Raw genomic sequence first — 57,671 nt, 5'->3', positions numbered from 1 at the left:
AAAAATTGCATTCTGTATGTTTTGGCTAAAATTAACAGGTAGTAATTCGATCTCAATTGCATTATATTCTACAAATCCGATTCCTGAATTTAGTAGCAGCTCTTTTTGAGCTGTAGAGAGTTTTTTTGTGGATAGAACAGTGAAGTCCCTTCTCCCTTGAGGGAGAAGGTTAGGATGAGGGTGACTTTTAGCATTTCCCTCACCCCAGCCCTCTCCCTGAGGGAGAGGGAGCGATTCAGAACTTTTGATATTCTTTTTGATACTATTAAAAATTAACTCTGGATTCTTAAAAACTATTTTATTCTCAAATCTCAAAACCTTATATCCTAATGTTTCAAGATGTATATCTCTTAACTCATCTTTTTCCTTTTGGAGGATGTCATTATTGTATTTACCATCCAACTCGATTATTATTTGATTTTCAATATTTATGAAATCAACAATGTAATTTTTAATAGGATGTTGTCTTCTGAATTTTAAACCATTATATCTTCTATCCCTTAGATATTTCCAAAGTTTTTCTTCAGCCTTGGTTTGCTCTTGACGAAGTAATCTTGATATTTTAGTTTTTATATTCATTTCTTACCAGAAGTGAGTGTTCCCTCTCCTTTGGGAGAGGGTTAGGGTGAGGGGTTTTTCATTGTCTGTAACACTCATCCTAGCCTTCTCTCCGCTTTAGGCGGAAGAAGGAATTAATACGTCATTTATTTCAAACTTGCTTTAATCTTCTTCATTAATTTTTTGCCTCCGTTATTTAAAACCTCTTGTGCACAATGTATACCGAAGTTCTTATTGTCCTCTAGTTTGATTGTTTTGCTTACCTCAATTTTATCTTTTCCATCCAAACTGAACAAAACTCCTGTAAAATGAATTTGATCTCCTTCAATTTCTGCCAGCGCTCCAATTGGGGCTGTACAACCTCCTTCTAACTCTCTAAGAAATTCTCTTTCTATATGAACACATATTTTAGAATCTGCATGATCTAAGTGTGAAAGTGCCTCCAGACAATACGTATCTTTCTCCTTAGCAACTACTAGCATAGCACCTTGCGCGGGAGCCGGAACCATCCAATCAAGATCCAGATACTCTTTTGGTTTTAGGTTTATTCGTTCTAGTCCAGCAGCAGCAAAAATAGCTCCGTTCCAGTCACTATCCTTTAGCTTTTGCATTCTGGTATTTACATTTCCTCTTAAATCAACTACCTGGTGATTTGGATATTTGTGTAGCCATTGTGCTTGTCTCCTTAAGCTTCCTGTCGCTATAGTTCCTTTTGCATCCAAAAAATCCAGCCCTTTGTGTAAGAGTATATCCTTTGTATTAGCACGTTCTAAAACCGCTGCTTCAACAATACCTTTTGGCAATGCCGTTGGAACGTCTTTCATAGAATGAACGGCAATATCAATATCATTATTGATCATTGCTATATCCAACGTCTTGGTAAAAATTCCTGTAATTCCTAATTCATACAATGGTTTGTCTAAAACAATATCTCCGGTAGATTTTACCGGAACTAAGGTTGTCGTATGTCCAAGGTTTTCTAATTTATTCTGTACGGTATGCGCCTGCCAAAGTGCTAATTCACTATCTCGGGTACCAATTCGAATTGTTCTGCTTTCCACTATTTATTCTGTATTTGGAATACTTTCTGAATCAATTCAATACTTTCATCAGAGGCGGTGTTTTCATCTTTTAGATGACTTGCGAAGTGATTTGTAATTTTCTGGATAATACGATCACTGATAATAGTCGCCTGTTCCTCATTAAAATCAGTTATTTTTTTGCGCTGCAGATTGATCTCAGCGTCTTTTAAAGAAGTTAGTTTGTTTTTCAAAGCTTTGATCGTTGGAGCAAATTTTCTGGTTTCCATCCAACTGTCAAATTCTGATCTTACCTCATCAATAATCGCTTCTGCTTGCGGAATATGCACTCTGCGACGCTGTAAGGTATCATCGGTTATTTTGGATAAATCATCCATATGTACCAAAGTTACGTTTGGTAATTCTGTAACGTTCGTATCTACATTTTTTGGTATGGATAAATCCAAAATAAGTAATGGCTTATCTGTATTGATACTGTTTCTAGTAATCGTTGGTTTTTGAGCTCCTGTTGCCACAATTAACACATCAGAGTGATTCACCTCTTCTTTAAGATTATTAAAATCCTTTACTACAAGGTTAAATTTTCCAGCTACCTTTTCTGCTTTATCCCTTGTTCTGTTAATTAAAACGATATGATCATTCTTCGTATGCTTTACCAGATTCTCACAAGTATTTCTACCAATTTTTCCTGTACCAAAAAGTAATATGTTTTTATCCGATACATAAGGTACACGCGCCAGGATATATTGCACTGCAGCAAAACTTACCGATGTGGCACCGCTGGAGATTTCCGTTTCATTTTTAATTCTTTTGCTTGCCTGAATCACAGCATTGGTCAATCGTTCCAAAAAAGGATTGATCATTTGGATTTTCTTAGAGGCTCTAAAACCAGCTTTTATTTGTCCTATAATTTCAAAATCTCCTAAAATCTGACTATCCAATCCTGTCCCTACTCTGAACAAATGCGCAACTGCTTTGCTGTTTTTATGAACATATGCTACTTTTTCGAATTCCTCGACAGTTCCGTGAGTATGTTCACATAAAAGTTTTATCAGTTGAAATGGATGTTGTGCAAAACCATATAATTCTGTCCGGTTGCAGGTAGACATGACCAGAAGACCTTCAATTCCTTCTTCTTTCGCTTGCTTCAGAATAGCAGTTTTTGCTTCCTCATTTATACTGAAATGACCACGTATTTCAGCGTCAGCTTTTTTATAGCTGAGACCGATCGTATAAAAATTCGCTCCTTTCTTACGTAGGTGAGGTTCCATTGGGTTATCTCAATTTTTCCGTAGCAAAAATATCCTACAACAGGTTTAAAAAATAACGCTAGAAGTTTTTAAAGTATCGAAAAGCGTTGTTTATAGCTTCAAATATGTAAAAATGGGTAAAAACACCTATTTTTGTGCAAGTCCCAAAGATCACGATTTTAACTGTTTAGATTTATTCTAAATAAATGTTTTTACAAATATGGAAATACAACTCAAAAATAACGCTCCAGGAATTCTAGAAGAGACCATTATTGAAGATGGCTTTTACATTCTTAAGTTTCAAAACGAAACTAATGATACTCAGCGTATTATAAGAGATATCAATAGCAGTTATATTCAATTTCATTTTTGTGTAAAAGGTAACTTGAAGTTTAATTTCAACAATGGAAGTTATGCGATACCGTTACCACAAAAAAAATCACTTTTACTCTATAATCCACAACGAGATTTACCAATGAATTTAGAGATGGAAAAAGATTCATGGTTGGTATCCTTGTTAATCTCGATAAAGAAATTTCACTCTTTATTTTCTAAAGAGGCTGACTACATCCCTTTTCTTGGAGAAGGTAATCGAGATAAAAAATACTATACCGATGCCGATATATCTCCTTCAATGGTCGTAGTTCTCAATCAAATCTTAAGTTACAACCTCCATAAATCGATTAAGCTTTTATATTTTAAAGGGAAAGCATATGAGTTATTAAGCTTATATTTTAATAAACCTGAAGATGCGGATATTGATCAATGTCCATTCTTAGTTGATGAGGAAAATGTTCTTAAAATTAAACAAGCCAAAGAAATCATTATTGCTAGAATGGCAGAACCCCCTACACTTCAGGAATTGTCTAAAGAGATTGGATTACCGCTCAGCAAACTAAAAGACGGCTTTAAACAAATTTATGGAGAACCGGTGTATGCTTTTTTATTTGATTATAAAATGGAAGTAGCTCGCCAGCTACTTGCTTCAGGAAGTCATAATGTTAATGAAGTTGGATTAAAAGTAGGATATAGCACAGCTAGCCATTTTATAGCAGCATTTAAAAAGAAATTTGGTACTACTCCAAAAAAATATGTGATGAACCTAAGTTAATTACTAATCCAGAGATTCCTTAACCGGAATTCCTTCTCCTTTTTGTAAAGAAACAATAGAATCGTACATACCTCTATCATCGTCATCAGCGTCTGCCAAAACAGACACAAACTCGAAATGCTCCAATAGCTCTAAGATAAAAGGCAGCTTATCATTTTGGACGTCTACAATAATACGTTTCATTTTCATGCTTTTTTGATTATATAAAAATATAAAAATATTACTTGGGAATCCCTAGTTTATAATATTTTAACTTGGATAAAAGGTTTCTTAATATTTAGAAAAACAAAAACACTTATTTGTTTTTCTAACCTTTTAATTAGACCATCTATATAAAATTCTTCCACTATTAAGTCTTATTATAATTTTATGATCTATCCATAGAATAGTTTGTATTTTTACCTTTCGAAAAAGAAAAACTATGAGTAAAGGTGTACTTCTAGTCAACTTAGGATCTCCTGATAGTACTGATCCAAAAGACGTAAAGAAATATCTTGGTGAATTTTTAATGGATCCCAGAGTGATCGATGTTCCATTATGGGCCAGGACGCTGTTAGTAAAGGGAATTATCTTAAATACCAGACCGAAAAAATCTGCTGCAGCCTATAAAAAAATATGGTGGAAAGAAGGTTCTCCACTCATTGTTCTTTCTGAGAGATTACAGAAAAAAGTTGCTGAACGAACCTCTATCCCAGTTGGCTTAGCGATGCGCTACGGTTCTATGAGTATCAAAAAAGGATTACAAGAACTTCATGAAAAAGGAGTAGATGAAGTACTAATCGTTCCGCTATATCCTCAATTTGCAATGGCTACTACGGAAACCATTTTGGTACTTGCCGAAGAATTAAGAAAGGAGCATTTTCCAAATATGAAATTTACAGACATTCCAGCTTTTTATAATAAACAGGAATACGTAGAGGTCTTATCCAATAGTATCGCTGAAAAAATTAAGGATTTAGATTATGAGCATCTGTTATTCAGCTATCACGGAGTACCTGAACGACATATTAGAAAGAGTGATGTTAGCAATGGAAACTGCAAAATGGACGGAAAATGTTGCTTTAAGAAAGGATCAGTACAACACGAATTTTGTTATCGTCATCAATGTGAGATGACTACAGTTCAGGTTGCGAAAAAATTAGGCCTTAAAAACGGAACCTATTCAACTTCCTTTCAATCCAGATTAGGATTCGATCCGTGGTTACAACCCTATACCGATAGGACTATAGAAAGAATGGGGAAAGAAGGAATCAAAAAAATGGCAATCGTTACGCCGGCTTTCGTTTCTGATTGTCTGGAAACCCTAGAGGAAATTGCCATGGAAGGCGAAGAAATTTTTCACGAGGTTGGGGGAAAAGAGTTTACGACAATTCCTTGCCTAAATGATCGTGATGACTGGGCAGATGTATTAGGAAATTGGGTAAACGAATGGGTGGAAGCTAAAACCCCTGTTGAATCAGAATAAAACCAAGACATTTGTTTTTATAAAATAACACTAATCAACGAATTCAATTCTATTATGAAAATAATCAACGTTTCATCGCTCGTTAGTATCTGTTCATTATGTTTTCTATTATCTTCCTGCGAAAACGAAGAAGTGTTGGATATAACTTCTGAAGAAATTCAAAACTCAAAAAAAATAATTAATACATCCATCGGGATTGTAGGTGATGTTAATGATGTGTCTACCAATACTTCTGGTGGAACATTATTAATGGGCGGTAGCACTGATGTAGACGAAGCTATGCTTTGGATGCTCCAAAAATCTGACGGTGGAGATATTGTTGTTTTGCGATCTACAGGAACAGACGCTTACAATCAGTATCTTTTTGACCTATTTACTGTAAATTCAGTAGAAACACTACTAATAGATTCTAGAGAAAAGGCAAATTCTACGTTAACCGAATCCACTATCCGAAACGCGGAAGCTGTTTTTATTGCTGGAGGAGATCAGTATAATTATGTAAAGTATTGGAAAGACACCAAAGTCGAAGATGCCTTGAATTATCTTAGAAACACTAAAAAAGTAGTTATAGGCGGAACCAGTGCCGGATGTGCTATACAAGGTGGTATATATTTTGACGCTGAAAATGGAACGATTAGATCTGAAGATGCTTTGCGGAATCCCTATCACAGAAATCTAACCTTGCAAAAACATAATTTTATCGATAACCCTTTTCTAAGAAATGTAATTACGGATACCCATTATGATGATCCAGACAGGAGAGGACGACACGTCACTTTTTTAGCCAGAATCAATGAAGATTGGGGAATTCGTGGTAAGGGAATAGGCGTAGATGAACGTACCGCAGTTTGTATCGATGAAGATGGTAAAGCTCGAGTTTTTGGAGAGGGATATGCTTTTTTTCTTAATCAATATTTTTATGGGCCTGAAAGATGTCTTCCCAGACGTTCATTGGACTGGTATAGAGATCGACGTGCCGTAGAAGTGTATAAAGTTTCAGGAAATACCTCGGGGAATAATTATTTTATGTTAGATCGCTGGACCACTGGTTCCGGTGGAGATTGGCAATATTATTATATCGACAGGGGAAGATTACGAATTTCGTATTAATAAACAAAAAATGAATGGCAAAAGTTAGCTCTGAAGCTTTAGGCACACAGCCGATAGGAAAACTCCTTATCCAACAGGCTGTTCCCGCCTCTATCGGTATTTTGGTCATGTCGTTAAATATGATCGTTGATACCGCATTCTTAGGAAATTGGATCGGTGGACTAGCCATTTCAGCCGTACAAGTTGTTATGCCTTTTACCTTTTTTATAGGAGCCATTGGTTTAGCAATAGGTATTGGTGGTAGCTCTGTTTTATCAAGAGCATTAGGCTCTGGTGATCATGATAAAGCACTACGGGTTTTTGGAAATCAAACCACACTTACTTTTTTAATTTCCGGGTCATTAGCTTTAATAGGGTTAATTTTTCAAGATTTTTTCATTAGTTTTTTAGGAGCAGAGGAATCTTTTAAGGACTATGCACTTGTTTACTACAGAATCGTTCTATATGGTATTGTAATGCTATCCATGTGCATGATGGGTAACAATGTCATACGCGCAGAAGGTAAACCCAAATTTGCAATGGTAGCCATGATATTACCGGCTATCGGAAATATTTTATTGGATTACATTCTTATTAATGTATTGGATTACGGAATGGAAGGAGCAGCTTGGGCAACTTTTATAAGTTATGCTATTTGTTTTGGTTTTGTCCTTTGGTTTTTCATTGCAAGAAGCGAACTCCGTTTAAATCTAGAATGTATTAAGTTAAAGAAGAAAATTGTTAATGAAATAAGTGGATTAAGTTTTGTTACACTAGCAAGACAGGGGACAATTGCTGTATTAGGCATTCTATTAAACAATGTACTTGGTAATTATGGAGATGAATTAGATATCGCATCCTATGGAATTATAAGAACCGTACTTATGTTTGCCTTATTTCCGGTAATTGGAGTAAATCAAGGATTTATGCCTATCGCAGGATATAATTATGGAGCCCAAAAATTTCAGCGAGTACGAGAATCAATTAATACTTCTATCACCTATGGAGGAATACTTGCGATTTTGATATTCATTGTTATCATGGTTTTCCCACAACAGTTTATTTCCGTTTTTGTAAGCACAAAAGAGTCATTAGATCCAGAAACGCTAGCTGATAACAAAGAAATCCTAAAACGCACTCCATCAGCATTAAGATTAGTATTCCTAGCAACTCCGGTAATTATAGTACAACTTATAGGATCTGCTTATTTCCAATCTATAGGAAAAGTAATACCTGCATTACTATTAAGTCTTACTAAGCAAGGGTTCTTTTTAATTCCACTCATCTTAATATTACCTCCATTTCTTGGAGTTTTAGGGGTTTGGATCGCATTTCCGATTGCAGATGTGCTCTCCACAATTCTTACTGGATATTATCTAAATAGGGAAGTTAGAAAAACCTTGGTGACATCAAAGACCGCTTGATTACTATCTCGAAATAGCAACCCTGAAGATAAAACGGAAATCAACTAAGGTTAAATTTACGTGAAAATCTTTCTCAATAAGCATTTATTCCAGATTTTAGTGGACCATCAAATCTACTTACTATGAATTTTACCTCCTCTAGGGTGTAAACTATAAACTCAACTAGATGTACTCAAGAATTTTTCAACTCACATTGATTGCCTTTCTTCTGATCGGTAATTTCTCATCATTAAATGCACAAATATATAACGAGGAGTTATATGATGCGCTAGAATATCGCTTGGTTGGCCCTTTTAGAGGTGGTCGTAGTGCGGCAGTGACAGGTGTTCCTGGTAAACCAAATCTATTTTATTTTGGTGCCACTGGTGGAGGCGTTTGGAAAACAACCGATGGTGGTCGTACCTGGGAAAACATATCCGATGGATTTTTTGGCGGATCAGTTGGTTCTATTTCTGTTTCTAAAAGTGATCCAAATGTTATTTATGTGGGTGGTGGCGAAAAAACACTTCGTGGTAATGTATCTTCAGGCTATGGGGTTTGGAAAAGTGTGGATGCAGGAAAAACCTGGATCCAATCCGGTCTTCCGAAAAGTAGACATATACCAAGAATAGCAATACACCCAACCAATCCGGATATTGTATATGCCGGAGTTCTAGGAAATATCTATAAACCCACTCAGGATCGAGGTGTTTATAAAAGTATAGATGGTGGAAAAACTTGGAACAAAGTATTATTTGCCAATCAGGATGCAGGAGCAGTCGATCTTACATTAGATCCTAATAATCCAAGGATTTTATACGCATCTACCTGGAATGCCAGAAGAACACCTTATAGCCTGAGTTCTGGAGGCAATGGCTCTGCTTTATGGAAAAGCACGGATAGTGGAAAAACCTGGGAAGAAATTTCAAAAAATAAAGGTTTTGCAAAGGACACCTTAGGAATTATGGGGGTGACAGTTTCTCCTGTTAATAGTGAAAGAGTTTGGGCAATTGTAGAGAACAAAGAAAAAGGTGGAGTTTATAGAAGTGATGATGGTGGTGAAACTTGGAATCTTTTAAATAGTGATCGTAGTCTTCGTCAACGTGCATGGTACTACACACGTATTTATGCCGATCCAAAAGATAAAGATGTGGTGTACGTAGTAAATGTATCGTATCATAAAAGTAAGGATGGCGGAAAGAATTTTAGTAGTTTCAGAGCTCCTCACGGTGACCACCACGATCTGTGGATAGCGCCAGAAAATCCACAACGCATGATTATTGGTGATGATGGTGGTGCCCAAATCACCTATGATGGTGGTGAGACGTGGAGTACCTATCATAATCAACCTACTTCTCAGTTCTACCGTGTTACTACTGATAATAATTTCCCTTATAGAATTTATGCAGCTCAACAGGACAATTCTACTATTAGAATTAATCATAGAAGTACAGGTTGGTCAATTTCTGAAGATGATTGGGAATCTACTGCTGGTGGAGAATCTGCTCATATTGCTATTGATCCAAAAGATAATGATATTGTTTATGGAGGTAGTTATGATGGCTTTTTAACTAGAGTAAATCACAAAACAGAAACCGTAAGATCTATTAGTGTTTGGCCGGATAATCCAATGGGGCACGGTGCAGAGGATATGAAATATCGTTTTCAATGGAATTTCCCGATTATGTTCTCCAAACATAATCCAAATCGACTATACACATTTTCGAACCAAGTTCACGTAACTGAAAACGAAGGTCAGAGTTGGGAAGTTATCAGTCCGGATCTTACCAGAAATGATCCAAGCAAACTAAAATCTTCTGGAGGTCCTATCACTCAAGATAATACTTCAGTAGAATATTACTGTACTATTTTTGCTGCTGCAGAAAGTCCTCTAAAGGAAGGTTTATTATGGACCGGAAGTGACGATGGGTTAGTTCATATAAGTCAAGATGGCGGAAAAAACTGGAGTAATGTGACTCCAAAAGGGATACCAGAATGGATGATGATCAATAGCATCGAGCCGAGTAGTTTTAATGAAGGCACTTGTTATATAGCTGGGACGCGATATAAATCTGGTGATTTTGCACCGTATTTATATAAAACCACGAATTACGGCCAGTCGTGGACAAAAATTACCACAGGAATAGCCAGTGAACATTTTACCAGAGTACTTCGTGCCGATCCTAAACGAAAAGGACTACTATATGCAGGTACCGAAACCGGAATGTATATTTCTTTTGACGATGGTTCAAATTGGAAATCGTTTCAATTAAACCTACCTATTGTACCAATTACCGATCTTGCTATAAAAGATAATAATCTCATTGTTGCAACACAAGGAAGGAGCCTTTGGATCGTTGATGATTTAACAGTATTACATCAACTTAATAATAGTTCGAAAACTCAGGAAAATATCCTATTTAAGCCAAAAGATACTTACAGAATGCGTGGTGCTAGTAGAAAAGGATCTAAAACTGAAGGAACGAATCATCCAAGCGGTGTAATTACATATTTCAACCTCAAAAATTTTGACAAAGAAAAAGATACTATTTCGCTTACTTATTTTAATACAAAAGGAGATACAATTAAATCATTTAGCACAAGTGCCAAAGAGAAAAAAGACCAATTGAAAGATCTAAAAAAAGGAGCAAATCAATTCAATTGGAATATGCGTGGCGATGGAGCAGAAAAACTAGAAGGAATGATCTTGTGGTGGGCAAATCTTGATGGGCCAAAAGCCGTTCCGGGAACGTATAAAGTAAGTCTAAATGTTAATGGAACCTCAATTTCACAACCATTTACTATTCTAGCAGATCCAAGAGCAGAAGCTACTCAACAACAAATGCAACAGCAATTTGATTTTATCACTAGTGTGAACAAAACAGTAGATAAAGCACATCAATCTATCAAAAAAATTAGAAAAATCAATGAGCAATTGAAGTCTTTCTCAAAGCAGTATAAAGACGATGAGAAAACAAAAGATTTAGTGATAAAAGCTAAAGACCTACAGAAACAGTTCGGTGAAATTGAAAAATCATTATATCAAACTAAAAACCGTAGCGGTCAGGATCCTTTAAATTTCCCTATTAAACTAACCAATAAACTTGGGCATTTAAATTCGTTAGTAGGAATGGGAGATTTTGGACCAACAGCCCAGGATATTGCAGTAAAAAATGAATTAACCAAACAAATCGATGAACAGCTTACCGCTTTTGGCAAATTAATTTCTGAGGAAATAAAAAGCTTTAATGCAGAATTCAATACCTTAAAGTTGAATTATCTTTTTGTGGAGGAAGCAAATAAATAAGGACTCATTTATTTCTTATCTTTGATGTATGAATATGAATACGAGAAAATTAGAGTTAATTCAACTTATTATGGATTGTCATAATATTGAAATACTTAATGAAATTGAAAGTATTTTAAATGAGATTCCGGATAATATGGTTTTGGAACCTAATCAAATGTATAAAGCAGATTCAATTGATTTGGTTCCTGACTCTCACTACGTGCATTTAGAAGAAGATCGCAGAAGACACCTCAATGGTGAAACAAAAGGTTCCACATGGGACGAAGTAGAAAAGCGGCTCAGGAAAAAATATGACCTATAAACTTATTCTAAAACCTAGAGCAGAATTAGAGTTAGAAGATGCCTTAGAGTGGTATAATTCTAAATCGAAAGGTTTAGGTTTTCGGTTTTTAAATAGTATAAGATCAGAAATCTCATATATTCAGAAATTTCCAAAGCATTTTCAGATTTCAAAACACTCTTTTCGTCAAGCCCCTGTACAACGATTTCCATTTGTGATCGTTTTTGGGATTGAAAACGATACAGTAATTATTTACTCAATTTTTAATACACATCAAAACCCCACGAAGAAACCAAAATAATGCAAGAATACTATAACTACATTAAAGCCCTACATCTCATCTTTGTAATTACATGGTTTGCAGGGCTCTTTTATATCCCAAGATTGTTTATATATCAGATTGAAGCTTCACAAAAACCATCTCCTGATAAAGAAATATTAGGCGATCAGTTAAAACTGATGGCTAAACGTCTTTGGTTTATCATCACCTGGCCTTCAGCTGTTTTGGCTACCTTATTTGCAGTTTGGTTGCTAATTCTTAGACCCGGAATATTGCATAATGGCTGGATGCACGTAAAACTGGGATTTATCGTTTTACTTTTTATATATCATTTAAAAAGTCATCAAATTTTCAAACAACTTCAGGCAGGTATCATAAAATGGACTTCAAATCAGATGAGAATATGGAATGAAGGAGCCACTATCATCCTTTTTGCTGTTATATTTTTAGTAATTGTTAGAGACGCAGTTAACTGGATTTATGGAGTTATCGGAATTCTATTATTAGCAATTTTGTTAATGCTTGGAATAAAATTTTATAAAAGAGTTAGAGATAAAAACCCCAATGCTTAACAAAATTTCACAATTGAGCTTCTTTCCAAAAACATACACCACCAAAAACAATCAGTCTATTGTCATTAGACAAGCGGTTTCTGATGATGCTGAACCGCTATTAAAACTTAAACTAGCATATCTAAAAGACACCGCAACTCTACCTCTATTCGCAAATGAATATCCTAATGATATCGATCAGGAAAGAGAGATGATCCAAAGATATCAATCTGAAAAAAACAGCATTATTCTGGCAGCTATTTCTGAAAACACCATTATCGGAAACTTAGATCTTACGGGAAGTTGGAGAAAAAAAATGCAACATACAGGAGTCATTGGTATGGGTGTTCATACAAAATGGCAAAATCAGGGTATTGGTAGTTTATTGCTTCAAAGTGTATTGAGCTGGGCACAAGAAAATCAATTATTAAAAGTGATCTGGTTAGAAGTTTATGCTAACAATAGTCCAGGTGTTGCTTTGTATAAAAAAATGAAGTTTATACAATCCGGAGTTCTCCCCAATTTCTTTATGGAAAAAGGAGTATATATAGACAAAATCATCATGTCTAGAGAAGTGAACCAAGCTCAAAAACCCCTTAATAAATAAGTTTTAATGTATTTACCCTGGATCCTTTAGTATTTGCGTAATTATTCATTCGTAATTAGTTTGTATCTTCGTGTAATTTTTTAAACGAGTACCGATATAATCTTATGATCAAATCCATGACAGGTTTTGGGAAGTCAATCCTTCAGCTTCCTACCAAAAAAATTACTATTGAAGTAAAATCCTTAAATAGTAAAAACTTAGATCTCAACGCTAGAATCCCTTCTCAATACCGAGAAAAAGAGCTAGAAATGCGCAAAACTATTGCCCAAGCTCTAGAAAGAGGTAAAGTTGATTTTAGTCTATACGTCGAAGTTACTGCAGAGGAAAATTCAACTAAAATCAATGAGGATATTGTTAAGGATTATATCAAGCAGTTAGAATCTATCCACAACTCTGGAGAAAAACTGGAGATGATGAAAATGGCGGTTCGCATGCCCGATGCTCTAAAAACAGAACGTGCAGAAGTAGATGAAAAAGAGTTTGAAGCGATAAAAGAAGGGCTTCTAGAAGCTTTGGAGGCAATTGAAAGTTATCGGTTAGACGAGGGAAAAGCATTAGAAAAAGATTTTGTTACTCGCATTAAAAATATTGGTGATTTGCTGGAAAAAGTAATTGCAATTGATCCAGAGCGTATCGAAGTAGTAAGAGAAAGATTGCATAAGGCTGTTTCTGAATTAAAAGAACAGGTGGACGAAAACCGATTTGAACAAGAATTGGTCTACTATCTTGAAAAGTTTGATATCACAGAAGAAAAAGTAAGGCTTGCCAATCATTTAGACTATTTTACAACCACCCTGAATTCTAAAGATTCTAATGGTAAAAAATTAGGTTTTATCACTCAGGAAATTGGTAGGGAGATTAATACGATCGGTAGTAAATCTAATTATGCGCCAATGCAGCAATTGGTAGTGCAAATGAAGGATGAATTAGAAAAGATCAAAGAGCAATTATTAAATATTTTGTAATACTGATATACGTCTTTACCCAATCTTGGTAAAATTTATATAGATGAAACAAGGAAAACTTATCGTGCTGTCTGCGCCATCCGGAAGTGGAAAAACTACTTTAGTTAAATATTTATTACATAAAGAGGAATTGAATTTAGATTTCTCAATATCTGCTGCTTCCAGAGAACCTCGCGGAGGAGAAGTACACGGAAAAGATTATTATTTTCTATCACTAAGAGAATTTAAAGACAAGATCAAAGCCGATGAGTTTCTGGAATGGGAAGAAGTATATCGAGATAACTTTTACGGAACCCTGAAAACCGAAGTACAACGTATCTGGGATAAAGGCAAACATGTGATTTTTGACATAGACGTAGTTGGTGGATTAGATATAAAAAGAATTTATCCAGATCGAACATTGGCTATTTTTGTAAAACCACCTAGTATCGAAGAATTAAAAATCCGATTAAAAAAGCGTAAAACTGAGTCAGAAGATAAAATTAATATGCGTGTTGCCAAAGCTTCTACCGAGTTAGCAACTGCTCCACAATTTGACGCTATTATTACCAATGATGACTTAGAAAAAGCAAAAGCAGAAGTGTTTCAATTGGTTAAGAAGTTTCTTGCAAATTAAGCTTTATAATAATTAAGTAGATTTCCGTGAAAACGGAAATGAAAAATCACTATTGTACGTGAAAAAAATAGGTTTATATTTCGGTACCTTTAACCCTATTCATATAGGTCACCTGGCTATTGCCAATCATATGGCCGAATACTCAGATCTGGATGAAATCTGGATGGTAGTCACTCCTCATAATCCATTTAAGAAGAAAAACTCTTTGCTAGATAATAACCATCGATTAGAAATGGTATATCGCGCAACAGAATCGTATCCCAAACTAAAGCCCAGCGACATAGAGTTTAAGCTACCTCAACCTAATTACACTGTGAACACATTAGTTCATCTACAGGAAAAATATCCTGATTATCAGTTTAATTTGATTATGGGCGAAGACAATCTAAAAAGCTTCCATAAATGGAAAAACTATGAAGTGATTTTAGAAAATCATCACATTTATGTATATCCACGTATTTCTGAAGGAGTAACAGATCATCAATTTAAAGATCATCCGAAAATTCATAAAGTCGCTGCTCCGATTATGGAAATCTCTTCTACTTTTATCCGAAAAGCGATTCCTGAAGATAAAAACATAAGGCCTTTATTACCACATAAAGTATGGGAGTATATTGATGAGATGAATTTTTATAGATAAAAAATAAACCTGTAAGGTTTTGGAAACCTGACAGGTCTGAATCTTATTGCAATTTTCAACTATTTCCCAGGAAAATCAGCTTTTCTTTTTTCTAAAAATGCTGTAGTTCCTTCCTTGAAATCTTCGGTTCCAAAACAATTTCCGAATTCTTTGATTTCTGTTTCAAAACCATTGACACCATCTTCATAAGCTGCATTTACTGCATTGATAGCTGCTCCAATCGCTACCGAGGAATTCCTCATGATTTTACTTGCTATTTTTTCTGCTAATGGTAATAACTCTTCTTGTGGAACCACGTGATTCACCAATCCATAATTCAATGCTTGATTGGCGTCGATCATTCCTGCAGTCATAATCATTTCCATGGCTCTACCCTTACCTACTAATTGTGGTAAACGTTGTGTACCTCCATAGCCTGGAATTACACCTAGCGAAACTTCTGGTAATCCCATTTTAGCATTATCACTCGCAATTCTAAAATGAGCTGCCATCGCTAACTCTAATCCTCCACCAAGCGCGAAACCATTTACCGCAGCGATGACAGGCGTAGATAAATTTGCAACAAAATCAAAAAGCAACTGCTGTCCTTTTGCTGCCAATTGGCCTCCCTGATCTACCGAAAAATTTGCAAATTCGCTAATATCAGCCCCAGCTACAAAAGCTTTTTCTCCGCTTCCGGTAATGATAATAACCTTAGTCTTGATATCCTTGTTAGCAGTATCAAAAGCATCGTGAAGCTCCTGAATTGTTTCTTTATTAAGTGCGTTTAATTTTGAGGGTCTATTAATGGTAATAGTTGTGATACCATTTTGATGAGATGCGAGAATATTAGTATGCATTATGTATGTTGTTTGTTTATTATTTTATGTCCCTTTCAAAGTATAAATAGAAATACATCCCGATCCCAAAATCTTCTACATCTGTGGATACCAACCTCCATCCATCTTTGCTATAAAAATCCAGTTTTGCCTGAATGTCTTTAGAAGACGATTTTAAGATATGTTCTTTATCCAATGTTAATTTTGAATAATAAATCAAGGATTCTAATTTATACTCTTTCATAGTTATTTGATTTGCTGTTCTTTTGGAAATTTCACTTTAAAAACCGTTCCTTTTCCTTCCTGAGATGTAAAGGTAATACTTCCGTTATAGGTTTCCACAATATTTTTTACCATACCCAATCCTAAACCCATACCACTGCTTTTGGTTGTAAATTTTGGCTCAAAAACCATTTTTTTATTCTCCTCGGTTATACCTATTCCATTATCCGCAACTGTAATAACAACATTATCCTTTTCTGTAAAAACATTAACCATTATCTTAGGAGTCTGATCTTCTGGTATGGCTTGTATTGCATTCTTCACCAAATTTGTTACTACACGTATTAATTGTGTTCTATCAAATTTGGCAATGATCTCTTCTTTTTCTGATGGAAAAATAATATAGTCTTCATTAAAAATATCCAGTGCCAATCCCACAACCTTTACTACATCCAAAGTTTCTCTTTTCTGTGCCGGCATCTGGGCAAAATTAGAAAATGCCGATGCAATAGAACTCATGGTATCAATCTGTTGAATCAACGTATCACTATACTCTTTTACTTTCTGTCCAATATTAGGGTCACTAGGATCAAATTTTCGTTGGAAACTTTGAACAGTTAACCTCATTGGTGTTAATGGGTTCTTAATCTCGTGGGCCACCTGTTTAGCCATTTCTCTCCAGGCAGCTTCACGCTCACTTTTTGCAAGCATCGCTGCACTTTCTTCCAATTCATCGATCATACTGTTATACGCACTGACAAGTGAGTAAATTTCATCGCTAGAGTCTCCTATTCGAATTCTTTTATTTCGTTTATCTAAGCGGGTTTGATCAATCGTATCAGAAATTGTCTTAAGAGATCGGGTAATATATTTTGACAGAAAATATGCAAGGACTATTGCAATAAGTAACATCAATAGGTAAACCTGACCAAGCCTTTTTAAAGACTCCCATAATTCTCTGGAAAAGAAATTGTCGTCTTCGAGATATGGTAAATTAAGTATCGCCAATGGCTTTGATTTATCATCTTTGATATATGTATAAGAAGATAAAAAGTGTTCTCCATTTTTCTCAGATACCCCTAAATACCTTTTTTCATATCCACTATCTAAAGTGTCTATAATATGCTGATTCAACTGTTTATCAGTAGTATCACTAACGAAGGTCTCTTCTGACTTAATTAATAATTTACCCGATAGGTTATAAATATTAATGGGTAATGAATGTTCATGAGATATCTGATTAATTCTTTTTTTCTCTCTGAAAATTAAAGCAACATTTTCCTCAGTTACGGGATATGTGGTGCTTCTTAATGCATTATTGATAGCAATTTTAATTCGCTCTTCTTTTCTTTCTAATCGCTCACGATGATAGTCTTCTGCCTCTTCTTTATACTGATACACCGTAATGGCAGCAACTAAGACAGAAGCTAACAAAACTAATACGGTCATAGAAATAAAAATCCTCGTTCTAAGAGAGAGTTTGGTAAGCTTCATAGTATTCTTTGAGACGTAAATATAACAAATATCGCACCAAAATAGTTTCAAAAAGGAAACCCAGAGTAGCACACAACCACATTTCTTTTCTTTAGGAGGAATTGGTTAAATTTACTTAGTTTTGAATCTATGGATAACAATGCTTTACTTTCTGTAAAAAACCTAAACGTTTCTTTTGCTTCTGAGAAAACAGAAACACAGGTATTGTATGATATTTCATTTGATATTCATCCTAATGAAATTTTGGGTGTTGTAGGAGAATCAGGAAGTGGAAAATCGGTTACTTCTCTTGCAGTTATGGGTTTACTTCCAGCAAATACAGCCAAAGTTTCGGGGGAAATCTTATATGAAAATTATTCTCTACTTGATTTGGAAGATAAAACACTTAGATCCATTCGTGGTAATGAGATTGCAATGATCTTTCAGGAACCTATGAGTTCTTTGAACCCTTCTATGAAATGTGGTAAACAAGTAGCAGAGATTCTATTACAACATACCAATTTATCTAAAGCTGAAGCTAAAACTGAAGTTTTATCATTATTTGAAAAAGTAAAACTTCCTGACAGTCTTCGTGCCTATAATGCTTATCCTCATGAGCTAAGTGGCGGGCAAAAACAGCGTATCATGATCGCAATGGCGATAGCTTGTAAGCCAAAACTACTTATTGCCGATGAGCCTACAACAGCATTAGACGTAACAGTTCAAAAAGAAATTATTGGTTTACTAAAAGATCTTCAGAAAGAATACCAAATGAGTATTCTCTTTATTTCTCACGACTTATCACTAGTATCAGAAATTGCCAATAAAGTTTTGGTGGTTTATCAAGGTAAAATGATGGAGTACAGAACTACACAAGAGATCTTTAATAATCCTCAAAATGATTATACCAAAGCACTGATTCATGCCAGACCATCGTTAAACGTAAGATTCAAAACATTACCAACCATCAAAGATTATCTGGAGGATCAGCAAAAGGAAAGAGCTATTATCTCTAAAATACAACGAACAGAACATCATAAAGAACTATACAGCAAGCCTGCTTTATTAGAAGTAAGAAATATAGAAAAGATCTTTTTTTCTAAGGTTGGATTGTTTGGTAAAAAAGAATTTAAAGCGGTCGATGGGGTAAGTTTCAAACTGTACGAAGGTGAGACACTAGGGCTTGTTGGCGAATCAGGATGTGGTAAATCTACCTTGGGTAATGCTATTTTGCAATTAGACAAAGCTAATAGTGGTGAGATTTTATATAAAGGTCAGGATATCACAAAAATTTCTTCCGCAGAAATCAGAAGTTTAAGAAAAGAGATTCAATTAATTTTCCAGGACCCTTTTGCTTCGCTTAATCCTCGTTTGACTATTGGTAAGGCCATCATGGAACCTATGAAAGCCCACAATTTATATACTACTGATGCCGAACGAAAAGAAAAAACTATTGAGCTGTTAGAACGAGTAGGATTAGATCCGAATTTTTTTAATAGATATCCCCACGAATTTAGTGGTGGACAGCGTCAAAGAATAGGAATAGCAAGAACCATTGCACTCCAACCAAAACTAATCATCTGCGATGAATCAGTGAGTGCATTGGATATATCAGTGCAGGCACAAGTACTAAATCTATTAAATGAACTCAAAGAAAAGTTTGGCTTTACCTATATTTTTATATCTCACGATCTTGCTGTGGTAAAATACATGTCTGATCAATTATTGGTTATGAATCAAGGTAAAATCGAAGAGCAAGGAGATGCTGATACTATCTATGAAGCCCCAAAGAAAGAATATACAAAAAAGTTGATCGATGCAATACCTAAAGGTATCTAGTATACACTTAATAAAAGTATTAATTCGTCTCTACTCCCATTTCTTAAAATTTACCGTTTTTTAATTATAGGGGTTGACCTGTTCCTATTCATCAATACTAAGTTTAAATAATAAAACTTAACAAGATGAAAACACTAATTGTTACAAAATTGAAAAGGATCCTTTTTGCATTGGTCATACTATTATTTGTATCGTGTGAAACTGATATCCCGGAAACTGACATTACTGCTCCTACTTTTACATTCAATATCTCAGGAGATGGATTTAATCGAACCTTTAACCAAGACGATGATTTTTCCAGATTACAACTAAATTTACGCACAGATACTGAATACGATTTTATCTATTCTGGTGCCGATTCTGGTGGTGTAGAAAGAATCTCCTGGCAATATCCCCATGATTACATAGAATTTTCTACAGATATACCCGCTCCTTGGCAAAATACTGCGGCTACATTCCTTTCCAGTATAATTTTCTGGGATGGCGATGAAACAAACCCAACTACGGGAAATATTTTGGCAGGTAAATTGGTGACAAATGGAGAGTCTGTAAGTATCGCATTTTCTTTTCTTGTCAAAGACTTTGGAGGATTGGATGGAGTATCGAATACTACAGAAAAGACATTGAATATTTATATCGATGAACAAAACACAGAAGTTATCGGTCTCTGATATCATCATAATTATGACTTTAAAAAACCTATCTAGATTCTTCAGATAGGTTTTTTTAAACCCAAATGTTTACCTCTTAGCAAAAGGTATCACTAATCATAAACTATAAAACTTAAAATGATGAAAACAACAATGAAATTTTTAACGTACGTGATGATGGCTTTTGCTCTAGTATTCACAACCGCTTCTTGTGATGGAGAAGATGGTGCCAACGGACTTGATGGAGCAATAGGACCAGCTGGACAAGATGGAAACGCTAATGTAGTTTCCGTTTTATTAGAAAATCAAACATTAAATAATGGAGATACCATTTTTGACGTCCCTCAATTAACTCAAGAAATATATGATACAGGAATTGTATACGCATATGTAACCGTAACAGGAAATGACTATTGGGAGGTATTGCCTCTAAGTCTTGGACAAGATATCATTCTGGAAATTGACAAGATAGAAGTTGGTAGAATTACATTAAGAGCAACTTTTACCCAATCCAATCTTAGATTAAGATTTGTACTAGTAGAAGGTACAGATGCCAGTGCTATTGATTTTAGTAATTATGAAGAAGTACAAGCATATTACGATCTAGACTAATAAAATCAACTTATTTCAAATACAAAAAAACCTATCTGTAAGTTGAAGATAGGTTTTTTTGTATTTGATGTTTACCTAACACATTCAAGCTACACTAATAGGAAACATTAAAACGTAAAAAATGAAAACGACAATGAAATTTTTAAGCTATTTTATAATAGCATTTGCTATGGTATTAACTTCTAGCTCTTGTGATGGAGAAGACGGAATGGACGGTGTAGAAGGGCCACAGGGTATCGCTGGTCAAGATGGAGCTGACGGACAAGACGGTGCGGATGGACAAGATGGGGAAGATGGAAACGCAGAAGTAATATATAGCGATTGGATTCCTGCGAATTTTGAAGGATCCTCGGCTTCGGTAAAATTTATGCTCATAGATTTCCCACCAGAGTTGCCGAGCGCAACAAGTATCAGAGATACACATGTGATTTTGGTATATTATTCAGGTTTTGGAGATGGCAATACGTATCAACTACCTGTTTTAAATTTCAGAGGCGCCCAATTTACATTTGGTTATGGTAGTGGTAGTGCTGCTGCTTCAGACATAATTATAACAGCTCGAGCCTTAAGTGGTGATTTAACTGAGTTTCAGATTGATCCTACAAGGGGGGCTAAATTAAGATATGTTATTATTCCACCTAATATCAATGTAGGTCGTAGTTCCATAGATTATTCTGATTATAACGCTGTAAAAGAAGCCTATCATCTTAAAGATTAATCCTTACTACCCTTCTTTGTACTTTGCAACCTTAATACGCATATCGTATTAAGGTTTGCCTTTTTCTAATTAAATCCAAAATTAATTTTTACACAACCGTGCTATTTTGTAGCTTTAGAACACAAATTAAAAATCAACGTACCAATGGGAATTTTTGACGAAATAAAGAAGAAGCTTAGTAACGAATTTATAGATATTGTAGAATGGTTAGATAATACACAGGATACCATTGTACATAGATTTGAGCGTTATCAAAATGAAATTAAAAATGGTGCTCAATTGATCGTTAGAGAAGGGCAAACAGCAGTTTTTGTCAATGAAGGTCAATTAGCAGATGTATTTGAACCTGGAACGTATACTTTAAACACGCAGAACCTGCCCATTTTAACGACTTTAAAGGGATGGAAATATGGTTTTAATAGTCCTTTTAAAGCAGAAGTTTATTTTGTAAATACACGGCTGTTTACGGATGAAAAATGGGGAACAAAAAACCCGATTACTCTTAATGATGACCGTTTTGGATTGGTAGAGATCAGAGCTTTTGGTACCTACGCCTTTAAAATCAATGATCCTGGAAAATTTATTGTTGATATTGTTGGAACTGATGCCAATTTTACCAATTATGAAATTAATGAGCATCTCAAAAGTTTAATTTCTACAAGATTTACCGACACCGTAGGTGAAGCTAACTTCCCTATAGAATTGTATGCTGCCAATACTACCGAATTATCCGAAACTTGTAAAGAGGTAATGCAACCAGAATTTAATTCTGTTGGTATTTCTTTAGAAAAATTCTTTATTGAAAATGTTTCTATGCCAGAAGATTTGAAAAAAGAAATCTTTGAGTATAGTAGAATCGATAAGTTGGACCTTGATAAATTAACAAAGTTTAAAACTGCTAAAGCTATTGAAGCTGCTGCTGCCAATGAAGGTGGAACAGCTGGTGCTGGAATGGGAATGGGAATGGGATTTGTACTAGCACAACAAATGGGTGGTATGATGAATCCTATGGCTGCACAACAGCAAATGCAACCTCAGCAAACCTCTCCAGTGGCTCCTCCACCAATGCCTGTTCAGATTCAATATTTTTATGCTGTTAATGGTCAACAAGCCGGACCTGTATCATTTGATCAACTAAAAGCATTATTTGCAAACAGAACAGTGAATAAAGACTCTCTCGTTTGGAAACAAGGAATGGCCAATTGGACAGCTATCAAAGATGTTGAAGAATTAAAATCATTCTTAGGTGGTAGCACTCCTCCACCATTACCAAGTAATTAGGAAAATAATTTTATTTTGAAAAACACCCTCATCCTTACCTTCTTCCGCCTAAGGCGAAAGAAGGAACATTTATTAGTATAATAAGTTAGTAAATTCCTACATGGAAAAAGAAAAAAAAGCAGTTTCTGAACAAAAAAAATCTTGTGTTAATTGTGGCGCCGAGTTAACTTACAAACCCGGAACTACTCAGATTACCTGTGACTATTGCGGCCATGAAGAAACTATTGTACAAAATGAAGATGGTTTTCAGGAACTAGAATTAAAACCTTATCTCGATGAAATGGGATCTCTTTCTCATTCTGAAGAGATCATGATGTTACATTGCAAAAACTGTGGTGCCAACCAGCATATCGAAGAAAACTATAAATCATTGCATTGTGTATACTGCACTATGCCTTTGATTATAGAAGATGCTTACAAAGAAGATTGGATACTTCCTGGGGCCGTGTTACCATTTCAATTTGATCAAAAAAAATCGCATCAGATATTTTCTAAATGGGTCAAAGGATTATGGTTTGCTCCAAATAATTTAAAAAAGGCTGCTTTAGATCCTCAACACACCAAAGGCCTATATCTGCCTTATTGGACCTTTGATGCACAGTTATATGCTACCTATACCGGGCAAAGAGGAGATTATTATTATGTAAGTGTGCCTTATACCACTACAGTGAATGGAAAGACTGTACAACGGACAAGGCAAGAACGAAGAACGCGTTGGACTCCTGCTAGTGGTAACGTTAGCGGTTTTGTAGATGATACTTTGATAAAAGCTTCGCATCAGCGTAAAAATCCAATACCTACTAAAATCGCTCATTGGAACCTTCAGACTCTGGAACCCTTCAACACTAGTTATCTTGCCGGATTTGTTACAGAAAAATATACGATCCCTCTAAAAGATGGTCATTTATCTTCTACACAAGAAGCCGAAAGAATAGCTCGTTCCTGGGCACGCCACGATATTGGCGGTGATACGCAACGAGTACATTCAATAAATATGAGTCTATCAGAAGAAACATTTAAACACATTCTACTTCCTGTTTACATCAGCGCATATCAATATAGTGGAAAGAAATACAATTTCTTTGTCAATGGTCAGACTGGCAAGATATCTGGAAAAAGACCCTATTCCTTCTGGAAAATATTCTTCTTTGTCCTTTTTATTATTGCAGTAATTGCTCTGATTGTATGGTTAGCAGACACCTACGGAAATCAACAATAACAAAATCAATTTTTAGATTCGAAACTAATTATTTCATATATAGTTTTACTAAGGTCAGTGCAAGGTTTTTCTTTTGCAATTATAAAAAACTCCTTCTCTAATTTTGCTTTTAAAGAAGTACGATTTTTAGAAGCTTTTCTTAGTGTCAGAACAACTTCTTGATTAGCAGAAACCATATTCACAATTCCTGAGCCGGAACCTACAACTTGTTTTACTTTTACTTTGACAGTAGTGGAACCAGAAACATTACAAATAACCTTGTCTTCAGAAACTTCTAATAAAACAGCATTTAGATGCACCGTATTTGGTGGAATCTGGTTGTTATCAATGAACTTTAATTTAGTACGATCATTGTCATTTGAATCTCCAAACTTTGGTTTTTCTATTGGTGTTTTATCAGGATTATTTTCCTCTTTTTCCTGAGCTATACCAGTATTCGATTTGCAGGAAAACAAAATTATAATCAACCCTAGATATATTGCTTTATTCATAGCCTTAAAATAAAAAAAGGAGTTAATTAAATCAACTCCTTTTTGATAATTCTTGTTATTTAAGATTACTTTTTAAGTAATTTAACAACAGTGTTTGTACTTAACCCCGAAACTTTTGCATAATATATACCAGAGGATAAGCGTGAAGCGTTCCAAGTAATATTAGCACTTGTATTAACGTCCGATATCGTATGTACCAAATTTCCGGTACTATTGAATATTTCTATACTTACCTTTTGACTCGATTTTGAGATAGTATCTCCAAGGTTGAAGAAAAACTCGTTATTCGATGGGTTTGGATATACAGAAATATCTTTATTTAAATTCAGAGTTGTCAATGGAGCTTCAGCTTCAGGACCGATTGGTTCTATATCAGTGCTTATGATATCACCAAAAATCTGGAAAGTTTGATCCAATGGCGTTCTTGAAAATACCACTGATGCTGTTGACCAATCTGTTGCTCCCAATCCAAAGATGTTTGCTGCATCTCTAAACTGAGACTCTTCTCCTATAACATTATCTTGCGAAGCCCAGAACCACTGATTTGTACCAGGATTAAAAGCAAGATTCACATATATTGAGATCCAATATTTACCACTTTCCAGCGTTACTATTTCCGGAAGTAAAATATTAAGATTTGCATCATTTAATTCAGAAATTGGTGCAATCCCTCCACTATTATAAATCTCATCTCCTGGCAATCCAGCATTATCTTCATAAATCACTATAGTAACATTATCAAAAGAAGGAGCTCCTCGTGTTCCACCAAAAGCTAATACTCTATCAATATCCCAAGTATTACCTTCGGGAATAGTAAAATCATCCGCAGACTGGGCTAATCCGCCAAAATCTAAGAAATTCTGAGATGGTAATGTTCCTATTTGAGGGTTTGTCTGCTCATAGATAGATGGCTCTGATACTGTTACTGTAAAACCTTCTGAAACCTGTTCCTCTCCGGAAGAAGCAATCAATCCAATAGAAGCAGCTCCAATACTATCAGGAGCATAGGATAGTGTCAAAGTATCACCTGATAATACTGCGGTAACCAAATCAGGATTAGAATTGGTTAGCTCAATATCGATTGGTAATCCCTGTGATTGAACAAACAATCCTGTTATATCGATTATTGTTTCAGCACTATTTTCGTTAACCCCAAAATCATCTAATAAAAATGCAGTAGTTAATGAAGCTTCTGGTAATGGATTTGCGTTTATTGGAAAACGAGCACTAAATAAGCCACTTCCGTGAGCTGCTACAGCTATAAATCCATCTTTTCTGGTAACCACTTCGTCAGTCACTGCATTACCTATGGCAAAATTCTCTTTTCTCCAAACTGTATTTGTTCCATTTAATCTTCTTGTAGAATATAAACCAGTGCTAGTAGCAGCAAATATTCTTTGTAATCTTGGACCAGCAACTCCCGTACTTCCTCCTAAGAAAGCTGTACTTCTAACAGAAGGTCCATTACCTGTTCCATCTGCATTTTCTTCTAAATTTCCGCTTATATCCGTCCAGGTTTCACCTCCATCTTCAGTTATGAATACACTTGGGATTCCATAATTAGAAAAAGTAACGATCACCCGATCTGCGTTAGATGGGTCAATATTGATATCATTTACAAACCCTTGTGGTAAACCTTTACCTGTAGAAAGATCTACTGCTTGTTGGTTATCTATATTGGCATTATCCATTCTAAAAACAAGGCCTGAATTAGTACCGTAGTACAACCTGTTTGCAACAGGAAATCTTGAAACTTCTAAAGCAGTAATTGAAGATCCGTCTGGAGTTGATGTAGTTGAAACATTTACCCAGTTTTCTGTTGCATTTGTATTGGTAAATAGTGGCAATCCATCAAGATCATTATTTCTCCAAATCGAGCTTCCTGCCGGCATATACATGATATTATCATTATTTGGATCAAGAATGAATGGATTGATAAAAGAAAAACCTGTTGCACCTGCAGGCTCTACAGCTGAAAAAGAAACAAAGTTACCTTCTTCATCAAAATTAAATCTAAAGACATTTCCACGCTGAGAAGAAACATAACGAGTTCTACCATTGTCTGCTATTGCGCTATATGCACCATCTCCACCAAAATCTTCTTCCCAAATAGCATTAGAATCCGTAGAATTCGTGAACCAAGTACCGTTATCCTGAAATCCTGCAACTAAGTCATCTGTGTTAGGCTCAGGATCAAAGGCTACGTGATAAGGTTGTGTGGTGATATAACCATTGTTTAAAGAAGTCCAACTTACAGGTTCAACGCCATCATTTGTTGCCGTGATATCTTCTGTTACGAAAACTCCTCCGTCATTACCCGACAATGCCTTATTTGGGTTTGAAGGGAAAAATAATAAAGCGTGCTGATCAGGATGTTGATTTGTATAAAGGCTCACGTTATTTAAAGGAGAATATCCAGCAATCCAGCTTTCTTGTCCGGCTGGAGTTGTGAATCCTGTTGTGGATCTATATACGTTCGTTCCTCCAACAAAAACCATATTGCTATCTGTTGGATGTACTTTTACAATCATATTGTACTCACCTTGCAAATTTAAGTTTCCAACGCGACCGCCAATTCCAAATGGTAAATTTACACTTAAATCTGTCCATGTTCCTGAGGCTGCATCATATCTGTTTAGCAATGCAGGAATTCCTCCACTATTATTTTGAGTAAGAAAATACACAGTATTTTCATTTGAAGGATCAATTCCCATCACTGTTCTCCCATATACAGGTACAAAGCCTTCTGGCGTAATATTAGTCCAGGTATCTCCATCAGAGGATGTAAAAAATCCTGCTGTAGGATCAGTATCAGAATCTATGGTAGCGTATATTTGACCAGTAGAAGTAATAGCAACTTCTGCTTTGCTATCAAAACCTCCTGTTAATACTTCTGTAAATGAGTTACCGCCATCCTGAGATCTTTGAATACCTGTAATAGTTCCCAAATAAATATCACCATTTCTAGGATCAATTACTATTGAGTTAATAAGATCAAAAGGTTCATTAGTACTAAAGATTCCAACATCTGGATTTGCAGTTGCCTCTAACAATCGGAAGGTACGTCCACCATCACGTGATTTATATACTCCACTTCCTTGATAAAATGCTCCTCCGGCACTTGCAGAGTTACCCCAACGCTCTCCAGAAACATAATACCAAGTTCGACTATGTCTTGGCCTTGGGTCTTGTGCAATAGCTGTGATGCTAGGACTTTGAGAAGATCTTGTCACTTTTCTCCAGGTTTCTCCTCCGTTTTCTGTTCTCCATAATCCTCCGGAAACTCCTCCGGCTAGAATTATGTTTTCATTTCCGCTATCAATTGCTAATGCACGGGTTCGTCCTCCAACATTAAATGGTCCTCTATTTTTCCAAAAAGAAAAACTACTTGATTTGGAAGATTTTGGAACTGCTGAAAGAGAATTTTTAGAATCATCACTCGTGCTAATTTTGTTCGTGAATTGAAGTTCTGCTTTTCTAATTCCATTTGGTATTTTTCCTGTTTTAGGATCTTTTAACCTCATAAGCTCATAGGCTGCTCTTTCCTGTGCATTATCTGCTTGACGTTCCAGAGGAGTTTTAGAATCCGTAGATCCTTTCTTGCTATCAAACATTTTGGTCTGCTTGTAGAGCTGATGACCTTTTACAGGCTGTTGTTGTGCACTTGTATGCAACTGCTGCGCCTGAGCGGTTGCCGTATACGTTGTTAGAATAACTGCGAATGCGCTAACGCCTCGGACGAGGCTTCGTAAAGTTGAATTCATATTGAGTTAATTTTGTGTGAAACCCAAAGCTAACTCATTAAGCACAAAACATTTGTTAAAATATTATCAAAATGTCATACTATTTTATTAATTCGGTTGCAAAGTGAATTCTCTTCTCTCAGTAATCACATGACAAATATCTTTATCTACAACAATAGGAGTGTTTGAAATGAATGTTTCATAACCATCTCCAGTCACCGTTATAGTGTAGGTTCCCGTCCTCTCATAAGCGCCAATAAATGTATCTGTATCTACAAAATTCATCAATGTTTCTGTATACAATTCATCCGTAGCCACGACAGTGATACCAGAAGTTAAAAAAGCATCATTATTAGCAGCATCTTTAATAGTAATCTCCAAGCCCGGTCTTAGTTCTTCTGTACAGAACACAGGATCTGATGTTTCTTGTTCATCTAAATTACAAGCAGTACAAATTACCAATAGTATTAAAATTAATTTCTTCATATTTCTTTTGCATATTTATAATGAAGATGCATTTATAATCATCTGGTTGCGTCTTCATTTTACGAAGATATATATTCTGAATAAATCTCCCTTCCTTTTTAATTCATCCACAAGTATTTGCCCAATTTTATGGTGGTAAACACAAAATTAGTTTATAAAAAAAAGCATCCCTATTAGAAAAGGATGCTTTCTTCAACATATTATTACTTGTTACAAGTCAAACTTAATTCCCTGAGCCAATGGTAGCTCGGTTGTATAATTGATTGTATTGGTTTGTCTACGCATATATACTTTCCAGGCATCAGAACCAGATTCTCTTCCTCCTCCTGTTTCTTTTTCTCCTCCAAATGCACCACCAATTTCAGCACCAGACGTTCCTATATTGACATTAGCTATTCCACAATCTGATCCTGCATGAGATAAGAATCTCTCTGCTTCACGAAGATTATTAGTCATAATAGCCGAAGATAATCCTTGTGCTACACCGTTCTGAACTTCGATAGCATTCTCTACATCCCCGCTATATTTCAATAAATACAAAACCGGAGCAAAGGTCTCGTGCTGAACAATTTCATAAGAGTTGTCTGCCTCGGCAATTGCTGGTTTTACATAGCATCCGCTTTCATATCCTTCTCCAGAAAGTACACCACCTTCAACCACTATATTTCCACCTTCTTCTACTACTTTCTCTAAGGCATTTTGATATCCCTTAACTGCATCTTTATCAATAAGAGGGCCTACGTGATTATTTTCATCCAATGGATTTCCGATACGCAGTTGTTTGTATGCATCAACGACTGCATTCTTTACTTTATCATAAATTGATTCGTGAATAATCAATCTTCTAGTAGAGGTACAACGTTGTCCCGCAGTTCCTACTGCTCCAAATACAGCACCGATTACCGTCATTTTAATATCTGCATCCGGTGTTACAATGATCGCATTATTTCCTCCTAGCTCTAATAATGATTTACCAAGACGTTGTCCAACAGTCGCTCCTACGATTTTACCCATTCTGGTAGATCCAGTTGCAGAAATTAATGGAATACGCTTGTCGGTAGTCATCATCTCTCCTACTTTATAATCTCCATTAATCAAACAGGAAATACCTTCAGGAAGATTATTTTCTTTTAATACTTTAGCAATAATATTTTGACAAGCAATTCCACAAAGCGGGGTTTTTTCACTAGGTTTCCAAACACATACATCCCCACAAATCCAGGCTAACGCTGTATTCCAGGCCCATACTGCAACCGGGAAGTTAAACGCAGAAATAATCCCTACAATTCCGAGCGGATGATATTGTTCATACATCCTATGTCCTGGTCGCTCTGAGTGCATTGTTAATCCGTGTAACTGTCTTGATAGCCCAACCGCAAAATCACAGATATCAATCATTTCCTGAACCTCTCCTAATCCTTCTTGATAAGATTTTCCCATTTCATAAGAAACCAGTTTACCAAGCGGTTCTTTCAACACTCTTAATTCTTCTCCAAACTGTCTTACGATTTCTCCTCGTAGAGGTGCCGGTTTTAGTTTCCAGGTTTTAAATGCTGATTGTGCTTTCGCAATTACTTTTTCATAATCATCAGAAGTAGTAGTAGTTACTTTTCCTATAAGATCCCCATCTACCGGAGAATAAGATGAAATTTCCTCTCCATTCGAGAACCAATCAGAACCAGTAGAAGTTCCTTTATTAAGATCAGAAACACCTAATTGTTTTAATGCTTCTTCTATTCCAAAATCTGTTGCTATAGTTGCCATGTTTTTCGAATTATTTTTTTAAGATCGTAAAGATACTGTCTTTTGAAGATATATTAAATTTTGATCGTTTATAAAGTTGATTTTGAGTAATTTTTCAAAAAAACACTCTCAAAAAAACCAATCTTCTAATAAAATCTTATTGCCCAAACTAAATTGACTCTCTACTCCTCTGCTACAAATCTCTTGTCAACCGGCATCTCTGTTTCACAATTATTACAGGTTCTTAAAGCTTTGTTACCATAAAAGTCTTTAAAATGTTTCAGAAAATCCTTTTCTATGTCATGTAGTTTAAAGTATACTTCGTGTAGTTTAGTATTACAATTATCACAAAACCATAATAACCCATCCTCTGCTTCCAGATCAACTCGCTTTCTTTCAATAACAAGGCCAATTGATCCTTTGTGACGTACCGGAGAATGCGGAACCTTTGCAGGATGTAAATACATATCACCAGGTCCTAACTTCATGGTTTTCTTTTCACCATCCTCTTGTATATGGACTTCTATCTCACCTTCTAATTGATAAAATAGTTCTTCAGTTTCGTTATAATGATAGTCTTTTCTTGCATTTGGACCTGCCACTATCATCACAATATAATCGCCTGCTTCTTTATATAAATTTTTATTCCCAACGGGTGGTCTTAACGTCTCTCTATTTTCCTCAATCCACTTGTTTAGATTGAAAGGTTTCCGGATTGCCATATACTATATATTTAGAACATAAAATTAATGAAACGAGTGGAAATCTTTCTCAAAACTAAAAGATTCTTATTCAAAAAATAAAAGCGAACCGAAGTCCGCTTTTATTTTTTTAGGTTTAGCAGCCAGTATCTTCATATTCTGTACTTCCATCTGTTGGACACGGATCTGAACACGATTGTGTAATAATGATTTGGAAAGGACTATTTCCTGGTCTGAATACACAAGCACAACATTCATCAAAGAAAGGGAATCCTCCTCCTTGTATAGATTTTTGTGCAATCTTACTTAACTTTTTACTGTTGTCGATGTTTAAAATTTTTTTAAGCATAATATTAAATTGATTTGTTATGGTATTAAAGATAAAAAAAGAATATGGTCTTTTGTCATTATTAGTCCAAAACATAACCTTAATTTCATCAATTTGAGGTCTGATTATCAAATATTTATTGTTGTTTCTGAAAAATATATAAAAGGGAATTTTCTCAAACACGAAAAGATTGATAATCTCACTAAAAAGAAATCGCCCAAACAAGATTTCTCTTGTAGAGCGATTTCCAACTAAATAACCAACCAAAAAAATTTATATCGTCTAGTGCGACTTTTTCTATTTTGTAAGCTTCATAAAATCAGCTTTCTTTAACCTTTTCTTTTCATTCTGAGACGGTTTTCCATCTTTAGAATTTTTAAACTGTAAGTATCCTCTACCCACAAATTCATAAATAGTTCCAGATGCAGGATGTAATAATTCTATTCTGTTATCATTTATAACGGTCAACTCGAAATATTCATTGCCCAAATAATCGTAATCAAGTGTTAAATTTTTCATATAGAAATTATTAGGCACATCATCTACTGCATAATATCCGGTATAATCGTAGTATATATCATTGATATTATTGACATTAACATCTTCTGAACTTCTGAAATTATCACCTGATCCATAATATAAAAACTGCAAATAATTTTCATTATCAAACTCATTTAGAGCTCCAAACTCACTTGTATATACTTTTTCCCACGTTATATATTCGTGTAAAAAGTAATGAATGTTATCATAGAATACTTTATCATAATCAAAAGTGTTTCTTTGATACCCTATTAGATAATAGCTCGTATTGGTAACCCCGTCATATAGTCTTATTTCGTTATTTGCAAATTGAGTTACATCCAAACTATAGGTACCGTCCAGATCGTGACTTATATCTACTTCCATATTAAAAGTATTATAATACCCAACATCCAATCCAAAACCGTTTCCATTGCTGCCAATACCGACTAAATTGTTGTTGGCAAAAAAGGACCCGTTTTTAAACGAAACGGTAAAAGCTTTCTGAAGAAAAGGAATTTCTCCACTACCTTGTGTGCGTTCTATATCTACGTACCATATTTCATAGGTGTTTAGTAATTCATCCAAAGTAATTGCAGGTTCCTCGATATACAAATCATCTTCTATAACAACTTCTGCTACACAAGAAGTCAAAAGCATTGAACCTAAGATAAAAGCCGAAAGTAATTTTAAAGTCTTCATAAGCTATGTGTTTTCATTTTCAAGTAATAGAAACCAAAACGTGTGCCAAAAATATATTTAATTGATTATCAGCTGTTTATTTTGATAGGTATTTTGCTTATTTTTGAACTCACAATCATTTTACATGGATAAAGAATTAAAATTTGCTGTGATCGGCGGTGGTAGTTGGGCTACAGCCATTGTAAAAATGCTAACAGAGAATCTGAATGAGGTAGGTTGGTATATGAGAAGTATATATGCTGTAGAACATCTCAAAAGACAACAACATAATCCTAATTATCTAAGCTCTGTAGAATTTAACCTTGAGCAGTTAAGGCTTACCAATGATATTAATGAAGCGGTTGAATACGCAGATTATCTAATTTTTGCAATTCCATCTGCATTCTTACATACAGAACTAAAAAAACTTACTTCTTCATTAGAAAACAAAGTTATTTTTTCTGCTATTAAAGGAATCGTTCCAGAAACGGGGTTAATTGTCGGAGAGCATTTTCATGATGTATATAATATTCCTTTCAATAATATAGGAGTTATCACCGGTCCATGTCATGCAGAAGAAGTAGCACTAGAGCGTCTTTCGTACCTGACCATTGCGTCTAATGATGAAGCAAAAGCAGAAATCATGGCCGAAAAACTAAGTAGTGAATACATTAAATGCAAAGTCAGTGATGATATCATTGGTACTGAATATGCTGCGGTTCTGAAAAATATTTATTCTGTAGCTGCAGGAATAGCTCACGGATTAGGATATGGAGATAATTTTCAGAGTGTTTTGATGAGTAACGCAATCCGTGAAATGAAACGTTTTATTAAGAAGATTCATAAAATGAAACGTAATATCAACGATTCAGCATACTTGGGAGATCTACTGGTTACCGGATATTCTATTTTTTCTCGTAATCGTATGTTTGGAAATATGATTGGAAAAGGATATACAGTAAAAAGTGCTCAAATGGAAATGAATATGGTTGCAGAGGGGTATTATGCTGCTAAAACCGCTTATGAACTGGATGCGACTAGTAGTACTCGTACTCCAATCATTGATGCCGTACACGATATATTGTATGAAAATAAAAATCCTAAAAAGATTTTTAAGAAACTAGCTGACAAGTTAGATTAATCAAGTATATCCGAAAATTCTGACCAATCAAAAAAAGAAGTAACATTTTAATGCAAAATCATACTAACAAAAAACAACCTAATAACCCGCTACACGGGATGAAGTTGTTGACTATATTAGAATTGTTAGTAGACCATTATGGATGGGAAGAATTGGCTAACAAAATTTCTATCAACTGTTTTAAAAATGATCCCTCGATTAAATCTAGTCTTAAATTTTTAAGAAAAACGCCATGGGCAAGAGATAAAGTTGAACAGCTTTATCTGGAACTGAATAGAAAAATAGGATAGAAGCAAGCTACTATGGAAAAATTAGTGCTGCATTCTCTCATATCAATTTCATAACTATAGATAAGAACTACTTTAGAAGCTTTATTTCTTTGTAACTTTATAAGCATGAAAGAACTTATAGAAACATTTTATACTGGTTTAAGTGAGCGAAATGCAGAAAAGATGATTTCCTGTTATCACGAAGATGTAGTTTTTGAAGATCCTGCTTTTGGAAAATTGAAAGGTGAAAGAGCAAAGAAAATGTGGCAGATGCTTTGCAAAAATGGAAAAGACTTGAAGGTAGAATTCTCTGCGGTGGAAGCAAATGATCAAAAAGGTTCTGCTCATTGGGAAGCCTCGTACACTTTTAGTCAAACAGGAAGATCTGTTCATAATAGTATTGATGCAGAATTTGAATTCAAAGATGGTAAAATCATAAAACATACAGATCACTTTGATCTACATCGGTGGGCTTCGCAAGCCATTGGTTGGAAAGGCAAATTATTAGGAGGAACCAACTTCTTCAAGAAAAAACTGCAACAACAGACCAATAAAATGTTAGATAGATTTTAAGCATAAGATAATTAGAGGAAGATGGGAGAATTGGTTGAAGATTTTTATACCGCTCTAAGTAACCACGATACAACCAAATTGGTTGCTTTATACCATGAGGGAATTATTTTTAAAGATCCTGTATTTGGAGAGTTACAAGGAGACCTAGTAACAAAAATGTGGTATTGGCTCTTAGAAAATGGTCCGGATATGGAAGTGAAATTTTCTGATATAAAAGCTGATGAAAATAAAGCCTCAGCATACTGGGAAGCGAGATATACATTTGGAGAGAGAAAACGCCCAGTATTAAATAAAGTAAAGGCCAAATTTGAGTTTAAGGATGGTAAAATCTTTAGACACGAAGATGACTTTAGTCTTAAAAGATGGGCTTCTCAAGCAATGGGTTGGAAAGGAAAAATGATTGGCGGCACTACCTACTTTAGAAAAAAAATACAGTTTAGATCCAAAAGATTATTAGAAAAATATACGATCCCGTTGATTCATGATACTAAACATGATATTTTAGAAACTCCATTGGTTTCTGCGCAATGGCTTTCAAAAAATTTGGATGCACCAGACATTATGGTTTTGGATACTACCATAAAAAAAGCAGTAAACAATGCTCAGTCTGAAGATGAAAGTAAATGTATCAAAAACGCTCGTTTCTTTGATATTAAAGGGATGTTCTCTGATAAAGAAACGAACATTCCAAATATGCTTGTATCTCCCGAAGTCTTTGAAGAAGGTTGTAGAAAACTGGGTATTAGCAATCATCATAGAATCGTGGTGTATGATCGTTTAGGCATATACTCAAGTCCCCGCGTTTGGTGGATGTTTAAAACTATGGGCTACGATAATGTTGCGGTTTTGGACGGAGGATTACCTACCTGGGAAAAGATGGGACTTCCTACGGAACCCTTTGATCTAAAAAAGACCTATCCGAAGGGTACCTTTTCCTCTCATTACCGAAAAGAATTAGTAATTACATCTGAAGATGTTCTGGCAGAAATGAATAATGAAAATACGCTTATACTTGATGCAAGGTCTGATGGAAGATTTAAAGCTGTGGAACCAGAACCCAGAGATGACTTAAAAGGTGGTCATATTCCAAATTCAAAAAGTTTATACTACGTAAGAGTTTTAAAAGATGGAAAAATGCTACCATCAGAAGATTTAAAAGAAATTTTTAACGATTTAAATATTATTAATAAAAAGCTGATATTTACCTGCGGATCCGGCATAACAGCTTGTATTATTTTACTAGCCGCAGAGCTTGTTGGATATACCCATGGAGCTGTTTATGATGGCTCCTGGAGCGAATGGGGACAATTGGATGAAGTTCCTATTGAATGCTAATATTTTATAATTAATCATAATCTTTTTTATGCGATACGCACTATTATTTTTGCTTCTTATTGGGTTCAATAAAACCTCTTTTAGTCAAACTGAAAAATTTGGGTTACAAGATTTCTATACCTATAACTCTGAACTGGAGTATACCGTAGATTCTATCTATCATACGCTTTCTGAAAGACAGCGCGTGGCACAAATGATCATATCTTCTGCAGGAGAATTAGGAAAACCCATGGCTACTGTAAAAAAATTGACCGAAAATAACGCTATCGGAGGTGTGGTTTTCCTAAAAGGAAGTAAAAAAACGCATACAGAAAGTATCGATGCCTTAAACCAGATTTCTGCCAAAAACAAGACACTTCCTCTACTCTTTAGTATGGATGCAGAACCCAGTTTATTTTCCAGTCGTATTAAAGGTGCCAAAGATGTCGGTAAAACGATAGACATTAAAACCGAAGCGCAATCAGACCTGGTTGTAAATACTATCAATACTGAACTTAGAGAAATTGGGGTTCATCATAATTATGCACCTGTTTTGGACATCAGCGCCAGCAATGAGGCTATTAAATCCAGAAGTTATGGTAGTAACAGAGACTCTGTAATTAGCTTAGCAAATCAGTTTATAAAATGTACACAAGAAGGCGGAATTATAGCAACTGCGAAGCATTTTCCCGGTCATGGTTTGGTAAAAGGAGATACACATAAACAAAGCGTATATATTGATGGACCATTGCAAGAAGTAGATAACTACAAAAAAATTATAGAAGATGGTGTTTTGTCTATTATGATTGCCCATATCACGATTCAAAACAATGAGAAATACGGAACTGATGGCTTGCCATCTAGTTGTTCCAGAAAAATAATTACGGGTTTATTGAAAGAGGAAATGGGATTCAAAGGAGTCATCATTTCTGATGCATTAAATATCATGAAGGCTGTTACTATTCTTGATAATGCTCCTTTATTGGCTTCAAAAGCTGGTTGTGATTTAATTTTAATGCCTCAGAACGAAAATGCGACCATCAACGCAATCCTTAATGAGATGAAAAAAAATTCCGCTTATAAAAAGCAAGTAGTACAGTCAGTTAAGAAAGTATTGCGCTTAAAGGTTTGTGCTGGGGTTATTTAAATTTCTAATTCGTAATTTCCATTATGATAAAGAATATATACTACGTTTTATTCATTCTTTTTATTGTCGTTTTCGCCTGCGCCTCTGATGATAATCTTGTTCTGGAAAATGAAGAAGAACAAACCGAAGAAACAAAAACCTTTTCCTTTTTAGCATTGGGTGATTCGTATACTATTGGTCAAGGAGTGACTGAAGAAGAAAGTTGGCCTTTTCAATTAAAAGACGCTTTCGCCTCTCCAACCAAAAAAATTGAAGAATTAACGATAATTGCAAAAACAGGATGGACTACCGGTAATTTGATCGGCGCTATCGCAGAAACAAATCCAGAAAATCACGATTTGGTTTCATTACTTATTGGCGTTAACAATCAATATCAAAGAGGAGATTTTATGACCTTTCAATCAGAGTTTGATTTTCTTTTGAATAAAGCTATCTCTTTGGCAAATGGTAAAAAAGACCACGTCATTGTTGTTTCTATACCTGATTATGGGGTTACGCCTTTTGGATCTACCAATAGTGAAGTGATTGCTACAGAAATTGACAATTATAATGCCTACATACAACAAAAATGTACTGAACTACAAGTAGTATTTATTAACGTGACTACTATTTCTAGAGATCTAGGTGATTCTGAAGGAGCCTTAGCTACTGATAATCTGCATCCCAGTGCGTATCAATATAGTTTATGGGTGGAGAAGATATTAGCTGTTGCGAGAGAAATTTTAAAGTAATCAAACCACCTCAAACAATTTACCCGGTAAAGGCCTGATCACTCCTTTTAGTTCCATATTCAGGAGTAATGATGCTGTTTTAAAAGTAGGAATTTCACATTGCAAAGCGATCACATCCAGTAATTCTTTTCCGTTTTTGTGCAGAAAGCTGTAAACCTTCTTTTCGTCACCTTCTAACTCCACAAATAACTGTTTCTGCACGGCTGGTATTGAGCTTTCTTCCAGTTCCCAGTTTAGCATATAGATAAGATCAGCCGCATTGGTCAACATATGAGCCCTTTGCGTTTTAATCAACATATTGCAACCGGCACTTAGTGGATCATCAGCTCTTCCAGGCACCGCAAAAACTTCGCGGTTGTAAGAATTAGCGATTTCTGCAGTAACAAGAGAACCTCCTTTATCAGCGCTTTCGATGACTATAGTAGCTTCGCTTAATCCTGCAATAATGCGATTGCGCCCCAAGAAATTCTTCCTGTCAAAGGTGTCTGTACTCCAAAAATCAGTAAAAAACCCTCCATTTTCTTCAATTTGTGGCATGTACTTTTTATGGGTCTTGGGATATATCTGATTTAATCCATGTGCCAGACAACCTACCGTTTGTAAATTATGTTTTACCGCTGCTCTTTGTGCCGTAATGTCCACACCATATGCAAAACCTGAAACAATCACAGGATTTAATGGAACGATGGTTTCAATTAGTTCTTCACAGAATCTTACTCCGTAACTTGTTACTTTTCTGGTACCGACAATGCTTAATAATTTCCTGTTTTTTAAGTCTATATTTCCTTTACTGAATAAAACGACGGGACCATCTATACAATGCCTTAACTTCTCGGGATAATCCGGCTCATCATAAGCGGTATATTGAATATTACTATTCAACATAAAATTCATTTCACTCTCAGCGGCTTTCTGATGGTCGGTTTTATGAATTTCTTTGACTTTTATGCTTCCAATACCATCAATTTTTAATAAGTTGGCTGGTTTCTCTTTCAATACTGCCTCTGCAGAACCCACTACTCTTATTAATTTTTTGATAGAACTATCGCCTAGATTTGGTGCTTTTTTCAAGGTAAGTAACGCAATTAATTTTTCTGTGGTCATCTAATCTACTATAAGTCAGCACAAGAAACGAAAAAAATCAAAACTGTTAATAAAATCAAGGGGTATACTTATAATTAAAAGCAAAAATTTTTACCTTTGAGTAACCAAATAATTAACCTAATCATCCCAGTTTAACTATTGAGGCGTGCACATGTGCGGTGAATTTGTTTAAGCTGGAAATATTCTATAGATTTTAAGAAGGGGGCGATGAATAATACTGCAAAATATATAAGTGAATTATTATACAGATATGAATGTGTAATTTTACCGGGATTCGGTGCGTTTTTAACCAAGCGTCAACCCGCCATGATTCAGGAATCTACACATGCTTTTTTTCCTCCGCAGAAATCAATTTCTTTTAATAGTCAATTACAAAATAACGACGGGTTATTAGCAAATTATATTGCTACCGCTGAAAATATATCTTATACAGACGCTGTTGCGAAAATTCAACGCTATGTGTTGTCATTAAATAACAAAATGGCATCAGGAAAAAGAATAGAATTAGAAGGAATTGGTTCTTTCTTTACCTCTGTTGAAGACACATTACAGTTCGAGCCTTCTCAGGATGTAAATTACCTAACAGAAGCGTTTGGTCTAAATTCTTTTATATCTCCATCAATTATTAGAAAAGAGGAAAAAACAGCTCCAAAAGTAGTCATGGCGCAAGTAACCCGTGAAGCTTATAAAGAAGAAGTGCAAGCTATAGAGGAGACCACTCCTATTGCTTTTACGCCAGAAAGAAGAAGTGAGCGTCCATATCTAAGATATGCTGCTGTTGCCATTCTAGGACTTGGGCTTATTGGATCTTTGGGATTAAATGAATTTAATAACCGAATTAACTTGCATAATGACGGTTTATCCATTAAGGCAGAAAAAGAAATTGAAAACAAAATTCAAGAGGCGACGTTTGAGATAGCCAGTCCGTTGCCGGCTATCAATCTAAATATCATCAAGGCCGAAGAATCTTCTTCTGAAAACTCTGAAACTGATATTAATCCTTCTATCTCCGGAAAATACCACGTGGTTGCAGGAGCGTTTAGAATAAAAAAGAACGCTACTAAAAAAGTACTTAAGCTCAAAGCTAAAGGATTTGACGCACGCTTGATTGGAGTAAACAAATATGGATTACATCAGGTGGTATACAACAGCTATGAAAACAGACTGGAAGCATTAAAAGCATTGCAAAATATCAAAAAACAACAGGATCGTCGCGCCTGGTTACTGATTCAGGAACTGTAAATCTTTTTTCTTTTAAAATATTTTTCTCAATCAACGCTTAGTAATTATTAAGTTTCGACACGGATTCATAGTTGGAGCACACATTCTTTATTATTTTTTACAAAAACATTAAAAATTCGGTAATTGATCAAAATAACTGTATATCAGTTTTATGTAATCCTATAGTCATTAGTTTATCGTACCTGATTATCTTTGCCAGAAATTACCAAAATCTATGGAAGCGAGATATCCTTCAGAATCGAGAACTATATTAACCGACCTTGTTTTACCGGGAGAAACCAATCCACTTAATAATCTTTTTGGAGGCGAATTGTTAGCTCGTATGGACCGTGCTGCAGGTATTGCCGCAGGACGACATTCTCGAAGAATTGTTGTGACTGCCTCGGTAAATCACGTGGCTTTTAGTAAAGCGATTCCTTTAGGAAGTGTTGTAACCGTAGAAGCAAAGGTTTCTCGTGCATTTAAGTCATCTATGGAGGTTGTTATAGACGTTTGGATAGAAGATCGTCAAAGTGGTGATAAAACCAAAGCAAATGAAGCGATATACACCTTTGTAGCAGTAAATGAAAGTGGAGCACCTGTATCTATTCCACAGATTAAACCAGAAACTGAATTAGAACAACAACGTTATGACGCTGCCTTAAGACGTAAACAATTGAGTTTGGTACTTGCCGGTAAAATGAAACCAGACGATGCTACCGAATTAAAGGCTCTGTTTACATAACTATAAAAAACCTGCTCCCAAAGCAATAGAGATTAGAATCAACATAATTGCAACAACAATTTGTAAAAATTTTAAGGTAACCTTCTTTAGTAATTTGTTACCAATAAATGCTCCTGAGATGGCAGCTAAGGTAGCGCATATCACTAATGGTAGGTTATCTGTAATTCCGGATTCTGAGACGTTTGTAGCATACACACTAAGCCGTGTAAAGTCAACAAAAGTAGAAACCACCACAGCAGTACCGATAAAAGCTTCTTTAGAAAGTCCTGCTTTGATCAAAAAAGCGGTGCGCAAAGCTCCCTGATTACCAGAAAGCCCTCCAAAAAAACCGCTTAATGCACCTCCAAGTGGGAGTTTCTCTTTGCCGAATTTTAGTTTTGTGAAATATGGAATCAAATCCATACTGGCAAAGATTATCAATAAAATCGAAATGATGAATTTTACCGGAAACACTTCAAAATTTTTATCAAACAAGTTATATGTGAAAAGTGGTTTGATATCAGGAATATGAATAAGTACCCACGCACCAGCAAAAGCGGCCACTACCGCAGGAATCCCGAACCGTAGTAAAACTGTCTTATCTGCGTTTTTTCCTACTAAAAACAGTTTGAATACATTATTAAAAAAATGAACCACTCCGGTTAATGCAATAGCAATTTCCACAGGAAAAAAAATCATCAGTACAGGTGTTAGTATGGTTCCTAAACCAAAACCTGAGAAAAAAGTGAGTATCGAAACTAAAAATGCTACAACCGAAATAATAACTATTTCCATTATCCTTTTACATTTTATAAATCCAGGATTGCGGATTCATTTTTTTCGTATCCTTGAAGATCAAAAATTTCATAATTGCACGACCGGTTGCCGGATTGACGCGCACTTCTCCAATACTTTGCTTTGTCGAAACTTTTTGACCTTCTTTTACAGAAATATTTTCCAAATTATAGTAAACGGTTATATAATTACCATGTCTTACATGAACCAGTCTTCCTGCGCCTTTTAATTTCTGGATAGCCATTACTTCTCCTTCAAAAATAGCTCTGGCTTTTTCTCCCGGTCTTGTCTCCAACTCTACTCCACTGCTATTAATCTGAATATTAGGTAATGTTGGGTGTGGTTGTCTACCATACTTTTTGGTAAGTCTACCTGTACCAACCGGCCAAGGGAACTTTCCTTTATTAGCCGTAAAGTTATCAGCTAGTTTTTTATCCTCTGGTGTCAAAGCAAAGGTTGTTGCAGATCCTTTCTTAGAAGCTTTCTTTCCGGCTTTTTTATTGGCTTTTGCAATCGCTTCGCGAATAAGTTTCTCTATTGCTTTATCAATAGCACTAGCCTGTTCTTGTTTCTTTTTTATTTCCTTTTTATACGTGCCTTCCTTTTTGCGAATCGAAGCCATTAAAGCCTGCTGCTGTTTCTTTTCTTCCTTTAATCTTTCTTGAGCCTCGCGATTCTCTTCTACCAGTACTTCTTTATTCTTTTTTCGTTGTAAAAGATCTTTATTTAATACCTGAAGTTCTTCGGTTCGATTTTGTATCTGATCCGCTTGTTCCTTTCGATGCTCATTATATTGCTTCATATACTGAAGCCGTTTATAGGCCTGCGTAAAATCTGATGAAGATAAGAGAAACATAATTTTACTTTGTTGTGATTTACTTTTATAAGATTTCACAATCATTCTCGCGTAATCCTCTTTTAATATCTTCAGTTCTTCTCGATACGATCCCATTTTTTTTAGATTAGCATTAATCTCTCTTGTTAAAAGATTCGCTTGTTGGTTCGTAATTTTTATAAGGTTTTGCCTAGTATTTATCTGAGAATTTAATGTCTCTACTTCATCCAAAACAGAACGTTGTTTGAGTTTGGTGTCTGCAAGTAATGACCTCATTTGTTCAATCTGTTCTTTAAGACGGCGACGTTGCTCTTCCAGCTGTTGTTGCTTAGTACTTTGAGAAAATGATGAAATGCTTATGAAAAGCATTCCAAGGATGTATATGAATTTTTGTAGCCTCATTCTATAGTTACTTGCTCGTATCCTGATGGTATTTTAAACGGAAAACTTACTCTGGCATTGTAATCTACACTACGATAATCAATCTTGATGGAGGTTCTTGAGATTCCCTCTGAAGCTAAGATATCGATTTCCTTAGGGAAATCCTGATTCCCAACCTTTTGATAACTACTGTAACTAATAAGCAAATTCCTATTCTCTAAAGGCTGTTTCAGCTGCTGAGAGGACATTTTAAAACTATTTGGGTGTATTACAAATAACCGTTCAAATAATTCCAGCTCTTTTTTGGGGCTCAATCTATACTTCTGATTTTCTATTGACGAAACATATTTATCATCTTTAAGATTAAATAATGCTTGCCCTAATAATAACTGTTGTGCTTTTTCAAAATCCAGATCAGTCCCTAGCCACTCGCTCAATAACTTAAAATCTCCTTCAAAATAGGTGTTATTAATCTTTTCATAATAACTTACCTTCTCTGGTGTGATAAGTGCTTTAGCTAAAGTTATGCCCAACAGCTTGGCGCTTACCCATATTTTTTTATCTTTTTCAAGGCGTAAAGTAACATTTGGACTAAATGATTGTTTACCATCGTTATATCGTACTTTTACTTTAGCATTTATTGTAGTAAATTCAAAGGCATTATCATAGTGATTATTTACTATTTTTTCGGTCTTTAACTTTTTGATCTTAGCGTCTGAAAGTGCCTTGGTTCCTTTACAAGAGTGCAATAAAATTAGTGAAAAACATAACAGATAAAATACTCTATTCATTACCTTTTATGATTTTTTTTTAAGTTGAATGGATCTTTCTTTGTATTCTGAAGCCTTTGCTTGGTTACCCATTTTTAGATATGCCTCTCCGATTTGGTCATAGAAATCAGATTCCATTTTAAGATCATCAATAATATAATCCATTCCTATGCTCAAAATGTCTATTGCTTCCTCATACTTATTTAGGTTCACCATTGAAACACCATTTACTAAGTATAATATGGGTTGTGAGGGATACATTTCTATCGCCAGCTCGCTTCCTTCTTTTACCTTTTCATACCTCTTTAAATCCAATTGTAGCAATAACATCTTTTTTAGAATCCCAAAGTTGCTTGCATTGTCCTTTAATCCTCTTTCATAATAATTAAGCGCAACTTCTTTCTTATCTTTTTCATAGAAGTAATTTCCTATTTCTGTAAACACTTTGCTACTTCCTGAATCTTCAGAAAACACCTTAGTTACTTCGATAAGTTTTGATTCGTAACTTGGATTTTTATCCACAAATATCAAAAAGTCATTAATCACTTTATATTTAGATTCTGCATCTATTTTATCGCTTGCTAAAACAATTTTCATGGAACTAATAGCTTCATCCGTATTGTTATTATCAAGATAAAATTTGTATAACGCTAAATGAGCTAATTGTGATTTTGGTTTCTGTTCCAAGAGTAATTGCGCTGTTCCAAAAGCCTTATCCACTTGATTATCCTGACCGTATAAATAAATAAGGTTTAGGTAGTTTTGCTCTTCTTTAGGGTTTTCTGCTATTTTCTCTTCTAATCTGGTAATCTGAGAATCGGGGTTACTAATTTTTAGCGCTATTTTTTTTCTTAGCTTGTCTCGATAAGAATCCATACCAAGTTCTTCTATGAGCTCATCGACTACCCTAAGCGCATCGTCGTATCGTTCCTCTAAAAAGTATAAATTGGCCAATTGTTCTTTATACATACTGTCGAAAGCAGCTAATTTTTCAACAACTTCGATAGACTCTGTGTATTTTCTTTGTTTAAAATAAACTTCAAACAATAGTTCTAACACATATCTATCATTTGGTTTTTCTTCTAAAACCTTTTTGAAATTGTTTTCGGCCTGATCATACACTTTTAAATCCAGATAGTTCTTACCTAATTCGTGGTATAACGCTATAGGCTTAGGATTCGTTTCAATACATCTTTCTAATGCACTAATTGCTTTATCATAGTTAGTTATCGCTCTTTGTTTTAGGGCTTCGAAGAAACTTTCTCTAAATACATCCGACACATCCCCCAGATCGTCCAAAATCTCTATCTTCTTAAGAGATTCCGGTTCTTGAGAAAAAACAACATTTGATCCTCCTCCAAGAAAGATCATAGAAATTATAATATGTTGCCAATATTTAGTCATACATAGATTTTCAAAATAATGTGAATCACAAATTATTCCAAAGTAGAATAGTCTCCAATACTAATGGTGGTATACTTTTCGTCATAGCGAACGTGATTTCCAATCATAGCGTTGTCTAAGTTAGCATTTTTTATGACAGTTTGGTTCTGTATAAGACTATTTTTAATTGTGCTATCCACGATACTACAACCGTTTCCAATGGAAACATTTGGTCCAACAGATCCATTCTTAATGGTTACTCCTTTTCCTATATAACAAGGTGGTATAATAGTCGCATTTTCTAGCGAAAGGTCTTCACTTATCAATTTTTCTCCATCATTTTCTAAAAAACCTAACATTCTAGTATTGGTTTCTACAGTCACATTTTTGTTACCGCAGTCCATCCATTCTTCAACCTGGCCGGTTACAAATGTTTTGCCATCTGCCATCATTCTTTTGATACCATCATTGATTTGGTACTCACCTCCATTGATGATATTATTATCAAGTACATGCTGTAGTTCTTTTTTTAATACCGCAATATCTTTAAAATAATAGATTCCTATTACTGCCAGATCAGATACAAATTCTTTTGGTTTCTCTACCAGCTCTACAATTTCCTTCTTCTCGTTAAGTTTTACCACTCCATAAGCTTCAGGCTTATCTACTTGTTTTACCCAAATAACAGCATCTGCATCTTTATCTAGGTTAAAATCTGCCCTGATCAACGTATCTGCATAGGCTACAACTGCCGGGCCGGATAAAGAATCCTTTGCACACATAATCGCATGACCTGTTCCCAAAGGTTGATCTTGTCTGTAGATAGAAGCTTTGGCCCCAAGTTCTTCAGCGAGTGTAGTTAAACTTTCTACAACATCATCTCCAAAAAAAGCAGGGTCCCCCAACACAAACGCTATTTCATCCACCGGTTCTCCTAAAACTTTTGCTATATCAGAAACTAATCGATGAACAATTGGTTTTCCTGCTACCGGAATTAGAGGTTTAGGCACTGTGAGCGTATGAGGTCTTAAACGAGAGCCTCTTCCTGCCATTGGTACGATGATTTTCATTCTTTATTTTCTTTTTGATTGGTTGATTATTTTACTCCTGTGCTTCCGAAGCCACCTTCTCCTCTTGAGGTTTCAGAAAGTTCTGCTACTTCATTCCATTCTGCTCTTTCGTGCTTTGCAATGACTAACTGTGCTACTCTTTCTCCATTTTCTATTTCAAAATCTTCATTTGACAGATTGACTAAAATCACCCCTATCTCTCCTCTATAATCAGCGTCTATGGTACCTGGAGCATTTAGTACTGTTATCCCTTTTTTGGCAGCTAACCCACTTCGTGGGCGAACTTGCGCTTCAAAACCTACCGGTAATTCTATAAACAATCCTGTTTTTACTATGGTTCTCTCTAAAGGTCTTAACGTTATCGACTCATTGATGTTTGCTCTCAGATCCATTCCTGCCGAAGCGATCGTTTCATAATGTGGTAACTTGTGTGACGACTTGTTAATGATATTTATCTGCATATTTTTTATATAAATCGTTATCCTCTCTCGACTCTGCTTATCTATTACAGTCAGGCTCAAGAAGACAGAAGATTATCTTTTTAATATTTGTTTTAATTCCTTTTTTTCCGAAGCATACAAAATTACTAAAAACACCAGTAACAACGGGATAGAAATTATATAATTACTGTCAAACACGTAAAAAGATATGATCGAAAAACTAATTGATAATCCCAGATACATCCCCATTTTTTTAAGATCATATGGAATCGGATAATACTTTCTTCCAAAATACCACGACACTACCATCATTGTCCCATAAGCTGCTAAGGTGGCTATTGCAGAACCTACGTATGTATATTCTGGAATCAATAGAAAATTAAGCATCAAAGTGATTATTGCTCCAAAAACCGATATATAAGCTCCAAATTTAGTTCTGTCTGTTACCTTATACCAAACTGAAAGGTTATGATAAATCCCTAAGCAAAAATTGGCTAATAAAATGAAAGGAACAATTTTTACGGCCTCCCAGTACGATGTATCTCTTAAAAAAGCAATTTTCAAAACGTGAACAAACACAATCACGAACAAAAAGATAAAAGAACCTAAAATCACAAAGTACTTAGTAATCCTAGCATAGGTTTCTGGTGCATTTTTATTCCCGACATAATTAAAGAAAAATGGTTCTATCCCTAATCTAAAAGCGGTAGCAAATAATGTCATAAACAATGCTAATTTGTAACATGCAGAGTATACACCCACCATATGTTCGGCTACATTTTCGGGCAATAATTTATCCAATAGTATTCTATCGAAAGTCTCGTTAATAGAATATGCTATACCCGCTACCAAAATCGGCATGGCGTATTTCATCATCTTTTTCCATAATACTCGATCAAAACGATACTTAATCTTTGTGTAGAAAGGTAATAATACCAGCAATGCAAATCCGCTAGCAATTAGATTAGAAATAAAAATGTAGCTAATCTCATAATCATCCTTACAGATCCAATCCAATGCTGTGAAATGAAACGAAAGTTGTTTTAAATAGAGCAAGAAGAAAATATTAAGCCCAAAATTGATAGCAACATTCGCTATTTTGATTATTGCATATCTTATAGGGCGTTCTTTTGCTCTTAACCACGAAAACGGAATAATAACTAAAGCATCCAAGAGTAATATCCAAATTACCAGATTTATATACTCCAACTTAATATCGGTCCATACTGATATTTGCTCTTTTAGTAATAGAGCAATTGCTACAAATATCAAAGATGATATTGCTATCGATATAGCGGATGTGCTCACGACTTTTTCTTTATCGGATTCTTTATTAAAGAACCTGAAAAAAGCAGTTTCCATACCATATGCTAACAACACATTAAATAGTACGAAGTAAGAGAAGATAATAGAAACCTTACCGTACTCTTCTGTTGGTAATTGATCTGTATATAAAGGAACTAAAAGAAATGACAACATGCGTGGTAGCACTGTTGCCATTCCGTATATAAATGTTTGTTTAAAAAGTTTTTGAAAAATTCCCAACTGTTATGCGATTGTGGCCTTAAAAATACAATTTTTATTGCCTCGGCTGCATTGGATATGCTTTCAATTCTTTTTCTGGTAATTTATCAAGTTTGAAATATCCTTTTTTACCATCCTTTGAGTATGCAATGATGCATTCTTCTTCTTTTAGCTCGAATGGTATTTTTTCTTCAATTTCAGGAACTTTATTATTGTATTCTTCCTTTGGGTCATCACTCATCACAATATCCTTTTCAACCGTTGCAGGTTCTTTGTAACGTCCTACATAAACCGACTCTTTAGATTTACGTTGCAGATCCACTTTTTTACCTTTGAAATAAGCGGTTTCTAATTGCACATCAGAAGTCGAATCCACAGGAAAATATACCATAAATCCTGAACCTCCTCCTCTTACTCCGGAAACCCAATTCTGAAAATAAGGATCATTTAACTGTACTGGTGCTGTTTTATCAATCTTTTGACTTGTTGCACATTGCGTAAAAGCAGCTAGCAAAGTAAACAAACCGATCTTAGTAAGAAGCTGTCTAATTTTTATTGTTCTGTTTCCCATTTTTCTTTCATGCGTTCTCGCATTTTTGTTTTCCATTTTTTAATATCTCTTGTGTTAAAAACAAAATTCATTCCAAGATTAAATGCCACTCCCGAAAACAATTTAGTATCGTTACCATTAGTTATGTTTAATCCATACATATATGGCACACCAAATTCTAATTCCAAACATTTAGCAAATCTATAATTAATTCCTGCACCGGCAGTTAATAATAGTAACCCTCCACTATTATCTTCGATAGCAATATCGGCCGGATCATTTGCTTCATATCGTATGGCTCCAATACCCACTCCTGATTCTAAATAGAAACTAAATTTACCACTATTAATTGCGTGTTTTCTAAAAGAAGGTATAAATCCATAGGCCTGAACCTCTGCATCTCTACCATTTTCTTGTTCTATGTCTTGCGGAAACATAACAAATGCAGCAGTATTGATTGCAAATCTGTCTGAAACATAAAAAGATAAGCTTGGTTTGGCAACTATACCACTATAGCCATTGCCTAAGTCCATAAGAGGAACACCGGCAATTCCCATTTTAATATCTCCTGCTTCGTGTAAATTTTCTGATTCTTGCGCTTGTATTGTAGCGACAAAAGATGCAATCATAAGGATCGCGAAAAGTCTAATTGTTTTCATTTTTCTTTTTTACCCTAAAGATAGAAAACGAAAATGCGCTTTATCATAAAAAAAACAAAAAACCTCATACATCAATAAGTATGAGGTTCGTATATACTTGAAATATAATATTCTTAACCATTCAATGCTTCTGCACCACCAACGATCTCTAAGATCTCATTCGTAATAGAAGCCTGTCTAGCTTTGTTATATTGTAATTTTAAAGAATCTCTTAATTCTGTAGCGTTATCAGTTGCTTTATGCATTGCGGTCATACGAGCACCGTGCTCTGACGCAAAAGAATCTCTAATTGCTTTATACAATTGCGTTTTAAGTGACTTAGGAATCAACTGCTCTACAATTTCCGCTTTCGATGGCTCAAAAATGTAATCCAAATTAGCATTTCCTTCACCCTCTACAGGCTCAATCGGTAAAAACTGCTCTGTGGTTACTATCTGAGTTGCAGCGTTTTTGAATTTGTTATATACAACAACTACTTTATCATAAGAACCATTCGTAAATAACTCCATCAATTCTTCTGCAATAGCCGCAACATTTGCAAACGTTAGATCATCAAAAACTTCACTTTTATTAGCAACAACGGTATGTGTTTTAGAAACAATATCGTTTACTTTTTTACCGATAGTAACAAAGTCTACTTGCTTGCCGCCATACACATTATCGTATAACTCTCTTGAGGCTTTGATGATATTAGAATTAAAAGCACCTGCCAAACCACGATTAGAAGCAATTGCAACTACTAAAACTTTGTTTACCTCACGTTGTTCAGAAAAAGAACTTGCACTGTCTCCTTCCAAAGAAGCACTCAGACTCTGTAACAATTCGGTAAGTTTATCCGCGTAAGGACGCATCGCAGTAATTGCCATCTGAGCCTTATTCAACTTTGCAGCCGATACCATTTTCATGGCGCTGGTAATTTGCATCGTTGAGGACACAGAGGTGATTCTACTACGTAATTCTTTTAAATTTGCCATTTCTTATAATTATGAATTCTGAATTCAGAATTATGAATTTTTAATTATACTTACCAGAAGCTTTATTAGTTCTTCACATTTTTTGTTTAAATCATTCGGAATCTCCATTGTGGTTTCCTCAATGACATCTAGCCAAAAAGATGTTTCGTCCGCTTCTTTTAAAGCTATTCCTAATTTGTTTTTGAAATCCTTGGTGCTTACTCCTCTTTGTGATTCTCTTACATTAGCTCCAATACTAGTGCCACTCCTTATAAGCTGACTAGCAATTTCATATTCATTCTTCTTTTTTAATTCCTTACAAAAATTTACAATATCACAACTGAAATAAAAACTTTTATCTACAATTACATTGTTTCTTTTTTTGTAACCCATACCTAATTCATAATTCTGAATTTAGAATTCTGAATTATTTATATTTTGCTGAAATCTCTTTACAAGCTGAAAGTAATACGTCTGTTACTTCATCTGTTAGTTTTCCAGCCTTCAAAGTGTCTAATGTATCTCTATGCTTCGCATTAAGGTACTCAATATAGTCACTTTCGAACTCTTTTATTTTATTTACAGGAACGTCCCTTAATAAGTTCTTAGACCCAGCATAGATAATCGCAATCTGATCTTCTACGGTATATGGATCATTCTGGGCTTGCTTTAAGATCTCTACGTTACGCTTTCCTTTTTCGATTACGTTTAAAGTAGCTGCATCAAGGTCAGAACCAAACTTAGCAAATGCTTCTAATTCACGGAACTGTGCCTGATCCAGTTTTAATGTACCTGCTACTTTCTTCATTGATTTAATCTGAGCAGATCCTCCTACACGAGATACAGAGATACCTACGTTAATTGCCGGACGAACACCAGAGTTAAATAAATCTGAAGTTAAGAATATCTGACCATCAGTAATCGAAATTACATTTGTTGGGATATAAGCGGATACGTCACCTGCTTGAGTTTCGATAATTGGTAAAGCTGTAAGTGATCCACCACCTTTTACTTTATCTTTTAAAGAATCCGGAAGGTCATTCATATCTTTTGCAATACTATCATCTGCAATTACTTTTGCAGCACGCTCTAATAATCTAGAGTGAAGATAGAATACATCTCCAGGATATGCTTCACGTCCTGGTGGACGACGTAATAATAATGATACCTCACGATATGCTACCGCCTGCTTAGATAAATCATCATAGATAATTAAAGCTGGGCGACCTGTATCACGGAAATACTCACCAATTGCAGCACCTGCAAATGGAGCATATACCTGCATTGGAGCAGGATCAGAAGCGTTAGCCGCTACGATAGTCGTATATGCAAGAGCTCCTTTGTCTTCTAATACTTTAGCGATATTTGCTACTGTAGATGCTTTCTGTCCGATTGCGACATAAATACAGTATACCGGCTCACCAGCATCATAAAATTCTTTTTGATTAAGGATCGTATCGATACATACTGTTGTTTTACCAGTCTGACGGTCACCGATTACCAACTCACGCTGTCCTCTTCCGATTGGTACCATCGCATCAATAGACTTAATCCCTGTTTGTAATGGTTCGTTTACCGGCTGACGGAAAACTACACCAGGAGCTTTACGCTCTAATGGCATTTCGAAAGTTTCACCTTCGATCGCACCTTTACCATCGATAGGGTTCCCTAAAGTATCCACTACACGACCTACGATTCCTTCTCCAACATTGATGGAAGCAATTCTTTGTGTACGTTTTACAGTTACACCTTCTTTTACTTCTGTTGAAGAACCTAAAAGTACTACCCCAACATTATCTTCTTCAAGATTCAGTACGATTCCTTCTAGTCCAGATTCGAATTCTACTAATTCTCCATATTGAGCGTTAGACAATCCGTATACTCTGGCGATACCATCACCAATCTGTAATACTGTACCTACTTCTTCTAGCGAAGCCGTAGCTTCAAATCCAGATAATTGTTGTTTTAATATTGCTGATACTTCAGCAGGATTCACTTCTGCCATTTTATAATAGTTTGTAAAAATGAGTGTAACTACTCATTCTCTTATTATTAAATTTATATTATTGAAGTAATTTATTAATTACTCAATTCTCGTTTTAAACTTGTTAGCTTATTAGCTATGCTTGCATTATACTGCAAATCTCCTACTCTAAGAATAAATCCACCGATAATACTTTCATCGATAACATTTTCTATGGTAGCCTCATTACCTGTCAATTCTTTTACCTTAGCCAGTACCAAAGTGCTCAAAGCTTTGTCTAAAGGAACTGCTGTAGTAACTGTTGCTAACTGAGTGTTATTTAACTGATCAAATAAAACAATATATTGTTTAGCAACATCCTCTAAAAGATTTACTCTTTTATTTTCAATTAGTATATCAAAAAGTTTCTTGGTAAGATCTCCCGTATTTTTGAAAACCTCACGCAATGAAGCAAGCTTTACTTCGCTTTTTATTAAAGGACTGTTTAATACCATTTTAAGATCAGAACTACTATCGATAGTAGCGATAATGTCTCGCATGTCTTTCTGAACATCTTCTGTGGCATTTTTATCCTGAGCTAAACTCAAAACCGCCTTCGCATAACGTATTGCTGCTCTACTCATTTTATGATTAGTTTAAAGTAACATCTCCTAACATAGACTTTACCAATTCCAGTTGCTTGTCTTTGTCAGCTAATTCTTTTCTTACTACTTTCTCTGCAATCTCTACAGAAAGCCCAGCAACCTGACTTTTAAGATCGGCAATAGCAGCTTTCTTTTCACTTTCGATAGTAGCTTGTGCTTGTGCAACAATCTTATCAGCTTCTGTCTGTGCTTCAGCTTTTGCGTCTGCAATCATATTTTCCTTTAGCTGTCTTGCTTCTTTAAGCATCCCATCTCTTTCTGCACGAGCTTCATTAAGGATACGCTCATTATCAGCCTGAAGATTTTGCATTTCTTTTCTAGCCGCTTCAGCAGACTCTAATGCATTTTTAATACCTTCTTCACGATTATTAACAGAATCAAGAATTGGCTTCCAAGCAAATTTTCTTAATAATAATAGTAATCCTACAAACAAAAGTATCTGCCAAAAAAACAGACCGAATGAAAAATCATTTATTAACTTATCCATAATTAATTATGTTACTTTCTTTTATGTTTAATTTTAAAGTTAACAATAGCTGCAACCAACCGTTACAGCTATTGCTTGTAAATTAAGCTGCAAATAATGCAGCAAATCCAATACCTTCAATAAGTGCTGCTGCAATAAGCATAGCAGTTTGGATTTTTCCTGAAGCTTCTGGTTGACGAGCAATAGCTTCCATTGCCTGACCACCGATTCTACCAATACCTAAACCAGCACCGATAACAATCAAACCAGCTCCTACATAATTTAAACCTTCCATAGTAAAGAATTAAAAAAATTAAACAATTATAATTATCGTTAATGATGTGCCTCCTCATTTGCCATACCGAAGTATAATGCAGACAACATCGTAAATATATATGCTTGTAATGCAGCTACCAATAATTCTAATATTGATAGTGCAAATGCTAAACCAAATGATAATGGGCTACCGATCCAGCTCTTAAACAAGAACATCATTCCAACAATACTCATTAATACTACGTGACCTGCAGTCATGTTTGCGTATAAACGAATCATTAATGAAAACGGTTTAATAAAAACACCTAGCAATTCGATTGGTGCTAAAACTACTTTCATAAATGTTGGTACACCCGGCATCCAAAATATATGCCCCCAATAGTTTTTATTAGCCGTAAAGTTTGTAATAAGGAATGTTAGTAATGCCAAACCAAAGGTTACTGCAATATTACCTGTAACGTTTACTGCTAAAGGAGTCATCCCTAAAAGGTTTAAAAACCACACAAAGAAAAATACAGTAAGCAAAAAGCTCATATATTTCTTATACTTCTTTTCTCCAATATTAGGTATAGCGATTTCATCTCTAACAAACAATACTAAAGGCTCTAAGAAACGACCAACTCCTGTTGGAATACCGTTATTTTTCTTGTAAGATTTAGCAAGACCTCTGAACATAAAGAACATTAGCAAGCCAATTAAGAACATGCTAACTACATTTTTTGTTATTGAAAAGTCTAACGGCTTTGCATTTGTAGCATGATGGTCTTCATCATAGTTGATGGTACCTTCTGCATCCGTCTTGTATATTTTAGAGTGATATAATCTGTAATAATCACCATCCACCTCAGCAACTGTTTCTCCGTGATGGAATTTTGAAGAAGAAAAAACTTTTAATCCTCCATCCCATAAAATAACCGGTAATGGAAACCCATAATGTTTTCCTGTTTCTTTATCAGAAAATAATGTAAAATCGTGTGAATCTTGAAGGTGATGATCAATAAACTCTTTAATTTCAGTCTTCAACCCATCTTTTCCTCCGTTTTCTACTTTCTCAGTATCTTTTGCTACCAGATTCAAAGAAGTGAGAATCAAGGCCAAAGTCATAAAAATTCTAACTACACTAATTTTTTGCATTCTAGGTCAGATTTCGGTTCCTAAATTTCGGTGCAAATGTACATAATTATGTTAGATTCTTAAACTATTTTAAGTAAATAAGTTTAATATAATTTTGAAATAAATAAAATACTGAAAATCAATTATTTAGATGGATTAAGAATTTTGGAAACATAATACACCTCTAAAATTAAACTAATCACATAAGGTGTAAAAAAGTCGAGAAAAACACTTCTGTCTACTTCGATACTACTTAGCTTAGTAATAGCTACAAAAACTCCAAGCTTTATAAAGCTACCTGCCAAAAAAATAAAACCAATCTGATCCTTAAACTTTTTGCTAAGGAGTAAAATCAGTGTGACTAAAACAAACGTATAGACAGCATTAAAAATATAAGATAGGTTAACAATCGTGGAATTACTATGAAAGGAAAAAAAATCCAGAGCCCACGTATGAATAAAGTAAACACCTAATAATACCAATAGAAAGATTACTAAAAATCGAAGTAAATTTTTAATCATAAATAATTAAGCTATTGCTATGCCGATCTATTTTTTGGGATTATTGATTCTATCCAATTGCTTTATTACCAAATACAATGAAGAAACTACACCAAAAAGAACCAGTCCCATCGTAAACCAATTCTTTTCCAGCTGATAATACGCATCCAATTTTTTACCTGCATAGGCACAGACAAAAATGATACCTCCCATTTCGAAGGCTATGCCGGTTAAAGCCAGATACTTTCTAAGCTGATTTCCCTTGTCCTTGCTGTCCTTGTTTTTGTCCATCTTGTTTACCTCCAAGAGATTTAACGCCGCCTTTCATCACACAAGATGCATTAAAAGTTGCCCCTGGTTCTACAGCTAGTTTACCAACAGAAACTTCTCCTTCGATATGCGCCGTTGGTTTTAGCGATAAGGTACCGGATATGACAAGGTTACCAGAAAATTTACCTTCAAAATCAGCATCAGAACACTCTAATGTTCCCTGAATAAAACCTGATTTTCCGACCACTACTTTTCCTGTAGTTTTAAAAGTTCCTTCTACGGTCCCTTCTACTCTAAAACCGCCTTCGGAAATCACATCTCCTACAATTTTAGTTCCTTCTGAAATTTTGTTCTGGTTTCTGGAAAAATCGGTTAATGCTTGATCTTTTCCTTTTTTGTTGTCTGAAAACATAGTACTGGGGGGATTAAAATTATTATTCTGATTTAGGTTGTAAATAGGTATCCAGATTCTTATGTATCTGAATAATTCTATAATTCGGTGATGCCACTATAAAATATTCCTTATTTACCTTTTCATAGTATTTCTTTTTTCTATTCCATTTTGTAAGATCAACTCCACGTGTATCCTCTATTTTGCCAAGAATTAAAAGCTCTGCTAAACCTTCTGCTCCTAATTTATCTCTTTTAGTATGAACCACTACAAACTGTTGGTCCTTTGTATAAATATCTAAAGAAACCTTCATTTTATCGTATCTAAGATCTTTGATGATCGCATCTAATCGTTCCTTTAACTCTTGTGCCTGATTATCACCAAATCTAGAAAATGCATAAACCAATTTATGATTTTTATCTTGTTCCACACCTTCTGTAAAATCAGAATTCTGAATTTGAGGAATGGTAGTTTGATAGATCAACTGCGCCTTTTTACCTTCGGGGCTTTGTGGGTAGTTTAGTGACACATAATTTAGCGCCTCTTTATATGCTTCGTATCCTTGATAGCGGCCTATTGCTTGCGCCTTTAATAGTTCAAATTTAGGAACAAAGTCTTCCCCGCCAAACTTAGTAATCAATTCATTACTCTCTTTGATCACCGAGGCATATTTCTGATCCTTAAAATCTTTATATAATCTATTATACATAGATTCTGGGCTATTTTTATCACCCTCTAATGCTTCATTAGGGTTTTGAAGAATTTTAGCATAGCGAGAATCTCCGTGGTTATTAATAATATCCTGCTTCAGTTCGTTTGATTTTGTTACATCTCCTTGTAAAAGATATATTTTGTAGAGATTATATTTTGAAGGAACAACTAATCTTTGTTCAGGATTACTTTTTAGAAGACCTTCAAACTTATCTGTTGACAACCCATATTCCTGAAACTTCTCTTTATAAATAACACCCAACTGGTAATACGCAAAATTTCTGTCGGTTTGTAAACTATCTAAAACCGCCTGATCCGTTGGTAATTGCGTGATATATGTTTGCGGATCAAAAGTAGGATCACTATCTATAGAGTATTCTTCTTCCTCGGTCTGATCCACATTAGATACAGCGCTAGGATTTGTAATGCTCGAAATTCTCCAATTATCTTGTAACTCTCGATTTCCGAAGGTTCTTTTAAAGGTAGTTTTTCCGTACGCTACTGTGGTGGGATTATAAAAGTAGAAGGTTCCTCCTTCTCCCGGATTTGGTCCTCCACTATTACCCAATCCTGTTTTAGGTTGATTGAATCGCTGTTCATTAGGCAGTTCACCTTTTATTCTTGCAATTTCTGCAGCCTCTTCTGCTGCAACAGCTTCTGCTTTAATTTTCTCTGTATATTCTGAATAGTATGCCAATCTTTCTTCTGGAGACATTGCTACAACATTGAGAATACTATCATTAGTTTTTGCAATACCCTCATATAGAATTACATCATCAAGGTTTACTCTTTTCTTTTTAAGAACACGATATTTTTTAGAATCTACAACCATGCGCTCTAATGTACTATCATAATATGCCCCGGCAATAGCGTACTCTTGATTATCAAATCTAATATCTCCCAATGCTTTGTAATTAAGAGACTCCAGATATTTATCCTCAGAGTTGGTTCGTAATGATTTGTTATAAAATTCTACCGCTAAGTTAATCGAGTCGAGTGTGTTGAAATAGACTGCTTTTTGGTTATAAATTTTATCTAAGAAA

At 35.1% G+C, this 57,671-nt stretch carries 61 protein-coding genes (2 of these 61 running past the window's edge); 26 read left to right on the top strand and 35 right to left on the bottom strand.

The genetic code is table 11. The annotated features are described in order from the left end of the window. From ACFSR1_RS13330 to hemA, 3 genes are all read right to left on the bottom strand, one after another. On the bottom strand, window positions 1–579 hold the 5' portion of the coding sequence (locus ACFSR1_RS13330; protein ID WP_378293270.1) for a DUF559 domain-containing protein. 534 nt of this gene lie to the left of the window's left edge; only the first 579 of its 1,113 coding nucleotides appear in the window; the start codon lies at window positions 577–579; its stop codon lies off the left edge, out of view. Window positions 580–704: 125 nt separating this feature from the next. After that, window positions 705–1,619, bottom strand: coding sequence for a hydroxymethylbilane synthase (gene hemC, locus ACFSR1_RS13325; protein WP_378293268.1), 915 nt, complete (start codon window positions 1,617–1,619; stop codon window positions 705–707). Next, complete coding sequence (gene hemA / locus ACFSR1_RS13320) at window positions 1,619–2,869, bottom strand: glutamyl-tRNA reductase (RefSeq protein WP_378293266.1); 1,251 nt, start codon at window positions 2,867–2,869, stop codon at window positions 1,619–1,621. Before hemA ends, hemC begins: the two co-directional genes overlap by 1 nt. A 199-nt stretch (window positions 2,870–3,068) precedes the next feature. Between hemA and ACFSR1_RS13315 the strand changes: the two genes are divergently transcribed. Then, complete coding sequence (locus ACFSR1_RS13315) at window positions 3,069–3,959, top strand: AraC family transcriptional regulator (RefSeq protein WP_378293264.1); 891 nt, start codon at window positions 3,069–3,071, stop codon at window positions 3,957–3,959. A gap of 3 nt (window positions 3,960–3,962) precedes the next feature. On the opposite strand, the gene ACFSR1_RS13310 is transcribed toward ACFSR1_RS13315, so the two are convergent. Continuing rightward, window positions 3,963–4,142: a hypothetical protein gene (locus tag ACFSR1_RS13310; protein ID WP_378293262.1), complete on the bottom strand. Its 180-nt coding sequence runs from the start codon at window positions 4,140–4,142 to the stop codon at window positions 3,963–3,965. A 238-nt stretch (window positions 4,143–4,380) separates the two neighbouring features. Between ACFSR1_RS13310 and hemH the strand changes: the two genes are divergently transcribed. From hemH to nadD, 11 genes are all read left to right on the top strand, one after another. Continuing rightward, window positions 4,381–5,424: a ferrochelatase gene (gene hemH, locus ACFSR1_RS13305; RefSeq protein WP_378293260.1), complete on the top strand. Its 1,044-nt coding sequence runs from the start codon at window positions 4,381–4,383 to the stop codon at window positions 5,422–5,424. 54 nt (window positions 5,425–5,478) lie between these two features. Continuing rightward, window positions 5,479–6,534, top strand: a complete 1,056-nt coding sequence (locus ACFSR1_RS13300; protein ID WP_378293258.1) for a cyanophycinase — start codon at window positions 5,479–5,481, stop codon at window positions 6,532–6,534. 14 nt (window positions 6,535–6,548) lie between these two features. Further along, window positions 6,549–7,937 (top strand): MATE family efflux transporter, encoded by a 1,389-nt coding sequence (locus tag ACFSR1_RS13295; protein WP_378293256.1) that lies wholly within the window; start codon window positions 6,549–6,551, stop codon window positions 7,935–7,937. Window positions 7,938–8,103: 166 nt separating this feature from the next. Next, entirely contained in the window at window positions 8,104–11,223 is a 3,120-nt protein-coding gene (locus ACFSR1_RS13290; RefSeq protein ID WP_378293254.1) for a VPS10 domain-containing protein, read from the top strand. Window positions 11,224–11,251: 28 nt separating this feature from the next. After that, complete coding sequence (locus ACFSR1_RS13285; RefSeq protein WP_378293252.1) at window positions 11,252–11,527, top strand: hypothetical protein; 276 nt, start codon at window positions 11,252–11,254, stop codon at window positions 11,525–11,527. Continuing rightward, entirely contained in the window at window positions 11,517–11,807 is a 291-nt protein-coding gene (locus tag ACFSR1_RS13280) for a type II toxin-antitoxin system RelE/ParE family toxin (RefSeq protein WP_378293250.1), read from the top strand. The genes ACFSR1_RS13285 and ACFSR1_RS13280 overlap by 11 nt, the downstream gene beginning before the upstream one ends. Then, window positions 11,807–12,358 carry a CopD family protein gene (locus ACFSR1_RS13275; RefSeq protein WP_378293248.1) on the top strand — a complete coding sequence of 184 codons (552 nt, stop codon included), beginning with the start codon at window positions 11,807–11,809 and terminating at the stop codon, window positions 12,356–12,358. The genes ACFSR1_RS13280 and ACFSR1_RS13275 overlap by 1 nt, the downstream gene beginning before the upstream one ends. Beyond that, complete coding sequence (locus ACFSR1_RS13270) at window positions 12,351–12,944, top strand: GNAT family N-acetyltransferase (RefSeq protein ID WP_378293246.1); 594 nt, start codon at window positions 12,351–12,353, stop codon at window positions 12,942–12,944. The genes ACFSR1_RS13275 and ACFSR1_RS13270 overlap by 8 nt, the downstream gene beginning before the upstream one ends. 104 nt (window positions 12,945–13,048) lie before the next feature. Continuing rightward, complete coding sequence (locus tag ACFSR1_RS13265) at window positions 13,049–13,909, top strand: YicC/YloC family endoribonuclease (protein WP_378293244.1); 861 nt, start codon at window positions 13,049–13,051, stop codon at window positions 13,907–13,909. A 43-nt stretch (window positions 13,910–13,952) separates the two neighbouring features. Continuing rightward, window positions 13,953–14,525: a guanylate kinase gene (gene gmk, locus ACFSR1_RS13260; RefSeq protein WP_378293242.1), complete on the top strand. Its 573-nt coding sequence runs from the start codon at window positions 13,953–13,955 to the stop codon at window positions 14,523–14,525. Between the two features lie 58 nt (window positions 14,526–14,583). Next, window positions 14,584–15,165 carry a nicotinate (nicotinamide) nucleotide adenylyltransferase gene (nadD, locus tag ACFSR1_RS13255; protein ID WP_378293240.1) on the top strand — a complete coding sequence of 194 codons (582 nt, stop codon included), beginning with the start codon at window positions 14,584–14,586 and terminating at the stop codon, window positions 15,163–15,165. Between the two features lie 59 nt (window positions 15,166–15,224). On the opposite strand, the gene ACFSR1_RS13250 is transcribed toward nadD, so the two are convergent. From ACFSR1_RS13250 to ACFSR1_RS13240, 3 genes are read right to left on the bottom strand one after another with little or no spacing between them, the layout of a single operon-like run. Beyond that, a complete protein-coding gene (locus ACFSR1_RS13250) occupies window positions 15,225–16,007 on the bottom strand; it encodes an enoyl-CoA hydratase/isomerase family protein (RefSeq protein ID WP_378294508.1) in 783 nt (260 codons plus the stop codon). Between the two features lie 16 nt (window positions 16,008–16,023). Beyond that, window positions 16,024–16,227 carry a DUF4177 domain-containing protein gene (locus ACFSR1_RS13245; protein ID WP_378293238.1) on the bottom strand — a complete coding sequence of 68 codons (204 nt, stop codon included), beginning with the start codon at window positions 16,225–16,227 and terminating at the stop codon, window positions 16,024–16,026. A 2-nt stretch (window positions 16,228–16,229) separates the two neighbouring features. Then, on the bottom strand, window positions 16,230–17,699 hold the full coding sequence (locus tag ACFSR1_RS13240; protein WP_378293236.1) for a sensor histidine kinase: 1,470 nt from the start codon (window positions 17,697–17,699) through the stop codon (window positions 16,230–16,232). 129 nt (window positions 17,700–17,828) lie between these two features. Between ACFSR1_RS13240 and ACFSR1_RS13235 the strand changes: the two genes are divergently transcribed. The 6 genes from ACFSR1_RS13235 to ACFSR1_RS13210 all read left to right on the top strand — a co-directional run bounded on the left by ACFSR1_RS13235 (window position 17,829) and on the right by ACFSR1_RS13210 (window position 23,997). Further along, entirely contained in the window at window positions 17,829–19,517 is a 1,689-nt protein-coding gene (locus ACFSR1_RS13235; protein WP_378293234.1) for an ABC transporter ATP-binding protein, read from the top strand. Between the two features lie 125 nt (window positions 19,518–19,642). Continuing rightward, complete coding sequence (locus ACFSR1_RS13230; protein WP_378293232.1) at window positions 19,643–20,188, top strand: hypothetical protein; 546 nt, start codon at window positions 19,643–19,645, stop codon at window positions 20,186–20,188. Window positions 20,189–20,308: 120 nt separating this feature from the next. Continuing rightward, window positions 20,309–20,779: a hypothetical protein gene (locus ACFSR1_RS13225; RefSeq protein ID WP_378293231.1), complete on the top strand. Its 471-nt coding sequence runs from the start codon at window positions 20,309–20,311 to the stop codon at window positions 20,777–20,779. Between the two features lie 121 nt (window positions 20,780–20,900). Then, window positions 20,901–21,497, top strand: a complete 597-nt coding sequence (locus tag ACFSR1_RS13220) for a hypothetical protein (protein ID WP_378293229.1) — start codon at window positions 20,901–20,903, stop codon at window positions 21,495–21,497. A gap of 144 nt (window positions 21,498–21,641) precedes the next feature. Continuing rightward, window positions 21,642–22,778 (top strand): SPFH domain-containing protein, encoded by a 1,137-nt coding sequence (locus ACFSR1_RS13215; RefSeq protein WP_378293227.1) that lies wholly within the window; start codon window positions 21,642–21,644, stop codon window positions 22,776–22,778. 100 nt (window positions 22,779–22,878) lie between these two features. Further along, the gene (locus ACFSR1_RS13210) at window positions 22,879–23,997 is read left to right on the top strand and encodes a DNA helicase PriA (protein ID WP_378293225.1); all 1,119 of its coding nucleotides are present in this window, start codon (window positions 22,879–22,881) and stop codon (window positions 23,995–23,997) included. Window positions 23,998–24,002: 5 nt separating this feature from the next. On the opposite strand, the gene ACFSR1_RS13205 is transcribed toward ACFSR1_RS13210, so the two are convergent. From ACFSR1_RS13205 to ACFSR1_RS13175, 7 genes are all read right to left on the bottom strand, one after another. Beyond that, window positions 24,003–24,488: a hypothetical protein gene (locus ACFSR1_RS13205; protein ID WP_378293223.1), complete on the bottom strand. Its 486-nt coding sequence runs from the start codon at window positions 24,486–24,488 to the stop codon at window positions 24,003–24,005. Window positions 24,489–24,553: 65 nt separating this feature from the next. Next, window positions 24,554–28,252: a T9SS type A sorting domain-containing protein gene (locus ACFSR1_RS13200; RefSeq protein WP_378293221.1), complete on the bottom strand. Its 3,699-nt coding sequence runs from the start codon at window positions 28,250–28,252 to the stop codon at window positions 24,554–24,556. An 87-nt stretch (window positions 28,253–28,339) separates the two neighbouring features. Continuing rightward, window positions 28,340–28,717, bottom strand: a complete 378-nt coding sequence (locus ACFSR1_RS13195) for a hypothetical protein (protein WP_378293219.1) — start codon at window positions 28,715–28,717, stop codon at window positions 28,340–28,342. Between the two features lie 210 nt (window positions 28,718–28,927). Continuing rightward, window positions 28,928–30,481: an L-piperidine-6-carboxylate dehydrogenase gene (amaB, locus tag ACFSR1_RS13190; protein WP_378293217.1), complete on the bottom strand. Its 1,554-nt coding sequence runs from the start codon at window positions 30,479–30,481 to the stop codon at window positions 28,928–28,930. A 161-nt stretch (window positions 30,482–30,642) separates the two neighbouring features. After that, window positions 30,643–31,182 carry a 3-hydroxyanthranilate 3,4-dioxygenase gene (locus tag ACFSR1_RS13185; RefSeq protein ID WP_378293215.1) on the bottom strand — a complete coding sequence of 180 codons (540 nt, stop codon included), beginning with the start codon at window positions 31,180–31,182 and terminating at the stop codon, window positions 30,643–30,645. A 115-nt stretch (window positions 31,183–31,297) separates the two neighbouring features. Further along, window positions 31,298–31,510: a hypothetical protein gene (locus tag ACFSR1_RS13180; RefSeq protein WP_378293213.1), complete on the bottom strand. Its 213-nt coding sequence runs from the start codon at window positions 31,508–31,510 to the stop codon at window positions 31,298–31,300. A 276-nt stretch (window positions 31,511–31,786) separates the two neighbouring features. Further along, window positions 31,787–32,710, bottom strand: a complete 924-nt coding sequence (locus ACFSR1_RS13175; protein WP_378293211.1) for a nicotinic acid mononucleotide adenyltransferase — start codon at window positions 32,708–32,710, stop codon at window positions 31,787–31,789. Between the two features lie 124 nt (window positions 32,711–32,834). Here ACFSR1_RS13175 and ACFSR1_RS13170 point away from each other — a divergent pair, with 124 nt between their 5' ends. The 6 genes from ACFSR1_RS13170 (at window position 32,835) to ACFSR1_RS13145 (ending at window position 37,864) form a co-directional block, all read left to right on the top strand. Next, window positions 32,835–33,830 carry an NAD(P)H-dependent glycerol-3-phosphate dehydrogenase gene (locus tag ACFSR1_RS13170; RefSeq protein ID WP_378293209.1) on the top strand — a complete coding sequence of 332 codons (996 nt, stop codon included), beginning with the start codon at window positions 32,835–32,837 and terminating at the stop codon, window positions 33,828–33,830. A gap of 50 nt (window positions 33,831–33,880) precedes the next feature. Beyond that, on the top strand, window positions 33,881–34,120 hold the full coding sequence (locus ACFSR1_RS13165) for a VF530 family protein (RefSeq protein WP_378293207.1): 240 nt from the start codon (window positions 33,881–33,883) through the stop codon (window positions 34,118–34,120). A gap of 105 nt (window positions 34,121–34,225) precedes the next feature. Beyond that, window positions 34,226–34,672: a nuclear transport factor 2 family protein gene (locus tag ACFSR1_RS13160; RefSeq protein WP_378293205.1), complete on the top strand. Its 447-nt coding sequence runs from the start codon at window positions 34,226–34,228 to the stop codon at window positions 34,670–34,672. A 21-nt stretch (window positions 34,673–34,693) separates the two neighbouring features. Beyond that, complete coding sequence (locus ACFSR1_RS13155) at window positions 34,694–36,007, top strand: rhodanese-like domain-containing protein (RefSeq protein WP_378293204.1); 1,314 nt, start codon at window positions 34,694–34,696, stop codon at window positions 36,005–36,007. 28 nt (window positions 36,008–36,035) lie between these two features. Beyond that, the gene (locus ACFSR1_RS13150) at window positions 36,036–37,133 is read left to right on the top strand and encodes a glycoside hydrolase family 3 N-terminal domain-containing protein (RefSeq protein WP_378293202.1); all 1,098 of its coding nucleotides are present in this window, start codon (window positions 36,036–36,038) and stop codon (window positions 37,131–37,133) included. Between the two features lie 23 nt (window positions 37,134–37,156). Continuing rightward, complete coding sequence (locus tag ACFSR1_RS13145) at window positions 37,157–37,864, top strand: SGNH/GDSL hydrolase family protein (protein WP_378293200.1); 708 nt, start codon at window positions 37,157–37,159, stop codon at window positions 37,862–37,864. Here ACFSR1_RS13145 and dprA read toward each other — a convergent pair whose 3' ends face one another. Then, entirely contained in the window at window positions 37,865–38,968 is a 1,104-nt protein-coding gene (dprA, locus tag ACFSR1_RS13140; protein ID WP_378293198.1) for a DNA-processing protein DprA, read from the bottom strand. Window positions 38,969–39,175: 207 nt separating this feature from the next. On the opposite strand from dprA, the gene ACFSR1_RS13135 reads away from it, so the two are divergent. Both ACFSR1_RS13135 and ACFSR1_RS13130 read left to right on the top strand, forming a co-directional pair. Beyond that, complete coding sequence (locus ACFSR1_RS13135) at window positions 39,176–40,210, top strand: HU domain-containing protein (protein WP_378293196.1); 1,035 nt, start codon at window positions 39,176–39,178, stop codon at window positions 40,208–40,210. A 214-nt stretch (window positions 40,211–40,424) separates the two neighbouring features. Then, window positions 40,425–40,934 carry an acyl-CoA thioesterase gene (locus ACFSR1_RS13130; protein ID WP_378293194.1) on the top strand — a complete coding sequence of 170 codons (510 nt, stop codon included), beginning with the start codon at window positions 40,425–40,427 and terminating at the stop codon, window positions 40,932–40,934. On the opposite strand, the gene ACFSR1_RS13125 is transcribed toward ACFSR1_RS13130, so the two are convergent. The 20 genes from ACFSR1_RS13125 to porW all read right to left on the bottom strand — a co-directional run. Next, a complete protein-coding gene (locus tag ACFSR1_RS13125) occupies window positions 40,935–41,708 on the bottom strand; it encodes a sulfite exporter TauE/SafE family protein (protein WP_378293192.1) in 774 nt (257 codons plus the stop codon). A 7-nt stretch (window positions 41,709–41,715) separates the two neighbouring features. After that, window positions 41,716–42,945 (bottom strand): murein hydrolase activator EnvC family protein, encoded by a 1,230-nt coding sequence (locus tag ACFSR1_RS13120; protein ID WP_378293190.1) that lies wholly within the window; start codon window positions 42,943–42,945, stop codon window positions 41,716–41,718. Next, window positions 42,942–43,715 carry a DUF4292 domain-containing protein gene (locus tag ACFSR1_RS13115; RefSeq protein WP_378293189.1) on the bottom strand — a complete coding sequence of 258 codons (774 nt, stop codon included), beginning with the start codon at window positions 43,713–43,715 and terminating at the stop codon, window positions 42,942–42,944. Before ACFSR1_RS13115 ends, ACFSR1_RS13120 begins: the two co-directional genes overlap by 4 nt. A gap of 6 nt (window positions 43,716–43,721) precedes the next feature. Further along, window positions 43,722–45,098, bottom strand: coding sequence for a tetratricopeptide repeat protein (locus ACFSR1_RS13110; protein ID WP_378293188.1), 1,377 nt, complete (start codon window positions 45,096–45,098; stop codon window positions 43,722–43,724). 32 nt (window positions 45,099–45,130) lie between these two features. Next, entirely contained in the window at window positions 45,131–46,147 is a 1,017-nt protein-coding gene (locus ACFSR1_RS13105) for a sugar phosphate nucleotidyltransferase (RefSeq protein ID WP_378293186.1), read from the bottom strand. Window positions 46,148–46,173: 26 nt separating this feature from the next. After that, on the bottom strand, window positions 46,174–46,608 hold the full coding sequence (gene dut, locus ACFSR1_RS13100) for a dUTP diphosphatase (RefSeq protein WP_378293184.1): 435 nt from the start codon (window positions 46,606–46,608) through the stop codon (window positions 46,174–46,176). A 72-nt stretch (window positions 46,609–46,680) separates the two neighbouring features. Beyond that, on the bottom strand, window positions 46,681–48,132 hold the full coding sequence (locus tag ACFSR1_RS13095; RefSeq protein WP_378293182.1) for an oligosaccharide flippase family protein: 1,452 nt from the start codon (window positions 48,130–48,132) through the stop codon (window positions 46,681–46,683). A gap of 34 nt (window positions 48,133–48,166) precedes the next feature. After that, a complete protein-coding gene (locus ACFSR1_RS13090; protein ID WP_378293180.1) occupies window positions 48,167–48,682 on the bottom strand; it encodes a hypothetical protein in 516 nt (171 codons plus the stop codon). After that, complete coding sequence (locus ACFSR1_RS13085) at window positions 48,664–49,320, bottom strand: hypothetical protein (protein WP_378293178.1); 657 nt, start codon at window positions 49,318–49,320, stop codon at window positions 48,664–48,666. Before ACFSR1_RS13085 ends, ACFSR1_RS13090 begins: the two co-directional genes overlap by 19 nt. Window positions 49,321–49,433: 113 nt before the next feature. After that, window positions 49,434–50,294, bottom strand: a complete 861-nt coding sequence (atpG, locus tag ACFSR1_RS13080) for an ATP synthase F1 subunit gamma (protein ID WP_378293176.1) — start codon at window positions 50,292–50,294, stop codon at window positions 49,434–49,436. Between the two features lie 30 nt (window positions 50,295–50,324). Beyond that, window positions 50,325–50,666: a four helix bundle protein gene (locus tag ACFSR1_RS13075; protein ID WP_378293174.1), complete on the bottom strand. Its 342-nt coding sequence runs from the start codon at window positions 50,664–50,666 to the stop codon at window positions 50,325–50,327. 34 nt (window positions 50,667–50,700) lie between these two features. After that, on the bottom strand, window positions 50,701–52,278 hold the full coding sequence (gene atpA, locus ACFSR1_RS13070; RefSeq protein WP_378293172.1) for a F0F1 ATP synthase subunit alpha: 1,578 nt from the start codon (window positions 52,276–52,278) through the stop codon (window positions 50,701–50,703). A 74-nt stretch (window positions 52,279–52,352) separates the two neighbouring features. After that, complete coding sequence (gene atpH / locus ACFSR1_RS13065; RefSeq protein WP_378293170.1) at window positions 52,353–52,880, bottom strand: ATP synthase F1 subunit delta; 528 nt, start codon at window positions 52,878–52,880, stop codon at window positions 52,353–52,355. Between the two features lie 7 nt (window positions 52,881–52,887). Then, entirely contained in the window at window positions 52,888–53,388 is a 501-nt protein-coding gene (locus tag ACFSR1_RS13060) for a F0F1 ATP synthase subunit B (RefSeq protein WP_378293168.1), read from the bottom strand. 82 nt (window positions 53,389–53,470) lie between these two features. Further along, on the bottom strand, window positions 53,471–53,662 hold the full coding sequence (gene atpE, locus ACFSR1_RS13055) for an ATP synthase F0 subunit C (RefSeq protein WP_027394417.1): 192 nt from the start codon (window positions 53,660–53,662) through the stop codon (window positions 53,471–53,473). 38 nt (window positions 53,663–53,700) lie between these two features. Continuing rightward, a complete protein-coding gene (gene atpB, locus ACFSR1_RS13050; RefSeq protein ID WP_378293167.1) occupies window positions 53,701–54,777 on the bottom strand; it encodes a F0F1 ATP synthase subunit A in 1,077 nt (358 codons plus the stop codon). Window positions 54,778–54,899: 122 nt separating this feature from the next. Beyond that, window positions 54,900–55,277 carry a DUF6168 family protein gene (locus ACFSR1_RS13045; RefSeq protein ID WP_378293165.1) on the bottom strand — a complete coding sequence of 126 codons (378 nt, stop codon included), beginning with the start codon at window positions 55,275–55,277 and terminating at the stop codon, window positions 54,900–54,902. Between the two features lie 27 nt (window positions 55,278–55,304). Continuing rightward, window positions 55,305–55,547, bottom strand: a complete 243-nt coding sequence (locus ACFSR1_RS13040) for an AtpZ/AtpI family protein (protein WP_378293163.1) — start codon at window positions 55,545–55,547, stop codon at window positions 55,305–55,307. Next, a complete protein-coding gene (locus ACFSR1_RS13035; protein WP_378293161.1) occupies window positions 55,504–55,938 on the bottom strand; it encodes a bactofilin family protein in 435 nt (144 codons plus the stop codon). The genes ACFSR1_RS13040 and ACFSR1_RS13035 overlap by 44 nt, the downstream gene beginning before the upstream one ends. Before the next feature lie 22 nt (window positions 55,939–55,960). Next, window positions 55,961–57,671, bottom strand: partial view of a type IX secretion system periplasmic lipoprotein PorW/SprE gene (gene porW / locus ACFSR1_RS13030; protein ID WP_378293159.1) — the 3' portion only. Its footprint extends 914 nt past the window's final position; only the last 1,711 of its 2,625 coding nucleotides appear in the window; its start codon lies off the right edge, out of view; its stop codon occupies window positions 55,961–55,963.

It is taken from the genome of Aquimarina rubra (assembly GCF_042684305.1).
GTDB classification, from domain to species: domain Bacteria; phylum Bacteroidota; class Bacteroidia; order Flavobacteriales; family Flavobacteriaceae; genus Aquimarina; species Aquimarina rubra.
This window is presented reverse-complemented; position numbering and strand designations above follow the sequence as displayed.

Bases quoted from the DNA above. Each gene is read 5' to 3' on its own strand.
- ACFSR1_RS13210 (WP_378293225.1), top strand. From the start codon at position 22,879: ATGGAAAAAGAAAAAAAAGCAGTTTCTGAACAAAAAAAATCTTGTGTT.
- ACFSR1_RS13115 (WP_378293189.1), bottom strand. From the start codon at position 43,715: ATGAATAGAGTATTTTATCTGTTATGTTTTTCACTAATTTTATTGCAC.
- ACFSR1_RS13135 (WP_378293196.1), top strand. From the start codon at position 39,176: ATGAATAATACTGCAAAATATATAAGTGAATTATTATACAGATATGAA.
- ACFSR1_RS13280 (WP_378293250.1), top strand. From the start codon at position 11,517: ATGACCTATAAACTTATTCTAAAACCTAGAGCAGAATTAGAGTTAGAA.
- ACFSR1_RS13225 (WP_378293231.1), top strand. From the start codon at position 20,309: ATGAAAACAACAATGAAATTTTTAACGTACGTGATGATGGCTTTTGCT.
- ACFSR1_RS13170 (WP_378293209.1), top strand. From the start codon at position 32,835: ATGGATAAAGAATTAAAATTTGCTGTGATCGGCGGTGGTAGTTGGGCT.
- ACFSR1_RS13160 (WP_378293205.1), top strand. From the start codon at position 34,226: ATGAAAGAACTTATAGAAACATTTTATACTGGTTTAAGTGAGCGAAAT.
- ACFSR1_RS13285 (WP_378293252.1), top strand. From the start codon at position 11,252: ATGAATATGAATACGAGAAAATTAGAGTTAATTCAACTTATTATGGAT.
- ACFSR1_RS13315 (WP_378293264.1), top strand. From the start codon at position 3,069: ATGGAAATACAACTCAAAAATAACGCTCCAGGAATTCTAGAAGAGACC.
- ACFSR1_RS13125 (WP_378293192.1), bottom strand. From the start codon at position 41,708: ATGGAAATAGTTATTATTTCGGTTGTAGCATTTTTAGTTTCGATACTC.
- ACFSR1_RS13245 (WP_378293238.1), bottom strand. From the start codon at position 16,227: ATGAAAGAGTATAAATTAGAATCCTTGATTTATTATTCAAAATTAACA.
- ACFSR1_RS13185 (WP_378293215.1), bottom strand. From the start codon at position 31,182: ATGGCAATCCGGAAACCTTTCAATCTAAACAAGTGGATTGAGGAAAAT.
- hemA (WP_378293266.1), bottom strand. From the start codon at position 2,869: ATGGAACCTCACCTACGTAAGAAAGGAGCGAATTTTTATACGATCGGT.
- hemH (WP_378293260.1), top strand. From the start codon at position 4,381: ATGAGTAAAGGTGTACTTCTAGTCAACTTAGGATCTCCTGATAGTACT.
- ACFSR1_RS13240 (WP_378293236.1), bottom strand. From the start codon at position 17,699: ATGAAGCTTACCAAACTCTCTCTTAGAACGAGGATTTTTATTTCTATG.
- ACFSR1_RS13155 (WP_378293204.1), top strand. From the start codon at position 34,694: ATGGGAGAATTGGTTGAAGATTTTTATACCGCTCTAAGTAACCACGAT.
- ACFSR1_RS13270 (WP_378293246.1), top strand. From the start codon at position 12,351: ATGCTTAACAAAATTTCACAATTGAGCTTCTTTCCAAAAACATACACC.
- dut (WP_378293184.1), bottom strand. From the start codon at position 46,608: ATGCAGATAAATATCATTAACAAGTCGTCACACAAGTTACCACATTAT.
- atpE (WP_027394417.1), bottom strand. From the start codon at position 53,662: ATGGAAGGTTTAAATTATGTAGGAGCTGGTTTGATTGTTATCGGTGCT.
- ACFSR1_RS13175 (WP_378293211.1), bottom strand. From the start codon at position 32,710: ATGAAGACTTTAAAATTACTTTCGGCTTTTATCTTAGGTTCAATGCTT.
- atpA (WP_378293172.1), bottom strand. From the start codon at position 52,278: ATGGCAGAAGTGAATCCTGCTGAAGTATCAGCAATATTAAAACAACAA.
- dprA (WP_378293198.1), bottom strand. From the start codon at position 38,968: ATGACCACAGAAAAATTAATTGCGTTACTTACCTTGAAAAAAGCACCA.
- ACFSR1_RS13200 (WP_378293221.1), bottom strand. From the start codon at position 28,252: ATGAATTCAACTTTACGAAGCCTCGTCCGAGGCGTTAGCGCATTCGCA.
- ACFSR1_RS13195 (WP_378293219.1), bottom strand. From the start codon at position 28,717: ATGAAGAAATTAATTTTAATACTATTGGTAATTTGTACTGCTTGTAAT.
- ACFSR1_RS13130 (WP_378293194.1), top strand. From the start codon at position 40,425: ATGGAAGCGAGATATCCTTCAGAATCGAGAACTATATTAACCGACCTT.
- ACFSR1_RS13230 (WP_378293232.1), top strand. From the start codon at position 19,643: ATGAAAACACTAATTGTTACAAAATTGAAAAGGATCCTTTTTGCATTG.
- ACFSR1_RS13310 (WP_378293262.1), bottom strand. From the start codon at position 4,142: ATGAAACGTATTATTGTAGACGTCCAAAATGATAAGCTGCCTTTTATC.
- ACFSR1_RS13235 (WP_378293234.1), top strand. From the start codon at position 17,829: ATGGATAACAATGCTTTACTTTCTGTAAAAAACCTAAACGTTTCTTTT.
- ACFSR1_RS13275 (WP_378293248.1), top strand. From the start codon at position 11,807: ATGCAAGAATACTATAACTACATTAAAGCCCTACATCTCATCTTTGTA.
- ACFSR1_RS13120 (WP_378293190.1), bottom strand. From the start codon at position 42,945: ATGAGGCTACAAAAATTCATATACATCCTTGGAATGCTTTTCATAAGC.
- atpG (WP_378293176.1), bottom strand. From the start codon at position 50,294: ATGGCAAATTTAAAAGAATTACGTAGTAGAATCACCTCTGTGTCCTCA.
- gmk (WP_378293242.1), top strand. From the start codon at position 13,953: ATGAAACAAGGAAAACTTATCGTGCTGTCTGCGCCATCCGGAAGTGGA.
- atpB (WP_378293167.1), bottom strand. From the start codon at position 54,777: ATGCAAAAAATTAGTGTAGTTAGAATTTTTATGACTTTGGCCTTGATT.
- ACFSR1_RS13180 (WP_378293213.1), bottom strand. From the start codon at position 31,510: ATGCTTAAAAAAATTTTAAACATCGACAACAGTAAAAAGTTAAGTAAG.
- ACFSR1_RS13265 (WP_378293244.1), top strand. From the start codon at position 13,049: ATGATCAAATCCATGACAGGTTTTGGGAAGTCAATCCTTCAGCTTCCT.
- ACFSR1_RS13045 (WP_378293165.1), bottom strand. From the start codon at position 55,277: ATGATTAAAAATTTACTTCGATTTTTAGTAATCTTTCTATTGGTATTA.
- ACFSR1_RS13060 (WP_378293168.1), bottom strand. From the start codon at position 53,388: ATGGATAAGTTAATAAATGATTTTTCATTCGGTCTGTTTTTTTGGCAG.
- ACFSR1_RS13215 (WP_378293227.1), top strand. From the start codon at position 21,642: ATGGGAATTTTTGACGAAATAAAGAAGAAGCTTAGTAACGAATTTATA.
- ACFSR1_RS13205 (WP_378293223.1), bottom strand. From the start codon at position 24,488: ATGAATAAAGCAATATATCTAGGGTTGATTATAATTTTGTTTTCCTGC.
- ACFSR1_RS13165 (WP_378293207.1), top strand. From the start codon at position 33,881: ATGCAAAATCATACTAACAAAAAACAACCTAATAACCCGCTACACGGG.
- ACFSR1_RS13090 (WP_378293180.1), bottom strand. From the start codon at position 48,682: ATGGGAAACAGAACAATAAAAATTAGACAGCTTCTTACTAAGATCGGT.
- ACFSR1_RS13075 (WP_378293174.1), bottom strand. From the start codon at position 50,666: ATGGGTTACAAAAAAAGAAACAATGTAATTGTAGATAAAAGTTTTTAT.
- ACFSR1_RS13105 (WP_378293186.1), bottom strand. From the start codon at position 46,147: ATGAAAATCATCGTACCAATGGCAGGAAGAGGCTCTCGTTTAAGACCT.
- ACFSR1_RS13040 (WP_378293163.1), bottom strand. From the start codon at position 55,547: ATGGACAAAAACAAGGACAGCAAGGACAAGGGAAATCAGCTTAGAAAG.
- ACFSR1_RS13295 (WP_378293256.1), top strand. From the start codon at position 6,549: ATGGCAAAAGTTAGCTCTGAAGCTTTAGGCACACAGCCGATAGGAAAA.
- amaB (WP_378293217.1), bottom strand. From the start codon at position 30,481: ATGGCAACTATAGCAACAGATTTTGGAATAGAAGAAGCATTAAAACAA.
- ACFSR1_RS13085 (WP_378293178.1), bottom strand. From the start codon at position 49,320: ATGAAAACAATTAGACTTTTCGCGATCCTTATGATTGCATCTTTTGTC.
- ACFSR1_RS13035 (WP_378293161.1), bottom strand. From the start codon at position 55,938: ATGTTTTCAGACAACAAAAAAGGAAAAGATCAAGCATTAACCGATTTT.
- ACFSR1_RS13145 (WP_378293200.1), top strand. From the start codon at position 37,157: ATGATAAAGAATATATACTACGTTTTATTCATTCTTTTTATTGTCGTT.
- ACFSR1_RS13220 (WP_378293229.1), top strand. From the start codon at position 20,901: ATGAAAACGACAATGAAATTTTTAAGCTATTTTATAATAGCATTTGCT.
- ACFSR1_RS13290 (WP_378293254.1), top strand. From the start codon at position 8,104: ATGTACTCAAGAATTTTTCAACTCACATTGATTGCCTTTCTTCTGATC.
- ACFSR1_RS13150 (WP_378293202.1), top strand. From the start codon at position 36,036: ATGCGATACGCACTATTATTTTTGCTTCTTATTGGGTTCAATAAAACC.
- ACFSR1_RS13300 (WP_378293258.1), top strand. From the start codon at position 5,479: ATGAAAATAATCAACGTTTCATCGCTCGTTAGTATCTGTTCATTATGT.
- atpH (WP_378293170.1), bottom strand. From the start codon at position 52,880: ATGAGTAGAGCAGCAATACGTTATGCGAAGGCGGTTTTGAGTTTAGCT.
- ACFSR1_RS13110 (WP_378293188.1), bottom strand. From the start codon at position 45,098: ATGACTAAATATTGGCAACATATTATAATTTCTATGATCTTTCTTGGA.